Consider the following 57,112-nt stretch of genomic DNA (forward strand, 5'->3'; position numbering starts at 1 on the left):
CCCCCGCGTTGTATCATCTGGACGCCACGCAGCCAGACCGCCCCCGCGCCCGCACCCTGACCGAGGAAATCGCACGCACCGTCCGCGCCCGCGCCACCGATCCGCGTTGGGCCGATGCGATGACCGCCCATGGCTTCCGCGGCGCGGCTGAAATCGCCGCAACGTTGGACCACATGGCTGCCTTCGCGCATCTGGCAGGCGCGGTGCCGCCACATCTGTTCGATCTGTATCACGAGGCCACGTTGGGCCGCGACGACATCACCGCCTTCATGCAAACCGCCAACCCCGAGGCTTTGGCCGCCATGCGCGATCTGTTCCAGCGGTTGCATGATGCGGGACTGTGGGTGACGCGGCGAAACTCGATCGCCGCCAGCTTGGGGCCGGACGCATGAGCGGCGTGAAGGGCTGGTGCCCCGGTGCCCTGCGTCCGATGGAATCAGGCGATGGCTGGGTTGTACGTATCAAGCCGCACGGCGCGAAGCTGTCCCGCACTCAGGCAACGGGGATCGCCGATGCGGCGCAAACCTATGGTAACGGGCTGATCGACCTGACGGGGCGTGGCAATCTGCAATTACGCGGTGTCACGCCCGACAGCCATACGCCGCTGATCGCGGATCTGCGGGCGCTGGATTTGGTTGACCCTGATATCGCCACGGAAACGCGGCGCAATATCATTGTCACACCCTTTGGTGACGGCACGACTGATGGATTGGTCCACGATCTGGAAGCAGCTTTAGCCAACAGTACGCTGACCCTGCCTGCCAAATTCGGCTTTGCGGTCGATACCGGCCCAGCGCCGGTTCTGACCGATGATCCTGCCGATATTCGGATCGAACGGTTGGGCGATACGTTGGTCCTGCGCGCCGATGGCATGATGTTTGCATCGGCCTTTCACGCACCAGAGGATGCGATTGCCTTGGCCGGTTGGTTCCTTGCCAAGGGCGGCGCCTCTGGCGGTCGTGGTCGGATGGCGGCGTTGATTGCCAAGGGCGTCCGGCCAGTCGCTGATATCGCGGCACCTGCCCCCGCCCGGGCCGCGACGCCGGGTGCTGTAGCAGATGGATTTCTGGCAGGGTTTGAATTCGGGCAAATTCCCCCCGACACATTGCGCCGCTTGGGACGTCTTGGTCCGCTGCGCCTGACGCCGTGGCGGATGCTGCTGGTGCAGGGTGCGGGATGCCTGCCCGCGATGGACGGTCTGATCCTGACCGCTGATGACCCACGCCTGCGCCTGCGGGCCTGCACCGGTGCGCCCGGCTGCACACAGGCCCATGCCGCGACGCGTTCTGTGGCGCATGGTCTTGCGCCCTTTGTGCCGGATGGTGCAGTGCTGCACGTGTCGGGTTGCGCCAAAGGCTGCGGCTGGCCGCGCAAGGCCGACATCACGCTGACCGCTACGCCGCAAGGCTTTGACCTGATCCGCCATGGCTGCGCGCATGATGCGCCGGTTTTGCGCGGGCTCCACTCTGACCAACTGCCGAAGGTGCTTTGATGCCGTATGACTATGAAAAGGACGGGGCCGCGATCTATCGTCAGTCCTTTGCCACCATCCGGTCCGAGGCCGACTTGACGCGTTTCGACGCTGATGAAGAACCCGTCGTCACCCGCATGATCCATGCCGCAGGTCTGGTAGGGCTTGAGAATTATGTCCGTTTCACCCCCGGCATGGCGACCATCGCCCGTGCCGCATTGGCGGGCGGTGCGCCGATCCTGTGTGATGCGCGTATGGTCAGCGAAGGCGTCACCCGCGCCCGCCTGCCCGCCGATAATCCGGTCATCTGCACCCTGAACGACCCCCGCGTGCCCGACATGGCCCGTGACATGGGCAACACCCGCAGCGCCACCGCGCTGGAACTGTGGCGCCCGCATCTGGCAGGCGCGCTGGTCGCCATCGGCAATGCCCCCACCGCGCTGTTCCACCTGCTGAACATGCTGGAGGACCCCGACTGTCCCCGCCCCGCCGCAATCATCGGCTGTCCCGTCGGCTTTATCGGTGCGGCGGAATCCAAGGATGCGCTGATGGCAGCGGCCCCTGTGCCATCGGTCATCGTGCAGGGACGGCTTGGCGGATCGGCCATCACCGTGGCCGCAATCAACGCGCTGGCCAGCCGGAAGGAATAAGCCCATGGGACAGATCATCTGTGCAGGACTGGGACCGGGCGATCCTGACCTGATCTCGGTCCGGGCCGACCGCGCCATTCGCGGCGCGCGCCATGTGGCGTTCTTCCGCAAGCCGGGACGTCAGGGGCAGGCACGCCGCATTGTGACCGGCATGCTGGATGACGGGGCCGCTGAATACCCGATGGAATACCCTGTCACGACGGAAATTCCCTTCGACAGCCTGGAATATAACGACCTGCTGTCGCGCTTTTACGATGACTGGGCGGCACGTTTGCGCGACTTGGCAGCAACCGACGATGTGGTCGTGCTGTGCGAGGGTGATCCGTTCCTCTACGGGTCGTTCATGCATCTTTATGTGCGCCTGCGTGATCAGGTGCCGATGCAGGTCATTCCGGGCATTCCGGGCATGGTCGGTTGCTGGAACGCCAGCGGCACGCCGATCACATGGGGCGATGATGTGCTGACCGTCCTGATGGGCACATTGCCCGAGGATGACCTTCACCGCCATATCACCTGCGCCGACGCGCTGGTCGTCATGAAGACCGGACGCAACCTGCCAAAAGTCCGCCGTGCGCTGGCCAGAGCGGGCCGTCTGGACGATGCGTGGCTGATTGAACGCGGCACCATGCCCAATGAACGCATCGCGCGGCTGGCCGATGTGCAGGATGCCGACTGCCCCTATTTCGCCATCGTGCTGGTCCATGGCCAAGGTCGCCGCCCCGTCGCCCTGTCGGGGGATGTGGAATGAGCGGCTGGATCACCGTCGCGGGCCTTGGGCCGGGGGATGATGCGCTTGTGACGCCTCAGGTCATGCAGGCGCTGGAACAGGCGACCGATGTCATCGGCTATATCCCCTATGTCGCGCGGGTCGCACCGCGGGCGGGGCTGGTGCTGCACCCCTCCGACAACCGAGTCGAGCTGGACCGTGCAAGACTGGCGCTGAAAATGGCGGCGGATGGCAAGCGGGTGGTGATTGTCTCCTCGGGCGATCCCGGGGTCTTCGCCATGGCATCCGCCCTGTTCGAGGCGCTGGAGGCCACCCCCGACCTGATCGACACCGATATCCGCATCCTTCCGGGCATTACGGCGATGCTGGCGGCAGCGGCACGCGCCGGTGCGCCCTTGGGCCATGATTTCTGCGCCATCAACCTGTCCGATAATCTGAAACCGTTTAAGATGGTGGAACAACGTCTGCGCCACGCCGCCCGCGGTGATTTCGCCATGGCCTTCTATAACCCGCGATCCGCCAGCCGCCCGCATCAGTTCACCCGCGTGCTGGAGATCCTGCGCGAGGAATGCGGCCCCGACCGCCTGATCATCTTTGCCCGCGCGGTCAGCACACCCGATGAAGCCCTGACCACCGTCACCCTGTCCGAGGCAACGCCCGAAATGGCCGATATGCGCACCGTCGTTCTGGTCGGCAATGCCGCGACGCGCAGGGTGGGCAAATGGGTCTATGCCCCGCGACGGGCCGTTTGATGTATCCAGGCCAGCGCCAGTTCGGGTTCGCTGACCTCTGCCCGTTCGGGCAGGACGGGGCGGTCGATCATGATGACCTGCACCCCCAATTCACGTGCGGCGGTCAGCTTGGCCACCGCCCCCATGCCCCCTGCATTCTTGGCAACGACATGGGTGATCCGGTGGTCGCGAATCAACGCGGCATCCCCCTGCGCGGTAAAGGGACCGCGTGCAATCACGACCTGCGCGTCGGGCAAGGGCATGGCAACGGGCGGATCGACCAACCGCAGCAGGAAGTGATGCGGCAGACCGGCAAAAGCGTCCAAATTCTGCTTGCCGATGGCCAGAAAAACGCGGGTGGGGCTGGCGGGCAAGGCCGATGCCGCCTTGGCGATGTCGCTGACGCGGGTCCAACGATCACCCTGCCCTGCCACCCATGCCGGACGTTGCAGGCACAGCAGCGGAACCCCCGCCAAAGCTGCCGCGTTAACCGCATTGGCGCTGATCTGGGCGGCAAAGGGATGGGTCGCGTCGATCAGATGCGTAAACCCGCCATCGCGCAGGTGCTGCGCCAGACCCTGCACGCCGCCAAAGCCACCCATGCGGGTGGGCAAAGGCTGGGCCACAGGGGACATCGTGCGACCAGCATAGGAAAACTGGGCATTAAGGCCCTGATCTGCCAGAAAGCGGGCCATGGCGCTGGCCTCGGTCGTGCCGCCCAGCAGCAGGATGCGTGTCATGTCTGAACCTTGGCTGACGATCATCGGTATCGCCGAAGATGGCCTATCCGGCCTGCCGGATGCAAGCCGTCAGGCACTGGCGCGCGCTGATCTGGTCTTTGGCGGACCGCGACATCTGGCCTTGGCAGGGGTGACCGATAAGGGCCGGCCATGGCCCGTGCCGTTCGATATTGCGCCGGTGCTGGCGGCCAAAGGGCGACGGGTCGTGGCCCTGACCTCGGGTGATCCTTTCTGGCACGGGGCGGGTGGCACACTGGCCGCGCATCTGGACCCTGCCGACTGGGTGGCGCTGCCGGTGGCGGGCGTGATCGGTCTGGCCTGCGCGCGGCTTGGCTGGCGGGCCGAGGCCACAGTGACACTTGGCCTGCATGCCGCACCCTTTGCCCGACTGCGCCCGCATCTGGTGCGCGGATGCCGCATCATCGCCACCTTACGTGACGCGGCAGCTGTGGCGGCGCTGGCCGACTGGCTGTGCACACAAGGGGCTGGCGCTGCACATCTGACAGTTATGGAACGGCTTGGCGGACCTGACGAACGGCTGCACAGGACACGCGCCGACCGATTTGCGCTGTCCGGCATCGCGGCACCTGTGGCGGTGGCCATTGACGGCGCGGACCTGCCGCGCGGCACCGGCATCAGTGCCACGGCAGGGCGGCCCGATGACAGCTTTGACCATGCGGGGCAGATCACCAAATCACCCATCCGCGCCATGACGTTGGCCGCGCTTTCCCCCCGCCCCAATGCGCTTTTGTGGGACATCGGCGGAGGATCGGGCGCGATCTCGGTCGAATGGGCCTTGGCCGGTGGGCGCGCCATCTGTATCGAACCGCGCGCCGACAGGGTCGACCTGATCCGCGCAAATATCGCCAACTTTGGCGTCGACCATCTTGTCACCGTGCTGCATGCCAAAGCGCCGGAAGCGCTGACCGGTCTGGCCGATCCCGATGCGGTTTTCATCGGCGGCGGCGGATCAGAGAGCGTATTTCAGGCCCTTTGGCCACTGATGCCCGCAGGTGCGGTACTGGTGGCAAATGCGGTCACATTGGAAACGGAAATGTTGCTGACACAGCTTCACACCCATAACGGAGGCGACCTGATGCGCATCGACATCGCCCGCGCGGCCCCCTTAGGCACCATGCGCGGCTGGCAACCCGCCCGACCCGTCCTTCAATGGGCGGTGACCCGATGAAGGTCGCGGGTATCGGCTGTCGCAATGACACCCCGCTGGCGGCATTGACCCAAGCTGTCGCCAAGCTTGATGCGGATATTCTGGCAGGCATCGCCATCCGCGCCCCCCTGCTGGAACAGCTTTCACAGGCGCTGGACCTGCCTTTACAGATTGTCGAGATCGCAGGCATCGAAACGCCCTCCCAATCGCCCCGCATTCAGGCCCTGCACGCCACAGGTTCGGTGGCCGAGGCAGCGGCGCTGGTCGCCGCCGGACCGACCGCAAAGCTGACCCAGCCGCGTATCGTTTCGGAATGCGGCCGCATCACCATCGCCATCGCAGAGGTTTCATGACCATCCACTTTATCGGTGCCGGACCCGGCGCGGCCGACCTAATCACCTTGCGCGGGCGCGACCTGATCGCAGCATGTCCGGTGTGTCTGTATGCGGGCAGCCTTGTGCCGCCTGCGCTGCTGACCCATTGCCCGACGGGTGCGCGGATCGTGAACACGGCCTCCCTCAGCCTTGACCAGATCATCGCGGAAATGCAGGCGGCCCATGCGGCAGGTCAGGATGTGGCGCGACTGCATTCGGGCGATCTGTCGGTCTGGTCGGCGATGGGCGAACAGCTGCGCCGCCTGCGGGCGTTGGATATCCCCGTGCAGGTCGTGCCGGGCGTGCCGTCATTCGCCGCCGCCGCCGCCGCGCTGGAAGCCGAGCTGACCCTTCCCGGACTGGCGCAATCGGTGGTGCTGACCCGCACACCGGGGCGGGCGTCATCCATGCCTACGGGCGAAAGCCTGACCGCCTTTGCGGCAACCGGCGCGACACTGGCGATCCACCTGTCGATCCATGCGCTGGATCAGGTGGTGGCCGATCTGACGCCGCATTACGGCCCTGATTGTCCCGTGGCCGTTGTCTGGCGCGCCAGCTGGCCTGACCAGCGGGTGATCCGGTCGACATTGGCCAATATCGCCAAAGACGCCCAAGGCATCGACCGCACGGCGCTGATCCTTGTTGGCCCCGCCCTTGCCGGTGACGGTTTCGACGACAGCCGTCTTTACGCCACCGATTATGACCGCCGATACCGCCCCGTCGGTCCAGATCCGAGGTTCCCTGAATGAGCACCCCCGGATTGATGATTTCCGCCCCCGCCTCGGGGACGGGCAAGACCATGCTGATGCTGGGCCTGCTGACCGCGCTGCGACGGCGGGGGATGGCGGTGCAGCCGTTCAAATCAGGGCCGGATTACATCGATCCGGCATTTCATACTGCGGCATCCGGTCGGGCCTCGTTCAATATCGACGCTTGGGCCATGCAACCGGGCCGGATTATCGGTCATGTGACCGGCCAGCCGGATGCCGACCTGATTTTGGCCGAAGGGTCCATGGGCCTGTTCGACGGCGTAGCCAAGGCGGGCGAGACTGGCATCGGGTCCAGCGCCGAGGTGGCCCAGATGATGGGCTGGCCCGTCGTGCTGATCCTCGACGTCTCGGGTCAGGCGCAATCGGCGGCGGCGGTGGCGCGGGGCTTTGCGACCCTGCGACCCGACCTGCCCTTTGCGGGCGTTGTACTGAACCGCGTGGCGTCGCCCCGCCACGACACGCTAATTCGCGAAGGCATGGCCGAGGCAGGCATCACTGTGCTTGGCGCCCTGCCCCGCCAAGGCAATATCACCTTGCCCGAACGCCATCTGGGTCTGGTGCAGGCCGAAGAAACGCCTGAATTGCAGGCGATCCTTGACCACGCTGGCGATTTTGTCGGCGCGCATTGCGATCTGGATGCCATCATCGCTGCCGCCGCCAGCCGCACCCTGCCCGATGCCGATGCGCCCCTGCCGATCATCCCGCCGGGGGGCCGCATCGCGCTGGCCCGCGATGCGGCGTTCAGCTTTACCTATCCTCACGTCCTGCAGGCATGGCGCAAGGCGGGTGCGACGATCCTGCCGTTTTCGCCATTGGCTGATCAGGCTCCCGATGACAGCGCCGATTGTTGCTGGCTGGCGGGGGGATATCCTGAACTGCACGCGCCGAAACTGGCCGCCTCCGACAATTTCCGCGATGGGATGCACCGCTTTGCAGCGACCCGTCCGGTGCATGGCGAATGCGGCGGCTATATGGCGCTTGGCGCGGGGCTGGTCGATGCCGCGGGCGAACGCCACCGGATGCTGGGCCTGTTGGGGTTGGAAACAAGCTATCACAAGCGCCGGATGCATCTGGGCTATCGTCGCGCCGATCTGGTGGCACCCTTTCCGGGCATCGGGCAACAGGCGCTGCGGGGGCATGAATTCCACTATGCCTCCATTATCGATCAACCCGATGCCCCGCTGGCGCGCGTGACAGATGCCAACGGCGCGGCGGTTCCCGAAACGGGATCATACCGCGCAATGGATAGCGGGGGTCAGGTCACCGGCACCTTCTTTCACATGATTGCCCCTGCCGCGACTTGACGCGCGGGGCGTGATCACGTCTATCTGACCATCTGGATGGTGCCCGTTCAGACGGGTAAGCGTCGGGCTTCATCGGGAATGGGGAAGGGCGGACCCAATCGCGGCGCCCGAAGCCCCAGCCGCCCCCGCGACTGTATGCGGAGAGCGTGCGTCACCAACGCCACTGGACCATCGCGTCTGGGAAGGCCGACGCCACGCATCGACCCGCAAGCCAGGAAACCGGCCATGCAGCCAATTTTCCCGCCGTCGGGGATGACGGCTATAGGAGACTGAACATGCATATCGAACATGGTGTCGTGAATGGCGCCAAGCTGATCCTTGGCTATGCCACCGCAGCCACGGCTGTCGTTTACACCGCCAAGATCGCCTTTGACGCGCTACGCGAACGCGGGCTGTTGTCGTTGGCGGGTCGCAGTGTGCTGGCCACCATCGCCACCTTTGTCTTTTTCCAAGTGTTGCCCACCATGCCCGTCGGTGTGTCCGAGGTTCACCTGATCATGGGATCGACCCTGTTCCTGTTATTCGGGGCGGCACCTGCGGCCATCGGTCTGGCGCTTGGGCTGTTGACCCAAGGGCTGTTCTTTGCGCCCGCCGATCTGCCGCAATACGGGATGAACGTCACCTCGCTTCTGGTGCCGCTGTTTGCCGTTTCGGCGCTGGCGGGCCGGATCATCGCGCCGAAGACCGCCTATGTTGATCTGACATACGGTCAGGCGCTGGCGCTGTCGACGGCGTTCCAAGGCGGCGTCGTCGCATGGGTCGCTTTCTGGGCCTTCTATGGTCAGGGCGTCGAGGCATGGTCCGGAGTCGCGACCTTCGGCGCAGCCTATATGCTGGTCATCGCGCTGGAGCCGCTGGTCGATCTGGCCGTTCTGGCAGGCGCGAAATCCCTGCGCGGCCTGCGCCACAGCGGGCTGGTCACACAGCGGCTTTACGCATGATCACCCTTACCCTGATCGGGATCGGCACGGGCAATCCAGACCATCTGACGTTGCAGGCCATCACGGCGATGCAGCAGGCGGATCTGGTGCTGATCCCGCTGAAGGGTGACGATAAGGCCGATCTGGCGGGCATCAGGCGTGCCATGCTGGACCGGCATCTGACAAAGGCACCGATGCGGGTGGTCGAATTCGACCTGCCGCGTCGGGATACCGCCAACCCAGATTATCTGGGTGCGGTGGACCGCTGGCATGACGCCATCGCAGATGTGTGGCGCGACCGGATCAATACGCATCTGCCCGATGGCGGCAATGTGGCGCTGTTGGTCTGGGGCGATCCCTCGCTTTATGACAGCAGCCTGCGGATTGCCGCACGGCTGGATCTGGACGTTACAGTCATTCCGGGGATCACCGCCATTCAGGCGCTATGCGCCGCCCATGCCATTCCCCTGAACGGTCTGGGCGCTGCCGCGCAGATTACGACGGGGCGCAATCTGCGCGACCACGGCTGGCCTGATGGCGTTGACCGGTTGGTCGTGATGCTTGACGGGACCTGCGCCTTCCAGACCCTGCCCGCCACGGGTATCGACATCTGGTGGGGTGCGTTCCTTGGTATGCCGCAGCAGATCCTTGACCATGGGCCGCTGGCCGAGGCTGGTCCCCGCATCATCGCCACACGCCAGTCGGCCCGCACCGCGCATGGCTGGATCATGGACTGCTATCTGCTCAACCGGTCCTAGAACAGGAAGATGTCGTCGGCGACATCCTGTGCGGTCAGGTCAGCCCCCTCGACCAGAATGCGGTGACCTTGTGACAGGGTAATCAGGACACCGCGGTCGGTTTCGGTGATGTTGCTATCGACGAAATCCGGCAGATATCCGGTGACCAGATTATCGGAAATCATCAGCCGGTCCTGACCCGTGTTGAAATCCGTGATGCGATCGACGCCGGTTTTTCCGGCAAAGACGAATTCATCCGCGCCGCCGCCACCCGTCAGCACATCAGCGCCAAGGCCGCCCACCAGCGTATCCTGCCCCTGCCCGCCCTTCAGCGTATCGTTCCCCAGACCGCCCCGCAGAAGGTCATTGTGCTTATGGCCGAACAGCTGGTCATGCCCTGCCCCGCCGCCCAGCTGGTCGCGACCGCTGCCACCCATCAGACTGTCCCTGCCAGCGCCGCCATTCAGGATATCATTGCCGTTCTGGCCGACAAGAACATCATAGCCGTTCTGGCCCTGCAGGACATCACTGCCGGACCCGCCGCGCAATGTGTCATGACCGGCACCGCCCGCAACCAGATCATCGCCCGCAGCACCCGTCAGGTCCTGGGCACCTGCGCCTTTGGTGATCCGGTCATCACCGTCGGTCCCAAAGGCGCTGTTGGCGACCGATCCGTTGTCCTCAAGCCATTCCGCGGTCGAGGTCATGCCCGTATCAGGGCGATCCACCATGCCGATGGTCACGCCAGTGGCAACGTCCAGATTCAGCGCGCCGCCCGTCGCCGCAAAATTCTGCGTGGCCATCAGAACCCGTGTGCCGTTGAAATCGCCGGTCTGCAGGCCGATCCCGATATAATCGACATCAGGGTCCAGAATATTTGCGCGATGGCCCGGACTGTCCATCAGGTTCTGGTGCAGCTGCCGGACCTCGTCGAACAGGGTGCCGTCACGATCGGCCGAGACATAGGCCAGATTTTCGGTCACCCGCCAGCTGTCCTCCAACGGGAAATTTGCGTCGCGCAGACGGTCCGTCGCCGATGATCCCCCCGCCCCTTGATGCGAAAACACATCACGACCCAACATCCAGCCGCTATGCGCCTGCGAGGAATCATTCAGCCGTGTTTCCAGCATCAAGGGTTGCAGCCCGTATCCCGCACGTTCCTCATTGATCAGCTGAAGGAAATAGCGTTCTGCGGCGGTTGCTTGGGACATGAAAACCTCTGATGTCATTTCGGGGGAAAATGGTGGTTCAGAAATCGCCCTGACCGGTACGCTCTGGCATAAGTCGGCGATCTTTGTGTCAAATGCACTATAACACAACCATAGGTAGCAAAAAACACGCAACAACCCGAAGTTGATCTTTGTCAACTTCGGGCCGTCTTTTGGGATGCATCTGGCCCGACAGGGTCGGACCGGAAGATGGGGTTCTTACGCCTGCAGACTGCGGACGCCGACTTCGCCTTCGCCGCGCGACTTGATCGCGGCCACTGCTGCGATGCTGCCTGCGGCGGTGGTGAAATAGGGGATCTTGTCATAAAGTGCGACCGCGCGGATCTCACGGCTGTCAGCGATGGCCTGTGCGCCTTCGGTCGTGTTCAGAACCATCGCGATTTCGCCGTTCTTCAAGCGGTCAACGATATTGGGGCGTCCTTCATAGACCTTATTGACCCGCTGTGTCTGCACACCGGCAGCAGACAGAAAGTCCCCTGTCCCCGAGGTGGTCATCAGCGTAAAGCCCATTGCGATCAGATCGCGCGCAGCCTCGGCCAATGCGTCGGATTTATCCGAATCCTTGACCGACAGGAAGACACAGCCCTCATGCGGCAGTTCCACACCGGCGCCCATCTGCGCCTTCAGGAAGGCCCGCGCAAAGTTGCGGTCCCAGCCCATGACTTCACCAGTCGAGCGCATTTCCGGCCCAAGAAGCGTATCGACACCGGGGAAGCGGGCGAAGGGCAAGACAGCCTCTTTCACGCTGAACCACGGGGTGATCGGGTCGGCCAAGGTCATCGGATCGGCGAAGGGCAGATCATCCTCGGGGCCGGCATTCGCGGGATAGGGCGCGCGTTCGGGGAAGTTCGACATCGGTTCGCCCGCCATCAGGCGTGCGGCGATGGAAGCGATGGCGCTGTCGGTGGCTTTGGCAACGAAGGGCACCGTGCGGCTGGCGCGCGGGTTCACTTCCAGCACATAGATTTCGCCGTCTTTCAGCGCGAACTGCACGTTCATCAGGCCCACCACATGCAGCGCACGGGCCATGGCCACGGTCTGGCGCTTGATTTCCGCGATGGTGTCGGGGGTCAGGGTATGCGGGGGCAGCGAACAGGCGCTGTCGCCGGAATGGACGCCTGCTTCCTCGATATGTTCCATGATGCCTGCGACATGGACGTTTTGGCCATCCGACAGGGCATCGACATCAACCTCGATCGCGCCCGACAGATAGCTGTCCAGCAGCACGGGGTTCTTGCCCGAAACCTTCACAGCTTCGGTGATATACCGCTTAAGGTTGTCCATATCGCGCACGATTTCCATGCCGCGACCGCCCAGAACATAGGACGGACGGATCACCAGCGGGAAGCCGATGTCATTGGCGATCGCGATGGCCTGCTCACCGCTGCTGGCGATGCCGTTGACCGGCTGGCGCAGGTCCAGACGGTTCAACAGGTCTTGAAAACGTTCGCGGTCTTCGGCCAGATCGATGGCATCAGGTGTGGTGCCAAGGATCGGGATGCCCTCGGCCTCCAGCGCGTTGGCCAGCTTCAGGGGCGTCTGGCCGCCGAACTGGACGATGACGCCATGCAGCGTGCCGTTCTGCTGTTCGGTGTGCAGGATTTCTAGCACATGTTCGAAGGTCAGCGGTTCGAAATACAGGCGGTCGCTGGTGTCATAGTCGGTGCTGACCGTTTCGGGATTGCAGTTGACCATGATAGTTTCATAACCGGCATCCGTCAGCGCATAACAGGCGTGGCAGCAGCAGTAGTCAAACTCGATCCCCTGCCCGATCCGGTTCGGACCGCCGCCCAGAATGACGACCTTTTTGGCATCCGTCGGGCGGGATTCGCATTCCACGTCACCCATCGCGGGGGCTTCATAGGTCGAATACATATAGGGGGTCTGCGCCTCAAACTCGGCGGCACAGGTGTCGATGCGCTTGAAGACCGGACGGATGTCCAAGCTGCGACGGGCGCGGCGCACGGCGTCTTCGTCCTGATCGGTCAGATGTGCCAGACGGGCATCGGTAAAGCCCATCATCTTCAATTCGCGCAGACCGTCTTCGTCCTGCGGCAGACCGTTTTCGCGGACCTGATGTTCGGCGTCGATGATTTCGCGGATACGAGCCAAGAACCACGGATCAAAGCTGGTGACGCGCTGGATCTCATCGTTCGACAGGCCGAAACGCATCGCCTCGGCGATGACGCGGATGCGGTCGGGGGTGGCCTTGGACAGCGCCGCGATGACCGCAGGCTTGCCCTGATCAGCCGCACCTTCGATGGCGATTTCGTCCAGGCCCGTCAGCCCGTTTTCCATCGAGCATAGGGCTTTTTGCAGCGATTCATGGAAGCTGCGACCAATGGCCATCACCTCACCGACCGACTTCATGGCGGTGGTCAGTTCGGGCTTGCTGCCTGGGAATTTTTCAAAGGCAAAGCGCGGGATCTTGGTGACGACATAATCGATACTGGGTTCGAAGCTGGCCGGCGTCACCTTGGTGATGTCGTTGTCCAATTCGTCCAGCGTGTAACCCACGGCCAGTTTCGCGGCGATCTTGGCAATCGGGAAACCCGTCGCCTTGGACGCCAGCGCCGAGCTGCGCGACACGCGCGGGTTCATCTCGATCACGACCATGCGGCCATCTTCGGGATTGATCGCCCATTGCACGTTCGATCCGCCGGTTTCGACACCGATTTCGCGCAGAACGGCGATGCTGCCATTGCGCATGATCTGGTATTCGCGGTCGGTCAGGGTCAGTGCAGGCGCAACCGTCATGCTGTCGCCGGTATGCACGCCCATCGGGTCGATGTTTTCGATGGCGCAGACGATGATGGCGTTGTCGTTGCGGTCGCGCACGACCTCCATCTCGAACTCTTTCCAGCCCAGCAGGGATTCGTCGACCAGCACCTGCGCCATCGGCGAGGCATCCAGCCCCGAGCGGACGATCCGCTCATAATCGTCGCGGTTATATGCAACACCGCCACCTGTGCCGCCAAGCGTGAATGCGGGGCGGATAATCGCGGGCAGGCCGATTTCTTCCAACGCGTCCATGGCCTGGGCAACGCCGGTGTTGATGTCGTATTTGCCGTTCGCCAGCTTGGGGGCGGCAATGATCGTCGCTTTGGGATTCTCGATCCCGATGCGGTCCATCGCCTCGCGGAACAGCTTGCGGTCTTCGGCCATTTCAATCGCGCCACGCTGCGCGCCGATCAGTTCGACACCATAGCGGTTCAGCGCACCATTATCGGCCAGCGCCAAAGCGGTGTTCAGACCCGTCTGTCCGCCCATCGTCGGCAGCAACGCGTCGGGGCGTTCCTTGGCGATAATTTTTTCGACGACTTCGGGGGTGATCGGCTCGATATAGGTGGCATCGGCCATTTCGGGATCGGTCATGATCGTAGCGGGGTTCGAGTTTACCAGAATCACCCGGTAACCTTCCTCGCGCAGGGCCTTACAGGCTTGTGCGCCGGAATAGTCGAATTCGCAGGCTTGCCCGATGACAATCGGCCCCGCTCCGATGATCAGGATCGACTTAATATCGGTTCTTTTCGGCATGGTCTTGCCCCCGGGCTTGGATGATGGATCGCGGCAAATCGTCTGGGGTTATAGACATGCAACGCTTCGACGCAAGGTGCGTCAAGCGGGCCAAGGGCCGAATTCTGGCCAGATGACATCTTTGGCGCAAAGCCACAGGGCGTCAAGCGGTCGGTGACAGCTGCAAAGTTAACGTGGCGTGCTAAACCCCGGTCAGCAAGGTCAGTGCCGCACTATAGCGGTTTTGGGCAACAGATTCGGTCAATTGCGACCGCGCCATGAAGTTGATGACTAGCTTATCGGTGGTATCCGCCGCTGTGATATCCTTGAAGCTGGAGCTGCCGAGGATACGGGTCGAGGCTTTCATGAATTCTTCCAATTGCCGGTCAATCGACAGGTTGCTATAGCTGTCACCAAACCCGAACGCCCCTTCGAAGACCGCGCGCAGGGGTTCGTTACCGATGATTTCATACCAGAGGGTTTTGTCGGATGAACTGCGCTTTTGCATCGCCTCCAATTCGCGGCGGGCGTTCAGGGCAAGGCGCATGTTTTCATCGCTTTCACCAACCCGGCGTTCGAATTCACGCTGGATATAGGCCTGCGAGACTGTTTCGCCCAGATCCGCGGCAGGGGTTTCATTGCCGAAACCAAAGGCCTGTGCCAGCTTCAGGTACCGCTTATCCGCCAGCCTGTTCACCAAAGAACTTGAATCGCTGGTATCAGATTCCAGCACCTTCTGAATGAACGCCTTATTGGCAATATCCCCCTCTAGCCCGAAGGCCGATAGGGCTGTGTTCAGCAACCGGTAATCTTTGACCAGCTCTTCAGCCTTCGCCGTCTTGGCGATATTGTCTTTGAAATAGGCGGTGGATCGCACAACCACCGGATCCTTGGCCACCGCTTCGATCTGGCGGGCTTCGGTGCGCTGCAGGACCTTCCAGCCTGCAACACCGCTGATGCCGATATTGATCGTGCCCATCCGGTCACTGCCTTGCTGCGGCGAACAGGCGCGCTTCGCGCGGCAACAATTCACGCAGCTTGCGCATGGCCTGATAGGGGTTTGCGTCAATCGCCGCCTGGGTCGCATCGGCAAGCAAAAGACGGCTGTCACGATCCTCGAACACCTGGCTTAGCTGTTCGATGGCGAACAGCAGTTGCTTACGACCCTCGACCGGATCCGCATCGCCGGACAGAATCAACTGGGCGACATAGCAGGCGCGCGATACCGGCGTCGCCGCGTTGTCGGGATGGATGGCATCGCGCAAACGCAATACATTGACATTAGGGGTCTTGATCGCGATCTTGGAGCGCTTTTCCCCGTTTTCGATAACTGCACCGTTGATCAGAACACGCTCGTTCGGGGCCAGCTTCAGGACAAGGCCGCTCATACTGCGCCCTCACCGCGCAGTCCGCGCATAATGGTCATATTGATATCGATCAGCGGATCTGTGGCGATACCGCCTGCCAGAACCGCTTTGCCATGGCGAACCGCAAAACCGGCCAAAGACAGCAGCCCGGCTTTTGTCACATCCGGCAATCCGTTCCCCGGATCCGCCAGATCAATGGCAAGCAGGCTCCATAATTCGCTGTTTTTCTGAACGGCCATAATGGTGTCACGGTTGTCCGCCATTCGCCCAGCCTGACGCAACATCCGCGTCACCCGAGAGAAGATGTCGTATTCCGTATCACGGGCCGTGCGCAGGCCGCTTGTCGTGTACCCATGCCGGGTCAATGGCGTTACCGCGTTCAAGGTCGTGTTTCCCGTTCTGGAAGTAAATGGGGATCAGGGGGCGCCGGAAGACGCCCCCTGCAGTGTTATCAGCGGAACAACGACATGACGGCCGATGGCGACTGGTTCGCGATCGACAGCGCCTGGATGCCCAGCTGCTGTTGCGTCTGCAGCGCCTGCAGGCGTGCGGATGCTTCTTCCATGTCGGTATCGACCAGCGAACCGACACCCTGCGTCAGCGAATCTGCCAGTTTTCCGACAAAATCGGATTGGTCGCTGACACGCTTGCCGTCAGAACCCAACTGCGCTGCACCATTGACCGAAGCATTGATCATGGTCTCGATTGCAGTGACCATTGCCTCGGCAGAGGCGGTGTCCGTGATGCCGGTATAAGCGGACGAAACACCCGTGCTCAGATCAAGGCCCAGGCTACCTTCAAGATCAACAGAGGCGATATCGATCCGGTTCGCCGTCGTTTCGGCAGTTCCGTTGACACGGTCAAGCGAACCGACAACGCTCATGGTTTCACCGGATTTCAACAGGTTCACACCATTCATCTGCGTTCCCGAGATGACTGCCGCGATCTGCTTGAACTTGGCGTCGATATCCGTATCGATTTTGGCGAAATCGGCGGTGCTGACGGTACCACCGATGGCCAGATCCTTGATTTCCTGCAGCAGATTGGTGACCTGTTCTGCCCCCGTCCGCGAAGTTGCGATGGTTGCATCGGCAACATTCAGGTTCGACTGGATTGCCTTGAACGCCGACTGGTCGGTTTCCATCACCTTCGAGATGGCCCAGACAGCCGAATTGTCCTTGGCGTTGGCGACGGTTTTACCGGTCGCGATATCACTTTGGGTTTTACCCAGTTGCGAGTTGATCGACTTCAGGGTCTGAAGTGCAACGATCGAGCTGTTATTGGTCAGAATGCTGGACATATTGTCCTCCGTCAAAAGGTGCTTTGCACCGGGGTTTGCATTTGCGGCCTTCTGACCTGGCGGGCCTTTGCCCTGCGCCGTTCTTGGCATGACACCGTTTTAACTGCCGGTGATTTACAACTAGTGAATAAGCCCCCCTCCTCCAAACAAACCTTTCAAAGCATTTTATCAAAATCTTTGCGGTAAATTGGACCGCGTGGCCGTGACCAGTTTCTGCCCGAAGGAATCATATGTTTGCAGGCTGCGCGCGGCATGGATGATCGCCCGCACCTGATCGGCCGCCTGCTGGGCCCCCGACAGGGACGCCTGCGCCAGATCACGCAGATCCGCCAACGCCGGTTCCAACAGGCTGCGGGTCGGTGCGTCGATGCCATGCCGTGCGGCAAGGCGCGTCAGGTCATCGATACGGACCAGCGCGGATTGCGCATCACCCGACAGCAATGCCATGCGGATCTGGCTGATCTGGCGGGACAGGACACGGCTCATGATAATGTCCCGCCCGTTTGCCGACCCAATCCAAGGTCAAGCCGGCCAGCAAGACTGGCTGCATATTCACGGTTCAGAAAACTATTGAACTGGTCTTCTCCGGCGCCGCCGGAAAATTCCCCCTCCAGCGCCGAGGGGCCGCAGTATTTCAGCATTTCTTCCAGAAACGCCTGTTCCAGTTTTGATTCGACAACCGCGCGCGGTGTATCGGCTTGCGTCGATATAATGGGTTCGATTTTCATGCAGATCCCCGTGGATAATGGTCACATCCAATTAGAGGGGCAGCAGTAAATAATTGGTAAGGAGTTACCGGTAAAACGGAAAAAATCGCGGGGGTTTAGAATGTCCGATATTCTTGGAATGATAAGCCGGAGCCTGTTTCCGGATATATCAGGCGAACAGACAACTGTTTCACAAACAGGCGATTCCGATTTCGAGGAGACGCATCTGGACCTGCTTCTGCCGATCCCTGTGGAGGCTGCGGTTCTGACATTGCCGCAAGCCATTCGCGTGGAGGCTGTGGCGCAACAACAAACCCCGCGAGTCGCTGACACATCGGTGGACCCTCTCTCCAAGTGGCTCGAGGCTAATCTGGGTATCACTGCGCAGTTTACGCCGACCGACACCGAGGCAACTGCCCGGCTGGAAGCTTTGATAGATCAGGTGTCTTTGCAACGCCCTGTCACGAAGGATCAGCAGCAGGATCTGGCCCCCATAGATCCATTGCCGGCCATGCCGACACTTACAGACCAGACAGTCTCTTCGGTACCTGACCCCGACACCCGCAAGATGCAGGATACCATTTCACAGGATCTGAATGTCGCCGAAACCGCGTTACCAGATGACGTCGTGGACCAACCCGAAGTATCGGTTATCAATACCTTTGTGCCGCCTATTATGGGCAAAGCCGCTGACGCCACTTCAAAGCCGTTAGTTACCCGCCCTGCTATAAAAGCAGAAAAAACACCCGATAAGCAGTTCGTACCGGCGGCATCCTTAGGTTATAAATCGCAGCCACAGCTTTCGGGGCAAGACGACATCGTTGGACAGATATTGCCGCCGAATGCACCGATGGCTTTGAGGGCGAACGAACCTGAACCAACAACAGTTGATGGAACACCCCAAGTGAACCTTCTATCCGGATTGCAAGGCGAGGACGTCACCGCCATCGCAGGTCAGCCCGGAAACATGTCACTGCAGCAAGCCGCTTCACCCACCCCCACACCTACAACCGCAATCGTTGCCAGCACGCCAGAGGATGCCACAGCAGTCCCCCTTCCCCAAGCAGGGGTGCCGAACCCGCCGATGTCCGCTGACCAAACTACTGCGGGATCGTTTGCAACGACCCTGATCACTGATCCCGAACTGACCCCTTTGCCGACGGCCATCGCATCCGAACCGCTTGCCAGACCCGACCTGCCCCTTAATCTGAACACCACCCCTGAGCGCGCCATTCCTGTTCAGACCCCACAGGTTTCGACACCCCATAACGACCCACGCCCTGTGATGCAGCAGGTCACCTCGGCCATGGTCACAACGCGTGAGGATACGACCGAAATTGCCCTGTCCCCCGAAGAACTGGGCCGTATCCGGCTGGTCATGTCAGGGCCGGATCGCAGTCATATCACCATCTGGGCCGAACGCCCCGAAACGCTGGATCTGGTGCGTCGCAATGCCGATATGCTGACCCAGCACCTGCAAGAGGCCGGCATCGACGCGCAGGATCTGGACTTCCGGCAAGACAGCGGCGGCACATGGAAAAACGATATGCCCGACAGCACGGGCCATGGTGATGCCGACATTACAGGCCCCGCCACCACCACACAAATCCAGCTTGCCCCGACGCCGGTCAGCGACCGCCGCGTCGATATCCGCCTTTAGGAGAACGCCCCATGGTCGATGCCATTTCCGCAGCCACCACCACACAGACCACCGCCGCCACGGCCAGCAGCTTTTCCACCGCCACAGGCGCTGATTTCCAGACATTTCTGACGATGCTGACCGCCCAGCTGAAAAATCAGGACCCGCTGAACCCGATGGAGGGGACAGATTTTGCCATCCAGCTGGCGACATTCGCGGGCGTCGAACAACAGACCCTCAGCAACAAATACCTTGAACAGATGTCGGGTCAGGGCGGAACTGGCGGTTTGGGCAGCATGGCGGCATGGATCGGCAAAGAGGCCCGCACAACCGCCCCCGTCTTTTTCGGGGATGATCCACTGACGCTGGACATCGCCTCGCACAATCTGGCCGACAGTGTGCAACTGATCACCATGAACAGCCGCGGTCAGGAAATCATGCGCGAGGAGATCGGCCCCGGATTGGGTCAGATCGACTGGTACGGCAGATCGGCGGACGGCAGCAAACTGGCCGACGGGACCTATTCCTTTGCCGTCGAAAGCGCCCGCAACGGCGAGGTGATCGAACAGACGCAGGTCGGCGTCTATGCCCGCATTACCGAAGCGCAATTCGGCACCGATGGGGCGCGGGTGATCTTTCAGGGCGGCGCATCGGCCCCTGCCGATGATATTACCGCCCTGCGCGATCCTGCGTGACGGTTGACGCAACCCTGTCTTCGCCCGTAACCCGAAGGGCAACGGCAGCCGCAGAAAGGACCCGTCATGACCTTTGACCGCAACATCAAGATTGCCCCCTCGATTCTATCCGCTGATTTCGCCAATTTCGGTGCCGAAATCCGCGCGATCGAGGATCAGGGTGCCGATTGGGTGCATGTCGATGTCATGGACGGGCATTTCGTGCCGAACCTGACCTTTGGCCCCCCTGCCGTCAAAGCCTTCCGCCCGCATGTCAAAACCTTTATGGACGTGCATCTGATGATTTCGCCCGTCGATGCCTATATCGATGCTTATGCAGACGCCGGTGCCGATATGATCACCGCCCATGTCGAAGCAGGCCCCCATCCCCACCGCACCTTGCAAGCAATCCGCGCCACGGGCAAAAAGGCAGGCATTGCCCTGAACCCCAGCACGCCGGTCGAGGCGGTGGAATATCTGCTGGATATGGCGGACATGGTGCTGGTGATGACCGTGAACCCCGGTTTCGGCGGGCAAAAGTTCATCCACAGCCAGATCGATAAAATCGCCCGCCTGCGCGGCATGATCGGCGATCGTCCGATCCATATTCAGGTTGATGGCGGCGTTGATCCGGTGACCGCACCTTTGGTTGCCAAGGCCGGTGCCGATGTGCTGGTTGCAGGATCAGCGGTGTTTAAGGGCGGATCGGTCGATCAAGCTGCGGTTTATGGCGACAACATGCGCGCGATCAGGGCCGCCATCGAAGCCGTTTGACAATCCCCCCGCCCGCGCGTTTCCTGCCCGACAACAAGGGAAGCAGGAGGGTATGATGGATTTGGGCATCAAGGGAAAGCGGGCGCTGGTCTGTGCTGCGTCCAAGGGTTTGGGACGCGGCTGCGCCGAGGCGCTGGCCGCAGCAGGCGTCGATCTGGTCATCAACAGCCGGACCGAAGCCGACATCACCCAGACCGCGCATGAAATCGCGGCGAAATACGGCGTCAGCGTGACGCCCGTCGCCGCGGATATCACCACGCCCGAAGGCCGCGCCAAGGTGCTGGCCGTCGTCGCGCAGGCCGATATCCTTGTCACCAATGCCGGTGGCCCACCCCCCGGCAACTGGCAGGACTGGAGCCGCGATGATTTCATCAAGGCCATCGATTCCAACATGCTGTCCGCCGTCGCGCTGATGCAGGCGCTGGTGCCGGCCATGATGGATCGCGGCTGGGGACGTGTGGTCAACATCACTTCGCAATCGGTGAAATCGCCGATTCCGGCGCTTGGCCTGTCCAATACCGCACGCACCGGCCTGACCGGCTTTGTCGCGGGCATGTCGCGACAGGTCGCAGGCAGCGGGGTCTGCGTGAATAACCTGCTGCCCGGCATCCATGACACCGACCGCGCCACCGGCCTTGATGGCGGCGTCGCCAAGGCCAAAGGCATCACCCAAGCCGAGGCCCGCACCCAACGCGAGGCGACGATTCCCACCGGCGCCTATGGCACATCGGATGATTTCGGCGCGACCTGCGCGTTTTTGTGCAGCCAGCAGGCCCGCTTTATCGTCGGGCAGAATATTCTGCTGGATGGCGGTGCTGTGAACGCCACGATCTAGGCGCTGCAGTTGCGGGTCGGGGCTGCCGCTGCTAGGCAATCCCGACCCGTTCCATGTGCCAAGGCCAAGACAGTGACGACGCCCCCAAGACTGGAAGTCCTGAATCTGACCCGCGCCTTCGATGGTGCCCCCGTTGTCGATAACGTCAGCTTTCAGGTGCAGGCGGGACAGGTTGCCTGTCTGCTGGGCCCTTCGGGGTGTGGCAAATCAACGACCCTGCGGATGATCGCGGGTGTCGATATGCAAGACAGCGGACAGATTTTCGTCGATGGCAAGCTGATCTGCGACACGGACTTCCGCGTCCCCCCCGAACGCCGCGCCATCGGCCTGATGTTTCAGGATTTCGCGCTGTTTCCGCATCTGGCGGTTCGCGACAATGTCGCCTTCGGTCTGGCGGGCGGCTTTAAAGCCAACCGCGACCGCGTGACCGAGCTGTTGGACCGCGTCCATATGTCGGCCCATATCGACAGCTTTCCGCATGAACTGTCGGGGGGCGAACAACAGCGCGTCGCTTTGGCCCGCGCCCTTGCCCCCCGCCCGCGGGTTCTGCTGATGGACGAGCCTTTTTCGGGTCTGGACGAACGTCTGCGCGACGGGATCCGCGATGAAACACTGGCCCTGCTGAAGGAGGAGGGCACCGCCGTTCTACTGGTCACCCATGAACCGCATGAAGCGATGCGGATGGCCGACCAGATCTTGCTGATGCGCAAGGGGAATATCGTCCAGCAGGGCGCGCCCTATAACCTGTATAACGCGCCGGTGGACCGCCTTGCCGCCGGTTTTTTCAGTGACATCAATGTTCTGGATGGCACGGTGCAGGGTGCGCTGACCGACACCCCTTTCGGTCAGTTCCTGACCCCCGGCATGCCCGAGGGCGCGCAGGTCGATATCGTCATCCGCCCCCAGCATCTGAAACTGGACTTCGATCGCGCAGGCCAAGGCCCTGCCCCCACCGTCGAAAACGGCACTGCGGCACGGGCCAAGGTGACACGTGCGCGCTATCTGGGGCGCGAATCGCTGGTCGAATTCGCCACGGATCAGGGCAATATCACCCTGAACGCCACGGTTCCGGGTGTCTTCCTGCCCCCCGCAGGAACGCCAATGTGGCTGATGCTGCGGCGTGATCGGGTCTTTGTCTTTCCGCGCGTCTAATCCTGCCCCGTCGCCGTGCGATAGGCGGCCAGCACTTGCGCCAGATGCTGGCGGCGTCCTTGCGGGTCGGCCAGTCCGGCGCAGATACGCCGCGCCCGCGCTGATATCTGGCGACATTCGTCAGGGTTGGCGCGTGCCCAATCCAGCCGTTCGTCCAGATCGGCCCCGCCCAAGGCCAGCGGAATGTAATGCCGCCACGGCTTGAACACCCCCGAGGCAAAGCTCTCGCTGCCCTCCTCCTCTTTCAGGACCACGGCGTGACTGTCTGCAAGCGGCAGGAAATCGGCATCTCCGTCACTGCGGGCCAAAGATATTGCATAGCGGCCAAGGGGCATATCGCTGTGCCAATCGGTGGAAAGCCCTGCCCGTGCAATGGCGCGACGGGTGCGGTCATCACCCGTAAAGCCGATATCCGTTCCCGCCTTGCCCGCATGCTGCCGGACAAACTGCCAGCTGTTGCTGTGCCGGATCACAGCGGCGGCTTGCAGGGCCTTGGCTGAATCATGGGGGCGGGCCAGCAGGGTGGCGATTGCATCCTCGGCCTTTGTGTCATCGCCCGAAGCATGGCCTGAAATTCCGCCCCGCCACACGGCCAGATCAGGTCGTTCGTCAAAGGCAGGGTCATGACCTTTCGGCGCGCCGGGAAAGCCGTCATTGCCGATGCGGTGCAGCCAAGGCGCGGGCCACAGAAAGACATCCTGCGCCCCGTGATGACGCAAACCGGCAATGACAGGGGATTGCGTTGTCACGGCGGCAGGCTGCATATCCAGCCAATAGACCCCCTCATGCGCGACCTGCGCCATATCATTCAGGGTGGTGGCGGTCCGCAGAAGGCCGAATCGCTGCGCCTCCAGATAGAATTTGCCATCGGGGCCGCGTTCGAACGGCATCGGCCTGCCTTCGGCATCGCGCACCTGCCCCGCCGCCAGATCGACGCGCAGCGCCTGCGTCGTCGGCGGTCTCCTCAGGCCCTGACCCGACAATCGCGCGGGGGCTGCAAATGCCGCCAGTCGCCGGACCAGTCTGGCGCGGCGTTCGGGGCGGATACCATTGCCTGCGGCAGGTGCATCCAGCATCTGTTGCAGCCGCGCCGGATAGGCCTTGCGCGCCTTGCGCACCCCTGCACCGGGGATCTTGGGGCAGATCGGTAGATCGAACCATGGTGCCAAGGCATCGCGGTAATCATCCGGGGCCGCAGTATCGATATCAATCTCCAGAAAGCGGGACCGTCCTGCGAAATGCGCACGGCAACCGGCGATATGCGCGTGCCATTCGCGGGTCCAGATATCGGCCAGATCCGCCAGCGGCACCCCCAGATTGGCAGCATAGCTGCGGGCATAGCTGCCCCCCCAATGCATATAGCGGCTAGCCACCCAGTCATCGACATTGCGGGTGTTCAGCAGGAACACCGCATCCGGAAAGCTGGCATCCAGAAAAGCATACTCCTTGAATGCCTCGATAATAGGCATATTCAGGAAACGGACAGATTCCATATCGGTGAAGGCAACGGTATTTTCCGCCCATGGCTGCAAGGGCGCGCGACCGGCAAGACGGGAATAGGCAATGTCATCGGCCAATGCCCCTTCGGCCCAGTGAACCGCAGGAATTCCGTTCAAATCGAACAGCTTGGCGATAAAGGTCGTGCCGCATTTGTTAAAGCCGATCTGGAAAAACTTGGGCGGCATCATGGACCTTGGGCTGCATTGTCTGGCCGGACGATGGGTCAGCCCCGCCCTTGTGTCAACCGGACGACGCCCCGCGACAAAGGACTTGCTTTGCGCCAAAGCTGACAGTAGCAGGACATCAGGAATTCGGGAGAAACCGGTGGAAACCCGGGGCCGAAGGAGCAGCCGCCCCGGCGAACTCTCAGGCAAAAGGACCGTCTTCCCCAAAAACTCTGGAGAGTGGCCGAAAGGCCCGCCGAAGGGATAACGATCTCAGGCGCCCATTGCGGGCAGGGACAGAGGGGGCATCGAAGCGCGGGCATTTTGCCCGTTCAACCGATGCCGACCTTTCGGCAGAAACCGCAGGAGGCCATATGGCCGACACGACCCGCCGGACCGGTCTTTACGACCTTCATGTCGAACTTGGTGCCAAGATGGTTCCCTTTGCGGGATGGGACATGCCCGTCCAGTTTCCGATGGGCGTCATGAACGAACATCTGCATACCCGTGAAAAGGCAGGTCTGTTCGACGTCAGCCATATGGGACAGGTGATCATCCGCCCGCTGGACGGCGATATCCAGACCGCAGCACTGGCGCTGGAAACCCTGATCCCCGCCAATGTGCTGGACCTGCCGGAAGGGCGGCAACGCTATGGCCTGTTCACCAATGAACGGGGCGGCATTCTGGACGATCTGATGTTTGCCAATCGCGGCGACCACTTCCTGTTGGTTGTCAATGCCGCCTGCGTCGATCAGGACATCGCCCATCTGCAAACGCTGGCCGGTGTCAGCGTCGAGCCCGTGACCGATCGCGGCCTGATCGCGCTGCAGGGCCCCAAAGCGCATGTCGTTCTGGCACGGCTGATCGCAGGCACCGCCGACATGCGGTTCATGGACAGCCTTGGCTTTGACTGGCAGAGCCATGACCTGTGGATTTCGCGTTCCGGCTATACCGGCGAAGACGGATTTGAAATCTCGGTTCCCGACACCGCACTGGACCGCTTTGCCCGCGCCCTACTGGACCAGCCCGAGGTCGCCCCCATCGGTCTTGGTGCCCGCGACAGCCTGCGGCTGGAGGCCGGGATGCCGCTTTACGGTCATGACATGGACCCCGACGTCTCCCCCGCCCAAGCCGCCCTTGGCTGGTCCATCCCCAAAGCCCGCCGCACGGACGGCGCGCGGGCGGGCGGTTTTGCCGGTGCCGATACGGTGCTGACCGAACTGGCCGCCGGTGCCACCACCACGCGCCGCGGGCTGCGTCCCGAAGGCCGCGCACCCATCCGTGAAGGGGTCACATTGTTTGGCGGACAAACCGGCGATACGCCCCTTGGCACCGTCCGGTCGGGGGGCTTTGGCCCATCCGTCGGCGGCCCCGTCGCCATGGCCATCATCGACGCCAGCCTTCCCGAAGGCACGACGATCTGGGCCGAGTTGCGCGGCAAGCGCATTCCGGTCACCATCACTGCACTGCCCTTTGTCACGCCCTCTTACAAACGCTGAGGAACCGCAGAAATGCTGAAATATACCGAAGACCACGAATGGCTGCGCGCCGAAGGCGATGAAATTGTCGTCGGCATCACCAAACACGCCAGCGAACAGCTGGGCGATGTGGTGTTTGTCGAACTGCCCGAAGAAGGTGCCGAAGTCGCCGCCGGTGACGAAATTGTGGTGATCGAATCGGTCAAGGCCGCATCCGACATCACCGCCCCCGTTGCAGGCACCATCACGGCTGTGAACACCGCATTGGCCGACACCCCCGGTGATGTGAATGCCGACCCGATGACGGCATGGTTCTTCCGCATCAAGCCCACCGATGCGGGCGTGATGGACGGCTTTATGGACGAAGCAGCCTATAAGGCGCTGGTCGACTGATCCTTTGGGCGGGGGCGTCCGGCCCCCGCACCCCCCTTATCTGGAGCGTGACGCAGATGACCCGCTGGACCCCAAGCAATTACAACCCCGACGATTTCGCCAACCGGCGTCACATCGGCCCTTCGCCCGTCGAAATGACCGAGATGCTGAAGGCCGTCGGTGCCGACAGCCTTGATGCGCTGATCGACCAGACTGTCCCCAAGGCCATCCGTCAGAACGACGTTCTGGACTGGCCCGCCCTGTCCGAGGCCGGCCTGCTGGCCCGCATGAAAGAAGTCGGCGCAAAGAACCGCGTGATGACCAGCCTGATCGGCCAAGGCTATTACGGCACCGTCACGCCCCCCGCGATCCAGCGCAACATCCTTGAGAATCCGGCGTGGTATACCGCCTATACCCCGTATCAGCCCGAAATCGCCCAAGGTCGGCTTGAGGCTTTGCTGAACTTCCAGACCATGGTGGCCGATCTGACCGGCCTGCCGGTGGCGAACGCGTCCCTGCTGGACGAAGCCACCGCCGCCGCCGAAGCGATGGCCATGACCCGCCGTCAGTCGAAATCCAAGGCGCAAGGCTTCTTTGTTGACCGCAACCTGCATCCGCAGTCGATTTCCGTCATCGAAACCCGCGCGGCTCCTTTGGGCATTCAGGTCATTCAGGGCGCGCCCGAAGACATGGACCCCACCGCCGTCTTTGGCGCGATCTTCCAGTATCCGGGCACCTATGGCCATGTCCGCGACCTGAGTGCCGATATTGATGCCCTGCACGGCACCGGCGCATTGGCGATTGTGGCGACCGACCTGTTGGCGCTTTGCGTGCTGAAGGAACCGGGCGCGATGGGTGCCGACATCGCCGTGGGTTCCGCGCAGCGTTTCGGCGTGCCCATGGGCTATGGCGGTCCCCACGCGGCCTTCATGTCCTGCCGCGATGCGCTGAAGCGCGCCATGCCGGGCCGCATTGTCGGCGTCAGCATCGATGCATCCGGCAATCAGGCATACCGCCTGTCGCTGCAGACCCGCGAACAGCATATCCGCCGCGAAAAGGCCACCAGCAACGTCTGCACCGCGCAGGCCCTGCTGGCCGTGATGGCATCCTTCTATGCGGTCTTCCACGGGCCGGTCGGTCTGCGCGCCATCGCACAGCGCGTCCACCTGCATGCCGTGACCATCGCCAATGCCCTGCGTGACGCCGGTGCCGATGTCGCCCCCGATGCTTTCTTTGACACCGTCACGGTGCGCGTCGGCGTTGGCCAGCAAGGCATCATGGCCGCCGCACGCCATCGCGGCATCAACCTGCGCAAGGTTGGCCGTGACCGCGTCGGCATCAGCGTCGATGAGACGACGGACGCATCCGTCATCACCAAACTGCTGGACGCCTTCGGCATCACTGATCCGGCGACGCCCGCCGCCGCGCCTGCCATCCCCGATGATCTACTGCGCGACAGCGATTATCTGACCCATCCGGTGTTTCACATGAATCGCGCCGAATCCGAGATGATGCGCTATATGCGCCGCCTCTCGGACCGCGATCTGGCGCTGGATCGGGCGATGATCCCGCTTGGCAGCTGCACCATGAAGCTGAACGCCGCCGCCGAGATGATGCCAATCACTTGGCCCGAATTCGGCACGCTGCATCCCTTTGCCCCGACCGATCAGGCCGCCGGATACCACGAGGCGATCACCGATCTGGTTGAAAAACTGTGCCGCATCACCGGCTATGACGCGTTTTCCATGCAGCCCAACAGCGGCGCGCAGGGAGAATATGCGGGGCTGCTGACCATTCAGGCCTATCACCGTTCGCGCGGCGACGATCAGCGCGACATCTGCCTGATCCCCGTTAGCGCCCATGGCACCAACCCCGCCACCGCGCAGATGTGTGGCATGCAGGTCGTGGTGGTGAAATCGGCCCCCAACGGCGATATCGACGTCGAGGATTTCGCCGATAAGGCCGCCAAGGCGGGTGACCGTCTGGCCGCTGTGATGATCACCTATCCCAGCACCCATGGTGTGTTCGAAGATACCGTCCGTCAGGTCTGCGACATCACCCATGAACATGGTGGTCAGGTCTATATCGACGGGGCGAATATGAACGCGCTGGTCGGTCTGGTGAAACCGGGCGAGATCGGCGGCGATGTCAGCCACCTGAACCTGCACAAGACCTTTGCCATCCCACATGGCGGCGGTGGCCCCGGCATGGGTCCCATCGGCGTGCGCGCGCATCTGGCCCCCTTCCTGCCCGGCGATCCGCAGGACGACGACAGCGGTGCGGTTAGTGCGGCACCTTATGGTAGCGCCTCGATTCTGCTAATCAGCTGGGCCTATTGTCTGATGATGGGCGGTGAGGGTCTGACGCAGGCGACCCGTGTGGCGATCCTGAACGCCAATTATATCGCGGCGCGTCTGTCGGGTGCCTATCCGATCCTGTTCATGGGCAACCGTGGGCGCGTGGCGCATGAATGCATCATCGACACCCGCCCCTTTGCTGAACATGGCGTCACGGTCGATGACATTGCCAAGCGTCTGGTCGATAACGGCTTTCACGCCCCCACGATGAGCTGGCCCGTATCGGGCACCCTGATGGTCGAGCCTACGGAATCGGAAACCAAGGCGGAGATCGACCGCTTTGTCACCGCCCTGCTGGCGATCCGCGCGGAAATCACCGATGTCGCCGAAGGTCGCATCAGTGCCGAAGACAGCCCCCTGCGTCACGCCCCCCATACGGTCGAGGATCTGGTCCGTGACTGGGACCGCCCCTACAGCCGCGAACAGGGCTGCTTCCCGCCGGGTGCGTTCCGCGTGGATAAATACTGGCCGCCCGTCGGTCGCGTCGACAATGCCCATGGCGACCGCAACCTGATCTGCACCTGCCCCCCGCTTGAGGCATATGCCGAGGCGGCCGAATAACCACCCGTGAAAAAGCCGACCGGATATATCGTCCGGTCGGCTTCCCCTTGTGCCTTACAGATAGAAGTCGCTGGCACCCAAGTCATGCATGCCCGCCAGACGGATAATTCCGTCCATCTGGCCATCGCCATCCACATCCATCAGCACACGGGTTTCGCCCTGCCCATCGCGGGCATTGGCAAACTGGCGGATAATGATCTGCCCCGCCTCGGCGGTCTGGAACTGGCCACCTTCGGTGAAAACAAAGGCGTCATTGCCATTGCTGTTATGATCGGCATCAATTCCGCGCAGGTTGATCAGATCCGTTCCCGAACGGAAATCGATAATCTGGTCGGCGGATTGGTAATTGCGACCTGTATGATCCAGATTGGCAAAAACAAAAACGTCCGCCCCTGCCCCGCCCTGAAGCACGTCCTTACCGGTCCCGCCGATCAAGGTGTCATTGCCGAACCCGCCGTTCAGCTGGTCCTGACCTGCCTTGCCTTCAAGCCGGTCATCCCCCTGACGACCGAAGATCACATCATGGCCAGCCCCTCCGTCGATCAGGTTGGCGACATTATTGCCCGACAGGCGGTCATCGCCGCCCCCTGAACGGATGTTTTCTATGTTGCGGATGGTATCCATGCCCTGAAGCGTATTCTGGGCGCGCGACAGGCCCAGATCGATCCGGACATCGGTGCTGTCGGTGACAACAAGCCGGTCCTCACCACTGCCACCGTTGATCAGATCATTCCCGCGATCCAGATACAGGCTGTCATTGCCAACACCGCCCAGCAAGGTGTCAGCACCATTTCCGCCGAACAGGGTGTCATTGCCAAGGTTCCCCTCGATCCGGTCATTGCCGTTTCCACCGTCCAGCAGATCCGACTGACCGCGCCCGAAAATGCGGTCATGACCGTTGTTTCCAAAGATGCTGTTGACCGCGCTATTGCCGGTCAGGGTATCACTGCCCGCAGCACCTGTCATATTCTCGATCCCGATGATCTGGTCCATGCCAAGGCGCGTGTTCTGCACCCCCGAATCCGACAGATCGATCTGCACGGCCTTGTTGCCTTCCACACGCAACCAGTCGCGTCCGGCACCACCGTTCAGGACATCATCGCCAACATCCAGAACCAGTACATCATTTCCCGCATTGCCATAAAGGCGGTCGGCGCCGCGTCCGCCTTCCAGCGTGTCATTGCCCATATAACCGTTCAGGGTATCGTTGCCGTTCATCCCAATGGCATGGTCATTGCCACTGCTTAGCTGGAACAGATCGTTGCCACGGAAAATACGTTCGAACACCTGCCGGTCATCAGACTGACCATATGTTTCGGTTGCCATGATAAAACTGCGCAGGGGCACATCAATGCTGGACAGCTTCCATTTCTGGACGTCCCCGTATGCCCCCTGAGTGGCAACATCGATCATCTGCAGATTGCCATCAACCGTCACGCCATCCGATGTCAGGTGGAAATCCGACCCGCCCAGAATGACAGTCGAGCTATAAAAACCGTCATATATTTCGATCAGAAAGACGTCTTCGATCTGCGTTCCCTGATAATCGAAGGCGATATCATCAAGGTATGACACATCATAAAAATACCGGCTTATAACACTCAGATCGACCAGAGTTTGGTCGAACGCTGAATCTACAACGAATTTTGCCACAATACACTCCTACGCGGCGTGGACGCCCTGAAATGATTTCGGGGCATCCTGCACTTGTTAAACGTGGAAACGTTAATGGCGTAATTTTCGCGCTGTCAAAGGGTAATCGACGCCCTTACAGGCCCGCGTTTTCCGGCAGTCCCAGCATGATGTTCAGGTTCTGGACCGCAGCGCCCGATGCGCCTTTGCCCAGATTGTCCAGAACGGCAATCACATTGGCACAGCCCGCATCTTCGTCACCATGAACGCTGATCTGCATGACGTTCGAACCGTTCATGGCTGTCGGATCAAGGCGCGCGCCGATCCGGTCAGCGGGCACGACCTGTACGAAATCCTGACCGGCGTAATGATCGGCCAGCGCCTGATGCAGGCCCGCGATGCTGCGCTTTTCATCCAGATGCAACGGCAGCTGCACCGCCATCCCTTGTGCGAAATTCCCGACCGAGGGCGAGAAGATAGGCTGCACCAGCAGCCCGCCATGCGTCATGATTTCGGGCACATGCTTGTGTTTTTGCGTCAGGCCATAAACGAAATGTGCGGGCGCGGTGCCGCCGTCGTATTCCGCAATCAGCGCCTTGCCGCCTCCGGTATAGCCACTGACAGCATTGATGGTCAGCGCCTCGTTTTCGTCGATTAGACCGGCCGCGACCAAAGGCGCGATCATCGCGATCGAGCCGGTCGAATAGCATCCAGGATTGCTGATATAGCGTGCGCCCGCGATCCGTTCGCGCATTCCGGCGACCAGTTCGGGATAGCCGAACACCCAATCGGGATTGACCCGATGCGCCGTCGAGGCGTCGATCAACCGCACATCCATATCACGGGTCAGTTGCACGGCCTCGATCGCGGCATCATCGGGCAGGCACAGGATGGCCACATCGGCGGCCTGAAATGCCTCGGCCCTTGCGGCGGCATCCTTGCGGCGCGCGGGGTCGATCTGGATCAGTCGGATGTCATCGCGCCCCAGCAGACGGTCGCGGATTTGAAGACCGGTGGTTCCGGCTTCGCCATCGATAAAGACGCTGTGGGACATGGGACAACCTTCGCTTGCAGTGATGGCGCATGTCTAGCGGATCACAGGCGGTGTCACAACGCCTGCAATCACGGCTGCGTACAGAAGGCCTTAGTGCTGCAAGCGTCGCTTCAAAAAACGCAGCACCTGCTTTTCTTCGGGACGCAAGGTGGCATTGTCCAGCTTTTCGTCAATGCGGTCGCGCAGCTCCAGCCTCAGCTCATCTGCCAGATAGGCGTCGATCACCTGCGGATGGACATAGCATTTGCGACAGATGGTCGGCGTATTGCCCAGCTGTGCGGCAACGGTTTCAATGGCATCACGCACATTGCGTCTGGCGGCCGCTTCGCTGTCGGCTTTGGTATATTCGGACAGCGCCAAGGCAGCCAGCACGGTTCCCGCCCATGTCCGGAAATCCTTGGCGGTGATCTGCTGTCCGGAAACATCGCGCAGATAGGCGTTCACCTCGGACGAGGTGACCTGATGCCGGTTGCCGTCGTCATCCAGATATTGGAACAGATGCTGGCCGGGGATGTCCTGCACTGCCCGCAAGATCCGCGCAACACGCTGGTCGCGCAGCCCCAGATCCCATTCCTTTCCGCTTTTCCCACGGAATTTGAAACGGACATTGCTGCCTTCCAGACTGACGTGCCGTTCACGCAGCGTGGTCAGCCCGTGGGATTTATTGTCCCGCGCATAGGTCGCATTGCCGACACGGATCATCGTGTGTTCCAGCAGATAGACGATGGTCCCCAGTACCTTTTCGGCAGGCATTCCGCGTCGCGACATATCCTCATCCACCTGCGCGCGGATGCGGGGCAATGCTTTGGCAAAATCCAGCACGCGGTTGTATTTTGCACTGTCGCGAACCGCGCGGAAATCAGGGTGATAGCGGTATTGTTTGCGCCCTTTGGCATCGCGGCCGGTGGCCTGGATATGACCAAGCGGATCGGGGCAGATCCAGACATCGTCATAGGCGGGCGGGATCGCCAGTGCGTTCAGACGCTTGCGTTCGGCCTTATCGCGGATCGTCCGGCCCTTTTCGTCGCGGTAAGAGAACCCCTTGCCGGCCCGCACCCGCGTGATGCCCTGCATGTCGTCATTCACATAGATCAGGCCCGCATTCTCGGCGGCATCCTCGGGGTCGATGATATTGTCTTTGGGCATATCGTGGGGTGCAATCTGCAAAAGGAACAGGATGTCTGCCCGTTCAACGCTGCAAGATGCAGCACAGTTGCCGATCCAAAGCCTTGGGTCGTGTCATGCTTCCCCGCGCAACATCGGGGAAGCATATGTCATGTCGAGGTTCCTAGCGCGCCGGACCTTCCGGCTTGATCAGGCCGTCTTCGATAACATCGTGATCATTGCCGGCAGGTGTACTGCCCATGCTGCCCGATGGCGCTTTGCGCGGTTCATAGGGCGGCAGGTCGTTGCCATCACGATACAGCAGCGACTGCCCCTTGTGGAACAGGTGCAAAGCATGCGGGGCGGCGGCCAGCCGCACTGTTTTTCCCTTTAGCCCCTGATGGATGCCCGGCAGTTTGGCAATAACCGGCACGGTTTCGGCATTGGTGCCGAAATACAGCAAGGTCACCTCACCCAAAGCCTCGGTCAGATCGACGGTGCCTTCGAACAGGGCGTTGTCGCCCGCCTCGCGCATGTCTTCGGGGCGGACGCCGACATTGACCGGCATGTCCTGATCGCCCTCGCGGGTCGGAATGGCGACTTGCGCCTGCAATCCCCCTTCAAGCGCGACGGTGGTGATCGGGCCGATGGTTTTCACACGGCCCGGCAACAGGTTCATCGCCGGACTACCGATGAACTGGGCCACAAATTCATTGACCGGACGTTCATACAGTTCCAGTGGCGCACCAACCTGCGCGATACCGCCACCGGCCAGCACGACGATCCGGTCGGCAAGGGTCATCGCCTCGGTCTGGTCATGGGTGACATAGACCATGGTGCGGTCGGGCATGGATGCTTTTAGCTGGGCAATCTCGATCCGGGTAGCGACGCGCAGGGCGGCATCAAGGTTCGACAGCGGTTCGTCGAACAGATAGACTTGCGGGTCGCGCACGATCGCACGGCCAATCGCCACACGCTGGCGTTGCCCGCCCGACAACGCCTTGGGCAGACGGTCCAGATAGGGCGTCAGCTGCAGCATCTTGCCCGCGCGGTCGGTTGCCTCCTTGATCTGATCCTTGGACTGGCCCGCGATCTTCAGCGCGAAGGCCATGTTGTCGCGGACCGTCATATGTGGATAAAGCGCATAGGACTGGAACACCATTGCGATGCCGCGCTGGCTGGGGGGGATGTCATTCATCACCTGCCCCCCGATCTGCAGTTCACCACCGGTGATCTGTTCCAGCCCCGCAATCATCCGCAGCAAGGTCGATTTCCCGCAGCCCGAAGGGCCGACAAAAACGATGAACTCGCCCGACGTAATGTCGAGATTGATGTCCCTTAGCACATTCACATCGCCATAGGACTTGGCGAGCTTTGTCAGTTTAAGATCGGCCATTGCGGTTCTCTCTCCCTCTTATCCCTCGATGATCTGGACCTGCCACGGGGCCAGACCCGCGACGTCGTCTTCCGACAGGTTGGCCCGGATCAGCAGGGTCTGCATGTCGTCGGCACGGCGGAAGGACAGCACCGGACCTTCGGATTTGATTTCGGTCATGGTGCCGCGGCGCAGGGCGCTGTGTTTGTTGCGAAGCCCGATGGCCCAGCGGTAATGGTGCAGCATGGATTGCGCGTCGGCTTCCTGCCCGACGACCGTGCGTTGCAGATGCTGATGCGGGACGGGCAACCACGGCTGGCTGGTCGAAAAGCCGCCGTTCACGCCCATATCCCAGACCATCGGTGTCCGGCATCCGTCGCGGCCCTTGAATTCGGGCCAGAATTCGATGCCGTAAGGGTCGCGTAATTCATGGAACTTCAGCTCTGCCTCGGGCAGGCCAAGTTCTTCGCCCTGATACAGGCAGACCGAACCCCGCAGGCACATCAGCACCGTGGCATAAGCCTTGGCCGCCTGATCGGACAGGTTCCAGCGGCTGATATGGCGCACAACGTCATGGTTCGACATTGCCCAGCAGGGCCAGGCATTCGGCGCGGTCTCCAACAGCCCTTCAAACACCTCGACCACGCGACTGGCGGGCAGATCGTCGCCCGACAGGAAGTCGAAGACATAGGACATCTGCACGCGCCCCGGCACGCCGGTATATTCCTCTAGCAGTTCCAGCGCGCGTTCGCTGTCGCCGATTTCACCGACCACGGATGCACCATAAGGCACAATCGCCTGATTCAGCCGTTCCAGAAACGCCAGATTTTCGGGCTGTGATTTGCTGAAGCGGTGGCTTTGGTGGTTATAGGGGTTCACGGCGGGCGCGGTATCGGCGCGGCGCAATTCCTTGGCCAGGGGCGGGTTGTCGCGCAGCTGGGCATCGTGGAAATAGAAGTTGATCGTGTCCAGACGGAAACCGTCCACACCCTTTTCCAGCCAGAATTTGACCATATCCAGCAGCGCGTCCTGCACTTCCATGCTGTGGAAGTTCAGGTCTGGCTGCGAATTCAGAAAGTTGTGCAGGTAATATTGTTCGCGCCGCGCATCCCATTGCCACGCGCTGCCGCCAAAGATCGACAGCCAGTTGTTGGGGGGCGTGCCGTCGGGTTTGGGATCGGCCCAGACATACCAGTCGGCCTTGGGGTTGTCGCGGCTGGCGCGGCTTTCCTTGAACCACGGGTGCTGGTCCGAGGTATGCGACATGACCAGATCGATCATCACCTTCAGGCCCAGTTCATGTGCCCGTTCGATCAGCCAGTCGAAATCATCCATCTTGCCGAAAATCGGGTCGATGCCGCGATAATCGCTGACGTCATACCCGAAATCGCGCATCGGAGAGGTGAAGAACGGTGAAATCCACACCGCATCCACCCCCAGTGACGCAACATAGGGCAGCCTTTGGGCGATACCGGTCAAATCGCCGATACCGTCGCCGGTCGTATCCTGAAAGCTGCGCGGGTAGATCTGATAGATGATCCCGCCCTTCCACCAATCCGTCGTCATATCTGTCAAGTTATCCACCTTTCACAGATCCGGCCAGCAATCCGCGGACCAAATATTTTTGCATCGCGAAGAACACCGCAAGCGGCACCGCGATCGAGATGAACGCCGAAGTTGCCAATATCTCCCATTCACCTCCTCGCGATCCCATCAGTTCGCGCAGCAGACCGGTCATCACCAGCTGTTCGCTGGTATTGCCCAGAAACACCGTGGCGATCAGCAGATCATTCCAGACCCACAGGAACTGGAAGATTGCAAAGCTGGCCAAAGCGGGGAACGACAGTGGCAGGATAATGCGGCGGAAAATCTGGAATTCGGTGGCACCATCGACGCGTGCGCTTTCGATCACCTCGCGCGGCAGGCCGATCATATAGTTTCGCAACAGATAGACCGCCAATGGCAGGCCGAAACCGGTATGGGCCAGCCAGATCCCCAGATAGCCTTTGCCGATGCCCAGATCATTGTGCAACCGCAGCAGCGGGATCAGCGCCACCTGCAAGGGCACGACCAGCAGGCCGACCACACAGGCGGTCAGCACAGCACGGCCCGGAAACTGCATCCATGCCAGCGCATAGGCCGCAAAGGCCGCAATCAGGATCGGGATGACAGTCGCGGGAATTGTCACCGTCATGGTGTTCATAAAGGCCCGCGCCAACCCGCCCGCGTTCATCACGCGGCTATAGTTTTCGGTCGTAAAGCTGGGCGGCGATGTCGTGGTCGTAAAAATCCGTTCGCCGCGCCGCATGTCGAACGGCTGGGCCGAGGTCATGACATAGCTGCCGTCCTCGGCCACGGTCAGGTTGATACCGTCATCCACCTCGACCGTGTCGCCGGGTTCATTGGCGTCGGGGGTGCGGGCATTGGTGCCCCATGACATCAGTTCCTGCGTCCCCTCCAGCGCGCTGCCTTCGATGACATACATGCCGTCGCGCTGGATCTGGTCATCGGTGGTGCCCGACCGCACGAAACCGGTTTGCACCGACCCCGAAAACGACTGCCACCAGCCCGATGTGGAAATCTGGTCGCGGTCACGGAACGACGACACGAACAGCCCGAATGTCGGAATGGTCCATAGCAGAACCAGCAAGAAGGCACAGATGTTGACCACCCACGCCAAGGACGATTTCTGTCCGGCCATGCCTTCCATCAGCGAACCTCCTTGCGGGCGTTATAGATGTTCCAGACCATGATCGGCGTCACCAGAACCATCAGGACAATCGCAATGGCAGATCCGCGCCCGTAATCGGGGGTGCCACGGAACATCCAGTCATACATCAGGTTGGCCAGCACCTGCGTGCCCCATTGGCCGTTGGTCATGACATAAACAATGTCGAACACCTTCAGCACAACGATGGTGATGGTGGTCCAGACCACGGCCAGCGTGCCCATGATTTGCGGCACCTTGATCTTGAAAAACACCTGCAAGGGCGATGCACCGTCCAGAACCGCCGCCTCGATGGTTTCTTCGGGGATGCCGCGCAGGGCCGCGGACAGGATGACCATCGCAAAGCCGGTCTGGATCCAGACCAGCACGATCATCAGGAAAAAATTGTTCCAGCCGGGAAGGGTCAGCCAGATCTGCGGCTCGATCCCGAATTTCGTCACGATCCAGTTCAGCAACCCGATCTGGGTTTCACCGGACGAACGGTATTCATAGATGAACTTCCAGATAACGCCCGCACCGACAAAGCTGATCGCCATGGGCATGAAGATCAGCGACTTGCCGATATTGCCCCATTTTATCCGGTCGGTCAGCTGCGCCGCCACCAGGCCGAACAACGTCGAAAGCGCAGGCACAACCAACAGCCACAGCATATTGTTGAACATGGATTCGCGGAATTTGTCATCGCCCATCAGCCAGACGTAATTGTCGGCCCCGACAAAGCGCGACCCGTCCGAATTGAACATCGACCGCCACAGGCTCTCGAACACGGGATAGACCAGATAGAGGCCCAGAAACAGGATTGCAGGGCCCAGAAACAGCCATGGCCGGACCATGCCGGCGCGCCGGATATTGATGCCGGCATTTTCACCTTTCGCAGGAAAGATCCGGTCCAGCAGCCAGTTCGACCCCCAGAACCATGCCACGCAACCGAACACCCCGATGGCAATCGTACTGACGGCCAGCCATAGCAGTTCCATATCCTACCCCCCTTGGATCGCGAAAAGCGCGGCAGAACAGGCTGCCGCGCCGTTTGTCATGTCGTGCATCAGTTCAAGGATGCCCATGTGTCCTGAATACGGTCCGTCACCTCTTGTGCCGAGGAACCACCGACAAAGTCGATCATGCCGGTCCAGAATGCACCTGCACCGATGGCACCGGGCATCAGGTCCGATCCGTCAAAGCGGAACACTGTCGCATCCAGCAGGATCTGGCCCATACGCTTCAGCGTTTCATCGCCGTAAGCATCGGGATTGGCACCGGTATAGGGCGTCAGGAAGCCCTTTTGCGCCATCCAGATCTCATGCGCGGCGGGGGTCTTCAGGAAATCGACAAAGGCCATGGCAGCAGGGTTGTCGGACATGACGGCAAACATCGTGCCGCCCCCCAGAACCGGCTGGCCCAGATCACCCGATGCAGGGGCGGGCATATAGAAGAAATCCGCATCCTCGCCCACGATGGTGCCTTCGGGGAAGAAGGTCGGGATAAAGCTGGCCTGACGGTGCATGTAACAGGCAGGCGGGCTGGCAAACAAACCGGCCGGACTTTCGCGGAAATCGGTCGAGCTGACGGCCCCCACGCCACCCGCGACGTAATCGGGGTTTTTGGCGAACCAGCCGAATTCATCAACCGCCGCGACGACCTTGGGGTCGTTGAACGGCATTTCATTGCTGGTCCATGCGTCGTAATCCTCGGGCGAGGACGTCCGCAGCATCAGATCTTCGACCCAATCGGTCGCGGGCCAGCCGGTCGCGCCGCCCGATCCCAGACCGATGCACCACGGCGTTTCGCCTTCCTCGGCGATCTGCTGGGTCAGGGTCTTCATATCCTCGTAGGTTTCGGGAACCTCGTATCCGGCATCCTCGAAGTTTTCAGGGACATACCAGACCAGCGATTTCACATCGGCCTTATAGGGAAAGGCGAACAGCTGTTCGGTCCCGTCCTGACCGGCATAGGTACCCAAGGCCGCCCAGCTGTCACCGGCAGCATAATTGTCCTTCAGCCACTGGCTGGTTTCATCACCCAAAGGACGCAGGAAGCCGCGCTTGGCCAGATCGGCGGCCAGTCCCGGTTGCGGAAATACGGCCATATCGGGCGGGGAACCCGCCTCGCTGTCGATGACGATCTGCTGTTCGAAGCTGTCCGAGCCGGAATAATTTGCTTTCGCACCCGTCGCATCGTTGAAATATTCGATGACCGAGGCAAAGAGTTCCTGATCGCCCCCCAGCCACGGACCAAGGATGTCAAAGCTTTCACCCTCCAGATCGGGATGGGCGGCTTTGAATTCGTCAAGACTGGCCCAATCGATGCGGTCGTCACTGCCCGGTTCGATCACCAGTTCGGCCTGCGCCATGCCAGCACCCAATGCGATGATGGCGGCGGTTGTAAATAATGTCGTTTTCAAGTCTTCCTCCCTGAACACTCCGGACCGGTAACGGCCCTGTTATCGCGAACATTCGACAGATTTGCACAAGCTGTCAAACGCTTATCATTCCCCGCTTCATTCTGTCGGGACAGAGGTCACATGCCCGACCACAATCATACAAGGGGGGTTGCCGGCTTTGCTGCGATTTTCCCGATTTACAGCACCTGCGACGTTCCGCAGGCCTTTATGTTTCGGGACAACTGCTTTTTGCAAATCCATTCGCAAGCGCTTTCAAACCGTTTCAAAATGAAAATGGCATTTCTGTCAGGGCGCACAGACCCTTGCGGCATCGGGCCACCTGATATGCGAACCGTCAACCGCAGATATCGGTTCCCTTGTGAAAACGGGCTGTGCACAATTAATTTATGTCATCGCTGAAACCTGACCGGTATCGGGGCGTTCGGATCATACGCCTTCAAGAAATGCTCACGACAAAATGATATTTGTACAATCGCTCTGCATTTCGCGGCATGTCCGGACCTGATCTGTCCCGCGCGGACGCCATCGGGGTTGATTCATCCGGCCTGCCATTTAGGTACAACCGGACACGCCGTGTTTTACCGGCGTAAAAGCAGCGAAGGAGACCATTGAATGGCCTGGAAAAAACCCACCCTGACCGAGATTGCCTGCGGCATGGAAATCAACATGTATGCACCGGCCGAGGATGAACCTGTCCTGTTCTAAGAACTGCCGGACAGGCAATGTAACGGCCCCGTCCGATATCCTCGGACGGGGCCTTTTTCATCAAGCGGGGCATAATGCGGATCATTATCTTGGGGGCGGCAGCCGGTGGCGGCTTGCCCCAGTGGAATTGCGGCTGTGACAATTGCAACGCGGCCCGCGCAGGACGCATACCCTCGCTAACGCAAAGCTCGGTCGCGGTCAGTGCGAACGGGCGGAACTGGGCGATCCTGAATGCATCCCCCGACATCCGTGTGCAGCTGGCGGCGACCCCTGCGCTGTGGCCGACCGGACCACGCGATATGCCGCTGCGGTCAGTTCTGGTGACGAACGGCGATATCGACCATGTGGCGGGGCTGTTGACGCTGCGCGAAAGCCAGTCCTATGACCTGTTCGCCACGCAGGCGATCCATGATGCGCTGGCAGCCAACCCGATGATCGGGGCTTTGCGCGCCGATCTGGTGCCGCGCCGGACAGTCGCGTTGGACCAGACCATCGATCTGGCCCCCGGCCTGACCGCGACCCTGTTTGCCGTGCCGGGCAAAGTGCCGCTTTATCAGGAACAGGGCGAGGTGCAGACCGGATTGATGGGCGAAACCACCGTGGGCATCGAACTGAAGGCGGGGGCCAAGCGGGCGTTCTATATCCCCGGCTGCGCCGATATGCCCGACTGGCTGAAGGCCCGTATCAACGGCGCCGATGCCCTGCTGTTCGACGGCACCCTGTGGGAGGATGACGAGATGATCCGCATGGGACTGGGCGTCAAAACAGGTCGCCGGATGGGCCATATGGCCGTGACCGACACGATGCCTGCGCTGGATGGGCTGACCATCGGCCAGCGGCTCTTTGTGCATATTAACAATTCGAACCCGCTCACCGATCCTGACAGTGCGCAGACCGCACAGGCTGCCGCGCAGGGCTGGCAAGTGGGGCGCGACGGAATGGAAATTACGCTGTGAACAACATTCAGGACCAACCGCAATCGCGCGAAGACTTCGAGGCTCGGCTGCGCGCCATCGGTGCCGAAAGATACCACGACCGCCATCCCTTCCATACGCGCCTGCACGGCGGCGACTGCACCCCTGACGAGGTTCGGGCATGGGTGATCAACCGCTGGATGTACCAGTCGCGCATCCCGATGAAGGACGCCGCCTTTATGTCCCGCGTCGAGGACCCCGACCTGCGCCGCGCATGGCGCAAACGCATCGTCGATCATGATGGCGAGGTGTCCGAGGGCGGTGGCATCCGGCGCTGGCTGGCACTGGCCCAAGGCGTTGGTCTGGACCCCGATTATGTGGCCAGCGGTGTCGGCATCATGCCCGCCACCCGTTTTGCTGTGGATGCCTATGTCCGCTTTGTCCGCGACATGCCGCTGCTGGATGCCGTCGCCTCCAGCCTGACGGAACTGTTTGCGCCGAAAATCCATGCCCAGCGCATCGAAGGCCTGCTGGCGCATTACGATTTCGCCGATGACAGCAGCCTGTCCTATTTCCGCAAACGCCTGGACGAGGCACCGGACGATGTCGCCTTTGGGCTGGATTACGTTCTGACCCATGCCAATACCCGCGAAAAGCAGGATGCGGCAGCGGCGGCCCTGACTTTCAAGACCGATGTTCTGTGGGCGCAGCTGGATGCGCTGTGGAACGGCTATGTCATGGGCAACATTCCCTTGGGCGCATGGAAGCCCGGCGAAGGGATGCTGGCATGACGCCCCTGATCACGGCGCAGGACATCCCCTATCTGCCGCGCGGCGTGCGCCTGCAGGACGACCGCCTGCGCGGCATCCGCGTTTTGCAGGCCCCCGAACGCGCCATGCAACTGGACCAGATCGGCGACGCGATCCTTGGTGAATTGGACGGTGCGCGCAGCCTGGACCAGATCACCCGTAATCTGGCCGCACGCTATGACGCGCCGGTCGAGGAAATCGCAGGCGACGTGCGTGATTTCCTGATCGGACTGATCGAACGCCGCATGGTATTTATACGAGAGGCTGCATGAAAGATCTTCCCCGACAGCCACAGGACATCGACGGCAACCCCGTAACGGCGGGACTGCCCATGGCGATGCTGGCTGAAATCACCCACCGCTGTCCGCTTGCCTGCCCCTATTGCTCGAACCCCGTTGATCTGATTCGCGCAAAATCCGAAATCAGCGCCGATGATTGGGGGCGCGTGTTCCGTCAGGCGGCTGATCTGGGGGTGTTGCAGGTTCATATTTCCGGCGGCGAACCCGGTGCACGGCGCGATCTGGCGCAGATCGTGGCACATGCGCGGGATGCGGGGCTTTATGTGAACCTGATCACATCGGGCATCGGCATCACCCGCGACCGACTGCTGGAACTGGACGCGGCGGGGGTCGATCATGTCCAGCTGTCATTGCAAGGCATTCGTCCCGACATGGCCGACCGTATCAGCGGCCATCCGGGGTCGTGGGACAAGAAGATGGGTTTCGCCGATTGGGTCACGGAAATCGGCTTTCCGCTGACCATCAATGCCGTCGTCCATCGCCAGAACATGGACCGCCTGCCCGACATGCTGGAACTGGCGGAACGTCTTGGTGCCCGCCGGATCGAGGTGGCGACTGTCCAGTTCCACGGATGGGCCGATCTGAACCGCAAGGCGCTGATGCCGACGCGCGAACAGGCCGCCATGACACGACAGATCGTCAACGAAGCCCGCATCCGCCTGCGCGGGAAAATGGTCATCGACTATGTCCCCGCTGACCACCATGCGGTCTATCCCAAAGCCTGCATGGGGGGCTGGGGCGCGCTTGGGCTGAATGTCGGGCCGGATGGCACCGTGCTGCCCTGCCACGCCGCGCAGTCGATCAAATGGATGGAGTTTGAAAACGTTCAGGACCACAACCTGTCCGATATCTGGCATCTATCCGACAGCTTTAATGCCTTTCGGGGCACAGAATGGATGCCCGAACCCTGCGTCAGCTGTGACCGGAAGAACGTGGACTTCGGTGGCTGCCGTTGTCAGGCAATGGCCTTGGCAGGGGACGCGCGGGCAACCGATCCGGTCTGTTCCAAATCACCACTACATGCGCAGATCGTGGCACGCGCCGAGGCAGATGCATCTGCCGAAACCACGGAATTCGTCTATCGGCGGATGTCCAAGCAGGGTTAGATCAGCCCAGCCCCAATCCGATACCTGCCCCAGCAGCCAAGGCCAGCACAGCCACCAGCCACAGCGGAACCGAGGGTTTGGGCTGGACCACGGTCAGACGCGCCTCTTCGGGGTGTGCGCGTTCCCACAGAGCCTGTTCGACAATGCGGGGCATCAACGGGCCATAGCGGCCGAGGGTTTGCACCACCGTTGTCAGATCCTGAAGCGCGGCCTTGGGACCGATGCTGCCTTTGATATAATCCGAGACAACCGGCTTGGCGGCATCCCAGATGTTCAGCTGCGGGTCCAGCGAACGGGCCACGCCTTCGACGACGACCATGGTGCGTTGCAACAGGATCAGTTCGGTGCGGGTTGGCATGCCGAAACGCTCGGTCACCTCGAACAGATAGGACAGCAGGTTGGCCATGCTGATGCGGCTGGCATCGGCACCAAAGATCGGTTCGCCCACGGCACGCAATGCGCGGGCAAAGGCAGCCTCGTCGCGGTCGCGCGGGACATAGCCCGCCTCGAAGTGGACGCGGGCGACACGGCGGTAATCGCGCTGGATAAAGCCGTAAAGAATCTCGGCATAGATGCGGCGGGTGTATTCGTCGATTTCCCCCATGATGCCGAAATCATAGGCGATGACATCGCCGTTTGCCGCCACCTTCAGATTGCCATGATGCATATCAGCATGGAAAAAACCGTCACGCAGGGCATGGGACAAGAACAGCTGCATCACCTTGCGGGCCAGCGCCGTCGTGTCATGTCCGGCGGCGATCAATGCGTCACGGTCGCCCATCGGCAGGCCTTCGGCCCAATCGGCGGTCAGAACGCTGCGCGATGAAAAGGCCCAATGCGGCAAGGGAATCTGGAAACCGGTATCGGTGGCAGTGTTTTCACCGAATTCGGATGCGGCAGCCGCTTCCAGCCGCAGGTCCTGTTCCCCGATGACGGTCTTTTCGAAATGGTTGACCACATCGCGGGGACGCAAGCGGCGGGTGCCGGGCGACAGCATCTCGATAAAGCGGGCGCCAAAGTGGAAAGCGTCGATATCGCGCCGGAAGGCCGCACCGATTCCGGGACGCACGACCTTGACGGCAACCTCTTGCCCCGAATGGCGCAGCTTTGCGCGGTGGACCTGCGCGATCGAGGCGGCAGCCACCGGTTCGGAAAATTCGGAAAAGATTTCATCGACGGGATGGCGCAATTCGCTGGCAATGACCTGTTTGGCAATATCAGTCGGGAATGGCGGCAGCCGGTCCTGCAACATCCGCAGCTGGCCGGCCAGTTCGGGGCCGACCACATCGGCGCGCGTCGACATGATCTGACCGAATTTGATATAGGCAGGCCCCAATGCCGTAATGGCACGCGTGATCGGCGGCAGGGTCGGATCGCCCTTATAGCCCAGCCAGCGGAACGGCCACCCCAAGACCCGTGCCGCGACACGCACACGGACAGGTGCCTCGACCGCGTCCAGCACAGCCTCCATCGCGCCGGTGCGTTCGAAGGTGGCACCGGTGCGGATCAGGCGCAGGATATTATGGGGGCCGCGCATATGATTACAACTTCCAGCCGGAATGCAGGGCGGCAATGCCCATCGACAGATTGCGGTATTGGACCCGTCCGAAACCCGCATCGCGGATCATCTGGGCAAAGGTTTCCTGATCGGGGAAGCGGCGGATCGATTCGACCAGATACTGATAGCTGTCGCGATCCCCCGTCACCGCCTTGCCCATCGCCGGAATGACGTTGAAGCTGTAGCGGTCATAGGCCCATTGCATCGCGGGCACGGGAATCTGGCTGAATTCCAGCACCAGCAGACGGCCACCGGGTTTCAGGACACGTCGCGCCTCGGCCAGCGCATCGGGGATGCGGGTCACGTTGCGGATGCCGAAGCTGATTGTATAGCGGTCAAAGGTCGCATCCGCGAAAGGCAGCGCCATCGCATCACCCGTCACCCATGACAGGCGGTCGGCCTTATCCACGGCATCGGCGCGCTTGCGGCCTTCCACCAGCATGGATTCGGTCATATCGCAAACCGTCACCCGTGCATCAGGCGCACGATCCAGAAAGCGGAAGGCCACGTCGCCGGTCCCGCCAGCAACGTCCAGCAGATGCTGGCCATTGCGCGGGGCCAGCCAATCCATCATCGACGTCTTCCAGACGCGGTGGATGCCCACGCTCATCAAATCGTTCATCACGTCATAACGTGACGCGACGCTGGAAAACACCTCATGGACCATGCCGGCCTTGGCGTTTTCGTCTACTGTCTTGAAACCGAAATGTGTTGTTTTTGAATCCGTCATCGCGCTTGCCGTTTACCCGTTCCATTGCCAGATAAGTCCGGCCAGCCGCTGGCACAATGACCGTGATGCGCCACAGGTGCAATGCGACGAAAGGAACCCCGTTGCCCGAATTGCCAGAAGTAGAGACTGTCCGCCGTGGTTTGCTGCCCCATCTGGAGGGTGCGCGCATCGCCCGCGCCGAGGTCCGCCGCCCTGATCTGCGTTGGCCCATGCCGCCCGATCTGGTGCAGGTGATGACCGGTGCGGTCGTGACGTCGCTGCGGCGGCGGTCGAAATATCTGCTGGCCGATCTGGACCGTGGCGGCAGCGTGCTGTGGCATCTGGGCATGTCGGGCCGGATGCTGGTCGAGGGCGCAGGCCTTGCAGGGTTTCACCGCGATCCGGGCGTAATTGCGCGGCATGACCATGTTGTGCTGACCACGGATGCGGGCACCACCATCACCTTCAACGATGCCCGCCGTTTCGGCATGGTCGATCTGATCCGCGAAGGGGAATCACATCCGCTACTGGACCATCTGGGACCGGAACCCTTTGATGACATCTTTACCCCCGACTATCTGGCCAGCCGTCTGGCGGGGCGCCGCCTGCCGGTCAAACAGGCACTGCTGGACCAGAAGATCGTCGCGGGTCTTGGTAACATCTATGTCAGCGAATCTCTGTGGCGGGCAGGCATAGATCCGCGTGTCCTGTCAGGCAGCATCGACATTACGCGGCTGGCGGTTCTGGTCGGCCATATCCGCGACGTGCTGACCGATGCCATCGCTGCGGGCGGGTCGTCCCTGCGCGACCACCGTCAGGCCAGTGGCGAATTGGGCTATTTCCAGCACAGTTTCCGTGTCTATGACCGCGCGGGACAGCCTTGTCTGCGTGATGGATGTGACGGCACAATCACGCGAATCGTGCAATCGGGGCGGTCAAGTTTCTATTGCCCAAGCTGTCAGCGCTGAACGCTTGGATTTCTTGCATACAAGCTGATAGGACTGGGCGAATTCAAATTGGCAACGAGGTCCAAGCCCATGGCTTTTGAAACCATCATCGTGGAGATCGAGGACGAGGTCGCCCTGATCCGGCTGAACCGTCCCGAAGCGCTGAACGCGCTGAACGCCACGCTTCTGGACGAGCTGTCTTCGGCCTTGGCCGAGGCCGACCGAAACGACAAGGTCCGTTGTATTGTCCTGACCGGCAGCGAAAAAGCTTTCGCCGCAGGTGCCGACATCAAGGAAATGTCGCAAAAATCCTTCGTCGAGGTCTATGAACAGGACCTGTTCGGCGCGCAGATCGAAAAGATCACCCGCGTCCGCAAGCCGGTCATCGCGGCTGTCAGCGGCTATGCCCTGGGCGGCGGCTGTGAACTGGCAATGGTCTGCGATTTCATCATCTGCGCGGAAAACGCCAAATTCGGTCAGCCCGAGATCAATCTGGGTGTCTGCGCCGGTATCGGCGGCACCCAGCGCCTGACACGATTCGTCGGCAAGTCGAAAGCAATGGAAATGAACCTGACCGGTCGCTTTATGGATGCCGCCGAAGCGGAACGTTCGGGTCTGGTCAGCCGAGTCGTTCCGACGCCGAAGCTGATTCCCGAAGCCATGTCCACCGCGCGCAAGATTGCCGAAAAATCGCAGGTCGCCGTCAAGACGGTCAAAGAATCGGTCAACCGTGCCTATGAAACGACCCTGCACGAGGGTCTTTTGTTCGAACGCCGCGCCTTTCATGCGCTGTTTGCGACCGAAGACCAGAAGGAAGGCATGGCCGCTTTCCTTGAAAAACGTGAAGCGCAGTTCCGCGATCGCTGAAAAGGGTTTCCTTTTTACGCCCCATGTCCTATAGGCCCTCCCTTACATGCGTGTGGGCCCGCTTAGGCAAGAATCATGACCGTTCCTTTCGGGGGGCGGAGCCATGGGGCTTTTGCGCAATTGAAATGCAACTGACCCGTTAGGATTCTGACCCATGGCAAATACGCCCCAGTCGAAAAAACGCGCCCGCCAGACCGAGCGTCGCACCGACATCAACAAAGCACGCCGTTCGCGCATCCGCACCTATCTGCGTAAAGTCGAAGAAGCGATCGCCAGCGGCAACGCCGATGTGGCACGCGAAGCCCTGAAAAACGCCCAGCCCGAACTGATGCGTGGCGTCACCAAAGGCGTCATCCACAAGAACACCGCATCGCGTAAAGTGTCGCGTTTGTCGGCACGCGTCAAAGCCCTTTCGGCTGCCTGATTCTTGCCCCTTCGGGGGACAGAATATCCAGACATATGGCTGACATAAGGCCAGGAACGACAAGATCGGGTGCAGGCATATGCCTTGCGCCCGATCTGCATTTATAGCCCCCAGAAAAGTCAAAAAACCTTTTAAAATCAAGGTGATTTTATTTTTTGTCTTTGGAGTCAAAGGGCTCGCAGATTCGATTTCACCAAGTTGCTGTCAAGCGCATAGTTCGGTTGCAGCGGCCATCAAGCTGGGGCTAATTTCCATCTTGCGATTCACGTCGCTGAAGGGGACGGGTCGGACCTCGGGGTCGGTATTTACCGATCCGGAAAACGGCCGGGTCACGAAGCTTGAGAGACTCTCTTTCTTCCGCCCTCGGGTTCTGGACTGTCGGCTGCCATCGGCTGTCGCTGAACCTGTGTCTGTGAACTGAAGAACGGGCTGACGCCCTCCATGCGACCGAATCGTTCGGACGCAAGGGTGCCCTGTTTTTCTGTGTTACAGCCCTTGGTTGCGTGAATGATGTTCCGCCGGATCGCCCGGCGGAATTTGGGGACAGGCACGGGATAACGGAAGATGATGGACAAGATCTGGGGTCAGGCATGTGCCGAGCTGGAAAACAGCGTTGGGCCGAACAACTATAACCACTGGATCAAGCCGCTTCGCCTTGCCTCCATCGACGAAGGTGCTGCCAGCTTTGTCAGTCCGACGCGCTTCATCTCGGATTGGGTGAACCGCCATTTCGCCAAAGAGATCATGACCGTTCTGAACCGCTGCGGCGCCACGGTCGAACGTTTGCGCTTTGACGTCGGCAGTGCGGCCGCACGCCCTGCAGCGCAGGCCACAGCCCCCGCAGATACCCCCGCACAAGCCCCTACTGCCCGCGTGGCCCCGCGTGCCGATCTGGGCGCGCCGCTGGACCCGCGCTATACCTTCAGCAATTTCGTCGTCGGCAAACCGAACGAGCTGGCCCATGCCGCCGCCCGTCGTGTGGCCGAAGGTGGCCCTGTCGGCTTTAACCCGCTGTTTCTTTATGGTGGCGTCGGTCTGGGCAAGACCCACCTGATGCATGCCATCGCCCGCGATTATCAAACCAACCACCCTTCGGCACAGGTGCTGTATCTGTCTGCCGAACAATTCATGTACCGATTCGTGCAAGCCTTGCGCGAAAGCACGATCATGGATTTCAAAAGCATGTTCCGGAATGTGAACATGCTGATGGTCGATGACGTGCAGTTCATCGCCGGCAAGGACAGCACGCAGGAAGAGTTTTTCCACACGTTCAACGCGCTTGTCGATCAGGGCAAACAGATCATCATTTCAGCCGACCGCGCGCCTGCCGAAATCAAGGGGCTTGAGGAACGCATCAAGTCGCGCCTGTCTTGCGGTCTGATCGTAGATCTGCACCCTACGACCTATGAATTGCGTCTGGGCATCCTTCAGGCCAAAACGGCAGCCTTCCGCGCCCAGCAGGCGGATCTGGAAATCGGAGCCGGCGTGCTAGAGTTTCTGGCGCATCGAATCACCACCAACGTCCGCGTGCTGGAAGGCGCGTTACAGCGTTTGTTCGCCCATGCCAGCCTGCTGCGCCGCGAAATCACGCTGGAAGTCGCGCAGGAATGTCTGGCCGACATCCTTCGCACCAATGACCGCAAGATCAATATCGACGACATCCAGCGCAAGGTCGCCGAACATTACAACATCCGTCTGGCCGATATGATGGGGCCAAAGCGCACCCGCAACGTCGCCCGTCCCCGCCAGATCGCCATGTATCTGTCCAAACAGCTGACCAGCCGGTCGCTGCCGGAAATTGGACGCCGCTTCGGTGGCCGCGATCACACCACCATCATGCATGGTGTCCGCAAGATCGAGGAACTGATTATCGACGACAGCGCCATGTCCGAAGATATCGCCGTTCTGAAGCGAATGCTGGAAGCGTAATCACATCCTCACGTTATTCTTGTGACCGCCCGCGCGGGCGGTTACACATCAGGTCCGACAAACCGGCCGATGCGCCTGAATGACAGGGGAAGCTTATGAAATTCTCGATCGAGCGCGCCGTGCTGGTCAAGGCCGTATCGCAGGCCCAATCCATCGTCGAACGTCGCAACACCATTCCGATCCTTGCCAACGTGCTGATCGAAACGACGGAAAGCGGCGTCAGCTTCCGTGCCACCGATCTGGACACCGAGGTCGTGGACCTGTCGGCCGCACAGGTCGAACGCCCCGGATCGACCACCGTCAGCGCCGTCATGTTGAACGAGATTTCGCGCAAGCTGCCCGATGGCGCCTTGGTGCAGATCAGCGCCGATGACGCGGGACGCCTGTCGGTTCAGGCGGGACGTTCGAATTTCAGCCTTGCGACCCTGCCGCGCGACGATTTTCCGGTCATGGCAAATTCGGAATATAGCGCAACCTTCAAGGCACCTGCAAAATTGCTGCGCCGCCTGTTCGACAAATCGAAATTCGCCATTTCGACCGAGGAAACGCGGTATTATCTGAACGGCGTCTATATGCATGTCGCCAAATCGGATGACGGTCTGGCCCTGCGTTGTGTGGCGACGGACGGTCACCGCCTTGCGCGGATCGACGCCCCACTGCCCATCGGTGCCGAAGAAATGCCCGGCGTGATCGTGCCGCGCAAGACCGTCGGCGAATTGCGCAAGCTGCTGGATGACGATGATGCCGAAATCACCGTCTCGGTCAGTGAAACCAAGATCCGTTTTGCCACGGCCACCATTACGCTGACCTCGAAGGTTATCGACGGGACGTTCCCCGATTACACCCGTGTCATCCCGCAAAACAACACCCGCAAGCTGGAAGTCGACGCCACCGATTTCGCCCGCGCGGTTGATCGTGTTGCCACGGTCAGCAGCGAACGGTCGCGCGCGGTCAAGCTGTCGCTGGACGCCGATAAACTGGTTCTATCGGTCAACGCCCCCGATTCGGGCGCAGCCGAGGAAGAGCTGGTCGTCGCTTATGCCGACGAACCGCTGGAAATCGGTTTCAACGCGAAATACCTGCAGGAAATTGCCAATCAGGTGGATCGCGACAATGCGGTCTTCCTGTTCAACAGCTCGGGTGATGCGGCCCTGATCCGTGAGGGCAGCGACCTTAGCGCCGTCTATGTCGTCATGCCGATGCGCGTTTGACGCTAACACGTCTTTCCCTTGCCCAGTTCAGGTCATGGCCACGGCTGGACCTGAATCTGGGCAAGGAACCTTTGGCCGTGTTCGGGCCGAACGGGTCGGGTAAAACCAATATTCTGGAAGCCGTGTCCATGCTGGCACCGGGCCGCGGGTTGCGATCTGCCCCTGCACTCGAACAGGCGCTGAAGGGCAAAGCGGCCGGTTGGCGGATTGACGCGACCCTGGGCGACCATCAGATCCGCACACAAGCCCCGCCCGACCAGACCCGCAATGTCGCCATCGACGATAAAACGGTGCCGCAAACCGCGCTGGCCCGTCTGGTTCGGGTCATCTGGCTGGTCCCTTCAATGGACCGTCTGTGGACCGAATCCCCCGAAGGACGCCGCCGGTTTCTGGACCGCGTGACCCTGTCGCTGATGCCCGATCATGCCGATCTGGCGCTGGCCTATGACAAGGCGATGCGCGAAAGGAACCGTCTGTTGCGCGACCAGATCAGCGATGTGGGATGGTACCGCGCGCTGGAAGGTCAAATGGCCGAAGCTGGCGCCGCCCTGACCCGCAACCGCCAATCCGCCATCGCGGCGATTATGGCGTCCCAAGGCACCCATGATGCATTTCCCGCCGCCACGCTGACCCTTCTTGCGGGCGAAGGCCATGCCGATGACGCGGATGCGGAAAGTATCGCTGCGCGGATGGCCGCCATGCGCCCGCGCGATCTGGCCGCAGGTCGCAGTCTGACGGGACCGCATCGGGCCGATCTGGGCGCAACATGGGGGCCGCAGGATATGCCAGCCGCCTTGTCATCGACCGGCGAACAAAAAGCGTTACTGCTGTCGCTGATCCTGGCCAATGCACGAGCCCTGGCCGACCAGCCGGTGCTTTTGCTGCTGGACGAGGTGGCCGCCCATCTGGACGCCGACCGCCGCGCCGCCCTTTACGACCTGATCTGCACCCTCCCCGCACAAAGCCTGCTGACCGGAACCGGACCGGAACTTTTCAGCGATTTGGGCAGCCGCGCGCGCCATCTGGCGGTTGAAAAAACCGATGGAAAATCAGGAACCGTGCCTCTGGATTGACCCTGCCAGCGGACAGCCGCCATTTGACTGCCCCAAAACGGTGAAAAACCCGCTGAAAACGGGGAAATAGCCCGCCAAAGCCGTGACTTTGCCGCGCAGAGCGCCTATACCAAGACAAGACGAACAGGAAGCCCGACGCATGACCGATACAGCCACCCAGCCTGCCGAATATGGTGCCGATTCTATCAAGGTTCTTAAGGGACTAGAGGCGGTCCGCAAACGGCCCGGCATGTATATTGGCGATACGGATGACGGCTCCGGCCTGCATCACATGGTCTATGAGGTCGTGGATAACGGCATCGACGAGGCTTTGGCCGGTCACGCCGACTTTGTGAACGTCAAAATCCACGCCGACAGCAGCGTCAGCGTGCGCGACAACGGTCGCGGCATTCCGGTCGACATGCATGCCGGCGAAGGCGTCAGCGCAGCCGAGGTTATCATGACCCAGCTGCACGCGGGCGGTAAGTTCGACCAGAACAGCTATAAGGTTTCGGGTGGTTTGCACGGCGTGGGCGTGTCGGTTGTGAACGCGCTGTCGGAATGGCTGGAATTGCGCATCTGGCGCAATGGCAAGGAATATTACGTCCGCTTCGAACATGGCGACACGGTCGAATCCCTGCGCGAGGTTGGCGATGCCAAGCCCGGCGAAAAGGGAACCGAGGTGCGCTTTCTTGCCTCGGCCAAGACCAACCGGCCTGACGGGACGTTCAGCAATCTGGACTATGTCTTCAAGACGCTTGAAAACCGCCTGCGTGAACTGGCCTTCCTGAACAGCGGCGTCCGTATCATTCTGGAAGATGAACGCTCTGCCGAAGTCCAACGGACCGAGCTTTATTACGATGGCGGCGTTCGCGAATTTGTCAAATATCTGGACCGGTCGAAAACCGCCGTCATGCCCGAACCGATCTTTATGACCGGCGAAAAGAACGGCATCGGGGTCGAGGTCGCGATGTGGTGGAACGACAGCTATCACGAAACGGTCCTGCCCTTTACCAACAACATCCCGCAGCGCGATGGCGGCACGCATATGGCGGGCTTTCGTGGTGCGCTGACCCGTGTGATCGGCAAATATGCGCAAGACAGCGGCATCGCGAAAAAAGAAAAGGTCGATTTCACCGGCGATGATGCCCGTGAAGGCCTGACCTGCGTCTTGTCGGTCAAAGTGCCGGACCCCAAGTTCTCGTCCCAGACCAAAGACAAGCTGGTATCCTCCGAGGTGCGTCCCGCCGTCGAAGGTCTGGTCGGTGAAAAGCTGGCCGAATGGTTCGAGGAAAACCCGACCGAGGCCCGCCAGATTGTCGGCAAAATCATCGAGGCCGCCTTGGCCCGCGAAGCAGCCCGCAAGGCACGCGAACTAACCCGCCGCAAGACCGCGATGGATATCGCGTCCCTGCCCGGCAAACTGGCGGATTGTCAGGAAAAAGACCCCGCCCTGTCCGAATTGTTCATCGTCGAGGGTGACTCGGCGGGTGGTTCGGCCAAACAGGGGCGGTCACGCCAGAATCAGGCCGTTCTGCCCTTGCGCGGTAAGATCCTGAACGTGGAACGCGCCCGTTTCGACCGGATGCTGGGCAGCGAACAGATCGGCACGCTGATCACCGCATTGGGCACTGGCATCGGCCGCGACGAATTCAGCCTGAAGAAGCTGCGCTACCATAAAATCGTCATCATGACCGATGCCGATGTCGATGGCGCGCACATCCGCACGTTGTTGCTGACCTTCTTCTTCCGCCAGATGCCGGAACTTATCGAAGGCGGGCATTTGTATATCGCGCAGCCGCCCTTGTACAAAGTGGGCCGTGGCCGGTCCGAGGTTTATCTGAAAAACGAAGCGGCGCTGGAAGAATATCTGGTGCAGCAGGGCGTCGAAGGCGCGGCCCTGCGCCTTGCCTCGGGTGAGGAAATCACCGGAAACGACCTGACCCGCGTGGTCGAGGAAGCCCGCGCTGCACGCCGTCTCCTGCGGCAGTATCCGACACATTATCCACCCCATATCACCGAACAGGCTGCGATCGCCGGCGCATTGCGCACGGGGCGGGTGGACAGTGATCCGCAGGGTGTTGCCGATGATATTGCGGCACGTCTGGACCTGATTGCCGAAGAATACGAACGCGGCTGGCAGGGTCGTCCGACGCAGGACGAAGGCATCCACCTGTCGCGCATGCTGCGCGGCGTTGAAGAAAGCCGTGTGCTGGACGGTCAGATGCTGCGCAGTGGCGAAAGCCGCCGTCTGGGCGAAATGACCCAGGCCTTGCAGGATATCTATGCCAAGCCTGCACGTCTGATCCGCAAGGATCGTGATCAGCCAATCTATGGACCGTTGGGTCTGTTGCAGGCCATCTTCCTTGAGGGGGAAAAAGGGCTGTCGCTGCAACGCTATAAAGGCTTGGGTGAAATGAACCCCGAACAGCTGTGGGAAACCACACTTGATCCCGTCGCCCGCACCATGCTGCAAGTGCGAATCGAAGATGTCGCCGAGGCCGAGGATCTGTTTACAAAGCTGATGGGCGATATTGTGGAGCCACGCCGCGAGTTTATTCAGCAAAACGCCCTGAATGTTGAGAATCTGGACACTTAATCCAGCCTCTCTTGACATTTGTTGCACATTTGGCACGTATGTTAGCCCATTTTGTGGGGTCGATCGAGTTTAAGTCGTGGTTTTATTTGCCCGCATAGGGTGAATGTGTGTATCCGGATGGTAAGTTATCCAGGTTGCCCCTGTATCGGCGGCCGTCAGTTTCAGGAGTTTACCATGTCCCTTAAATCACTTCTTGCAGCTTCATCAGCTCTGGTTCTGGGCGCAGGTGCATCCTTTGCCGGCGGCGCTGTCAGCCCCGTTATCGAAGTTGCCCCGATCACGATCGAGGAAGCACCCGTGGTGGGCGCATGGGAAGGCGCCTATGCAGGTGGATCGCTGAACTATACCTTCGGTGCTGAAGACGAGGTCGGCCTGTCGCTTCTTGATGACGGTCAGGAAGTCGGCCGTGGAACAGATCTTGGCGATGTCAAACTAGAGGGCGCTTCCCTTGGCCTGCACGCCGGTTACCGTTGGCAGCGCGACCAGTGGGTCTTTGGCCCCGAACTGACCATCGAAGGCGGCAACGTCGATAATTCTATCAATATCGATGGTGGTGACGCCGGAAACGTGAACATCGAATCAGAACTGAACTATCTTGTGACGCTGGTCATGAAAACCGGATACGAAGTGCAGCCCGGAACGCTGATTTATGGTACCTTCGGTATCGCAAGCGGTGATTTCGACTATACCCTGTCCACTGACGACGTATCGGTTTCGGACGGCTTTTCCGCCTCTGGCATCGCTGCAGGTTTCGGCGTCGAGAAAAAGTTCAACGAGAAGATGTCGATGTTTGCTGGATATCAGTATCGTGACCTTAGCAAGGAAACCGCGACGTTCACCGACGGTACGGACTCGGTTGTAAGCAAACCGACCACTGCGCATAGCAATATCCGCATCGGTGTGAACTACAGCTTCTGATCCGACAGGGTCGTAACTGATCGGGCTGGCCGCTTTATGCGCGCCGGCCCTTTTTTATGCCCGTTTCCGTTTGGAATGCGCGGATACAGGGACAGGCATAGCGCGGTGACCACAGGCAATTGCCATGCCGGTCGGCACCAATGCGCGCAATGCAGGATCATCGACAGACAGCCCGCCAGTATAGGCGCCGAAGGCCGGCAAAATCAGATGATCGGCCCCCAGCAAGAAACATCGCAACCTCTGTCCTGCCAGACGGACACATGGATGATAGTGCCCCGAAATATCGGGGCCCTGCCCCGCTTCGTGACGCAGCAGCAAATCTTCATGCAGCTCGGGCAGCGTTTCCCCCGGCAGTCGCGCGGGGATATGTCCCGGATCATGGTTGCCGCTGACCCAGATCCAGCGTCGCCCCTGTGCCATCGCTTGCAACGCGCGACAGACATCATCAGGCAAGGCGCGACCGGCTGCATCATCATCAAAGCCGTCGCCCAGACTTATGACCGTGGCGGGATCGGTTGCGTCAATTTCGGACCTCAGCCGGTCCAATGTCGCCAGCGTTTCATAGGGGGGTAGCAAAGCACCACCACGACGGGCCATACGTTCTGATTTACCCAAATGCAGATCGGCAACGATCAACCAATGCCGTTCGGGCCAGAATAATGCACCTGACGGGCGCGCTTGAAGGTGCTGGCCGTCAAAATCGAAATCATATGATGTCACGTCAAACCTGCCTCGGCCATCAGGGCGGCGGCCTCTTGTTCGGCCAGCCGTTCGCGGCCTTTTCCTGCGATAGGAACGCGGCCTTTTTCCAGCATCAATGGCGCCGCAAGGGGAGATACACGGTCCAGCATGCGGTGATCCAGACTATTGCTACGTTCCAGCATTTCCTCGATCCGGTCGAAATCGACCAGACCGCGACGCGCCTCGTCCGCAGTAATACGCAGCATCAGGTGGTCAGGGTCGTATCGGCGCAGCGTGTCATACAGGATATCGCTGGAAAAAGTTGCCTGCCGCCCCGATTTGCGCTGCCCAGGCAGGTTACGCTGGATCAACCCCGCGATGGTCGCGACATTGCGGAAACTGCGCTTCATCACCGCGTTGCGCCCCAGCCAATCGCCAAGACCTTCGCGCAACGCGTCGCGGTCCAGCAGCGGCGCGGGGTCTGTCACCGGATCCAGTGACCATATCAACAGGGCATAATCCGTGGCCAGAAAACCAAGGGGGGCAAGGCCCGCTTCCTCCATCACGCGGGTCATTAGCAGGCCCAGCGTCTGCAACGCATTGCGCCCCGCAAAGCCATAGACCGCCAGATGCCAGCGCCCCTGATGCGGATAGCTTTCGCTGACCAACACGCCGGCGCGTGGCAGGGTGCTGACATCGGCCTGCAGGGCCAGCCATTCGGCGGTATCGGCAGGCAACGTATCGTGATGCGAGGGGTCACCGATCAGCGCCTGCACCCGATGCGACAGCTGGGTCGAGGTCGCCATCTTCATCCCTGAAAACATAGCAATTTTGGGTTCGCGGGTGGGCTGTTTCGTCACCTCGACCACCATG

54 protein-coding genes and 2 riboswitches (2 of these 56 running past the window's edge) are annotated in these 57,112 nt (G+C 61.0%); of the genes, 32 read left to right on the top strand and 22 right to left on the bottom strand.

The window, feature by feature from the left end; genetic code table 11:
* The 5 genes in view from cobN to cobJ are tightly spaced (at most 4 nt apart) and all read left to right on the top strand, a layout consistent with a single transcriptional unit that may run on beyond the window.
* Window positions 1-392 carry the 3' portion of a cobaltochelatase subunit CobN gene (gene cobN, locus DWB67_RS04560; RefSeq protein WP_119806335.1) on the top strand. It extends 2,833 nt beyond the left edge of the window, so only the last 392 of its 3,225 coding nucleotides appear in the window; its start codon lies off the left edge, out of view; its stop codon occupies window positions 390-392.
* The gene (gene cobG, locus DWB67_RS04565) at window positions 389-1,492 is read left to right on the top strand and encodes a precorrin-3B synthase (RefSeq protein ID WP_119806336.1); all 1,104 of its coding nucleotides are present in this window, start codon (window positions 389-391) and stop codon (window positions 1,490-1,492) included. Before cobN ends, cobG begins: the two co-directional genes overlap by 4 nt.
* Window positions 1,492-2,121 carry a precorrin-8X methylmutase gene (locus DWB67_RS04570; protein ID WP_119806337.1) on the top strand — a complete coding sequence of 210 codons (630 nt, stop codon included), beginning with the start codon at window positions 1,492-1,494 and terminating at the stop codon, window positions 2,119-2,121. Before cobG ends, DWB67_RS04570 begins: the two co-directional genes overlap by 1 nt.
* Window positions 2,122-2,125: 4 nt before the next feature.
* Window positions 2,126-2,869, top strand: a complete 744-nt coding sequence (locus DWB67_RS04575; RefSeq protein WP_119806338.1) for a precorrin-2 C(20)-methyltransferase — start codon at window positions 2,126-2,128, stop codon at window positions 2,867-2,869.
* The gene (cobJ, locus tag DWB67_RS04580) at window positions 2,866-3,600 is read left to right on the top strand and encodes a precorrin-3B C(17)-methyltransferase (RefSeq protein WP_119806339.1); all 735 of its coding nucleotides are present in this window, start codon (window positions 2,866-2,868) and stop codon (window positions 3,598-3,600) included. Before DWB67_RS04575 ends, cobJ begins: the two co-directional genes overlap by 4 nt.
* Here cobJ and DWB67_RS04585 read toward each other — a convergent pair.
* Window positions 3,576-4,319 carry a cobalt-precorrin-6A reductase gene (locus DWB67_RS04585; RefSeq protein WP_119806340.1) on the bottom strand — a complete coding sequence of 248 codons (744 nt, stop codon included), beginning with the start codon at window positions 4,317-4,319 and terminating at the stop codon, window positions 3,576-3,578. The genes cobJ and DWB67_RS04585 overlap by 25 nt on opposite strands.
* On the opposite strand from DWB67_RS04585, the gene cbiE reads away from it, so the two are divergent.
* From cbiE to cobF, 6 genes are all read left to right on the top strand, one after another.
* Complete coding sequence (gene cbiE / locus DWB67_RS04590) at window positions 4,318-5,508, top strand: precorrin-6y C5,15-methyltransferase (decarboxylating) subunit CbiE (protein ID WP_119806341.1); 1,191 nt, start codon at window positions 4,318-4,320, stop codon at window positions 5,506-5,508. The two genes, DWB67_RS04585 and cbiE, sit on opposite strands and share 2 nt — an antisense overlap.
* Entirely contained in the window at window positions 5,490-5,840 is a 351-nt protein-coding gene (locus DWB67_RS04595) for a cobalamin biosynthesis protein (RefSeq protein WP_255418555.1), read from the top strand. The genes cbiE and DWB67_RS04595 overlap by 19 nt, the downstream gene beginning before the upstream one ends.
* Window positions 5,837-6,610: a precorrin-4 C(11)-methyltransferase gene (gene cobM, locus DWB67_RS04600; RefSeq protein ID WP_119806343.1), complete on the top strand. Its 774-nt coding sequence runs from the start codon at window positions 5,837-5,839 to the stop codon at window positions 6,608-6,610. The genes DWB67_RS04595 and cobM overlap by 4 nt, the downstream gene beginning before the upstream one ends.
* On the top strand, window positions 6,607-7,935 hold the full coding sequence (locus DWB67_RS04605; protein ID WP_119806344.1) for a cobyrinate a,c-diamide synthase: 1,329 nt from the start codon (window positions 6,607-6,609) through the stop codon (window positions 7,933-7,935). The genes cobM and DWB67_RS04605 overlap by 4 nt, the downstream gene beginning before the upstream one ends.
* A 20-nt stretch (window positions 7,936-7,955) precedes the next feature.
* A riboswitch (cobalamin riboswitch) is annotated at window positions 7,956-8,178 on the top strand.
* A 32-nt stretch (window positions 8,179-8,210) separates the two neighbouring features.
* Complete coding sequence (locus DWB67_RS04610; RefSeq protein WP_119806345.1) at window positions 8,211-8,876, top strand: energy-coupling factor ABC transporter permease; 666 nt, start codon at window positions 8,211-8,213, stop codon at window positions 8,874-8,876.
* The gene (gene cobF / locus DWB67_RS04615) at window positions 8,873-9,613 is read left to right on the top strand and encodes a precorrin-6A synthase (deacetylating) (protein ID WP_119806346.1); all 741 of its coding nucleotides are present in this window, start codon (window positions 8,873-8,875) and stop codon (window positions 9,611-9,613) included. Before DWB67_RS04610 ends, cobF begins: the two co-directional genes overlap by 4 nt.
* Here cobF and DWB67_RS04620 read toward each other — a convergent pair.
* From DWB67_RS04620 to DWB67_RS04655, 8 genes are all read right to left on the bottom strand, one after another.
* Window positions 9,610-10,803, bottom strand: a complete 1,194-nt coding sequence (locus DWB67_RS04620) for a CAP domain-containing protein (RefSeq protein ID WP_119806347.1) — start codon at window positions 10,801-10,803, stop codon at window positions 9,610-9,612. The genes cobF and DWB67_RS04620 overlap by 4 nt on opposite strands.
* Window positions 10,804-11,019: 216 nt before the next feature.
* Window positions 11,020-14,358, bottom strand: coding sequence for a carbamoyl-phosphate synthase large subunit (carB, locus tag DWB67_RS04625; protein WP_119806348.1), 3,339 nt, complete (start codon window positions 14,356-14,358; stop codon window positions 11,020-11,022).
* 181 nt (window positions 14,359-14,539) lie between these two features.
* Window positions 14,540-15,316, bottom strand: coding sequence for a DUF1217 domain-containing protein (locus DWB67_RS04630; protein ID WP_182911488.1), 777 nt, complete (start codon window positions 15,314-15,316; stop codon window positions 14,540-14,542).
* A 4-nt stretch (window positions 15,317-15,320) separates the two neighbouring features.
* A complete protein-coding gene (gene flbT, locus DWB67_RS04635) occupies window positions 15,321-15,725 on the bottom strand; it encodes a flagellar biosynthesis repressor FlbT (RefSeq protein WP_119806350.1) in 405 nt (134 codons plus the stop codon).
* A complete protein-coding gene (locus tag DWB67_RS04640; protein ID WP_119806351.1) occupies window positions 15,722-16,087 on the bottom strand; it encodes a flagellar biosynthesis regulator FlaF in 366 nt (121 codons plus the stop codon). The genes flbT and DWB67_RS04640 overlap by 4 nt, the downstream gene beginning before the upstream one ends.
* 68 nt (window positions 16,088-16,155) lie before the next feature.
* Window positions 16,156-17,004: a flagellin gene (locus DWB67_RS04645; RefSeq protein WP_119806352.1), complete on the bottom strand. Its 849-nt coding sequence runs from the start codon at window positions 17,002-17,004 to the stop codon at window positions 16,156-16,158.
* Between the two features lie 168 nt (window positions 17,005-17,172).
* On the bottom strand, window positions 17,173-17,490 hold the full coding sequence (locus DWB67_RS04650; RefSeq protein WP_119806353.1) for a hypothetical protein: 318 nt from the start codon (window positions 17,488-17,490) through the stop codon (window positions 17,173-17,175).
* Window positions 17,487-17,732: a rod-binding protein gene (locus tag DWB67_RS04655; RefSeq protein WP_119806354.1), complete on the bottom strand. Its 246-nt coding sequence runs from the start codon at window positions 17,730-17,732 to the stop codon at window positions 17,487-17,489. Before DWB67_RS04655 ends, DWB67_RS04650 begins: the two co-directional genes overlap by 4 nt.
* Window positions 17,733-17,832: 100 nt before the next feature.
* On the opposite strand from DWB67_RS04655, the gene DWB67_RS04660 reads away from it, so the two are divergent.
* The 5 genes from DWB67_RS04660 (at window position 17,833) to DWB67_RS04680 (ending at window position 22,785) form a co-directional block, all read left to right on the top strand.
* Window positions 17,833-19,371 (top strand): flagellar hook-length control protein FliK, encoded by a 1,539-nt coding sequence (locus tag DWB67_RS04660; RefSeq protein WP_119806355.1) that lies wholly within the window; start codon window positions 17,833-17,835, stop codon window positions 19,369-19,371.
* Window positions 19,372-19,382: 11 nt separating this feature from the next.
* Window positions 19,383-20,045 (top strand): flagellar hook capping FlgD N-terminal domain-containing protein, encoded by a 663-nt coding sequence (locus tag DWB67_RS04665; protein WP_119806356.1) that lies wholly within the window; start codon window positions 19,383-19,385, stop codon window positions 20,043-20,045.
* A gap of 66 nt (window positions 20,046-20,111) precedes the next feature.
* Window positions 20,112-20,798, top strand: a complete 687-nt coding sequence (gene rpe / locus DWB67_RS04670; RefSeq protein WP_119806357.1) for a ribulose-phosphate 3-epimerase — start codon at window positions 20,112-20,114, stop codon at window positions 20,796-20,798.
* A 55-nt stretch (window positions 20,799-20,853) separates the two neighbouring features.
* Complete coding sequence (locus DWB67_RS04675) at window positions 20,854-21,633, top strand: SDR family oxidoreductase (protein WP_119806358.1); 780 nt, start codon at window positions 20,854-20,856, stop codon at window positions 21,631-21,633.
* Between the two features lie 72 nt (window positions 21,634-21,705).
* The gene (locus DWB67_RS04680) at window positions 21,706-22,785 is read left to right on the top strand and encodes an ABC transporter ATP-binding protein (RefSeq protein ID WP_119806359.1); all 1,080 of its coding nucleotides are present in this window, start codon (window positions 21,706-21,708) and stop codon (window positions 22,783-22,785) included.
* Here DWB67_RS04680 and DWB67_RS04685 read toward each other — a convergent pair.
* Window positions 22,782-24,470, bottom strand: a complete 1,689-nt coding sequence (locus DWB67_RS04685) for a glycosyl transferase family 90 (RefSeq protein ID WP_182911489.1) — start codon at window positions 24,468-24,470, stop codon at window positions 22,782-22,784. The two genes, DWB67_RS04680 and DWB67_RS04685, sit on opposite strands and share 4 nt — an antisense overlap.
* A gap of 117 nt (window positions 24,471-24,587) precedes the next feature.
* Window positions 24,588-24,677: riboswitch (glycine riboswitch) on the top strand.
* A gap of 146 nt (window positions 24,678-24,823) precedes the next feature.
* Here DWB67_RS04685 and gcvT point away from each other — a divergent pair.
* From gcvT to gcvP, 3 genes are read left to right on the top strand one after another with little or no spacing between them, the layout of a single operon-like run.
* A complete protein-coding gene (gcvT, locus tag DWB67_RS04690) occupies window positions 24,824-25,948 on the top strand; it encodes a glycine cleavage system aminomethyltransferase GcvT (RefSeq protein ID WP_119806533.1) in 1,125 nt (374 codons plus the stop codon).
* A 15-nt stretch (window positions 25,949-25,963) separates the two neighbouring features.
* On the top strand, window positions 25,964-26,320 hold the full coding sequence (gcvH, locus tag DWB67_RS04695) for a glycine cleavage system protein GcvH (protein ID WP_182911504.1): 357 nt from the start codon (window positions 25,964-25,966) through the stop codon (window positions 26,318-26,320).
* Window positions 26,321-26,376: 56 nt separating this feature from the next.
* On the top strand, window positions 26,377-29,217 hold the full coding sequence (gene gcvP / locus DWB67_RS04700; protein WP_119806362.1) for an aminomethyl-transferring glycine dehydrogenase: 2,841 nt from the start codon (window positions 26,377-26,379) through the stop codon (window positions 29,215-29,217).
* A 54-nt stretch (window positions 29,218-29,271) separates the two neighbouring features.
* Here the strand turns inward: gcvP and DWB67_RS04705 are convergent, their stop codons facing one another.
* The 8 genes from DWB67_RS04705 to DWB67_RS04740 all read right to left on the bottom strand — a co-directional run bounded on the left by DWB67_RS04705 (window position 29,272) and on the right by DWB67_RS04740 (window position 39,511).
* Complete coding sequence (locus tag DWB67_RS04705; RefSeq protein ID WP_119806363.1) at window positions 29,272-30,870, bottom strand: calcium-binding protein; 1,599 nt, start codon at window positions 30,868-30,870, stop codon at window positions 29,272-29,274.
* A gap of 115 nt (window positions 30,871-30,985) precedes the next feature.
* Window positions 30,986-31,903 (bottom strand): N-acetyl-gamma-glutamyl-phosphate reductase, encoded by a 918-nt coding sequence (gene argC / locus DWB67_RS04710; RefSeq protein WP_119806364.1) that lies wholly within the window; start codon window positions 31,901-31,903, stop codon window positions 30,986-30,988.
* Between the two features lie 90 nt (window positions 31,904-31,993).
* Window positions 31,994-33,049 carry a DNA topoisomerase IB gene (locus DWB67_RS04715; protein WP_119806534.1) on the bottom strand — a complete coding sequence of 352 codons (1,056 nt, stop codon included), beginning with the start codon at window positions 33,047-33,049 and terminating at the stop codon, window positions 31,994-31,996.
* A gap of 142 nt (window positions 33,050-33,191) precedes the next feature.
* Window positions 33,192-34,403, bottom strand: coding sequence for an ABC transporter ATP-binding protein (locus DWB67_RS04720; RefSeq protein WP_119806365.1), 1,212 nt, complete (start codon window positions 34,401-34,403; stop codon window positions 33,192-33,194).
* Window positions 34,404-34,421: 18 nt separating this feature from the next.
* Entirely contained in the window at window positions 34,422-35,948 is a 1,527-nt protein-coding gene (locus tag DWB67_RS04725) for an alpha-amylase family glycosyl hydrolase (RefSeq protein ID WP_119806535.1), read from the bottom strand.
* 10 nt (window positions 35,949-35,958) lie between these two features.
* Window positions 35,959-37,092 (bottom strand): carbohydrate ABC transporter permease, encoded by a 1,134-nt coding sequence (locus DWB67_RS04730; RefSeq protein ID WP_119806366.1) that lies wholly within the window; start codon window positions 37,090-37,092, stop codon window positions 35,959-35,961.
* Entirely contained in the window at window positions 37,092-38,087 is a 996-nt protein-coding gene (locus tag DWB67_RS04735) for a carbohydrate ABC transporter permease (protein WP_119806367.1), read from the bottom strand. Before DWB67_RS04735 ends, DWB67_RS04730 begins: the two co-directional genes overlap by 1 nt.
* 68 nt (window positions 38,088-38,155) lie before the next feature.
* Window positions 38,156-39,511, bottom strand: coding sequence for an ABC transporter substrate-binding protein (locus DWB67_RS04740; protein WP_370453567.1), 1,356 nt, complete (start codon window positions 39,509-39,511; stop codon window positions 38,156-38,158).
* A gap of 612 nt (window positions 39,512-40,123) precedes the next feature.
* On the opposite strand from DWB67_RS04740, the gene pqqA reads away from it, so the two are divergent.
* The 5 genes from pqqA to pqqE all read left to right on the top strand — a co-directional run bounded on the left by pqqA (window position 40,124) and on the right by pqqE (window position 43,344).
* On the top strand, window positions 40,124-40,216 hold the full coding sequence (gene pqqA / locus DWB67_RS04750) for a pyrroloquinoline quinone precursor peptide PqqA (RefSeq protein ID WP_072296681.1): 93 nt from the start codon (window positions 40,124-40,126) through the stop codon (window positions 40,214-40,216).
* A 74-nt stretch (window positions 40,217-40,290) separates the two neighbouring features.
* Entirely contained in the window at window positions 40,291-41,172 is an 882-nt protein-coding gene (pqqB, locus tag DWB67_RS04755) for a pyrroloquinoline quinone biosynthesis protein PqqB (RefSeq protein ID WP_119806369.1), read from the top strand.
* Entirely contained in the window at window positions 41,169-41,921 is a 753-nt protein-coding gene (pqqC, locus tag DWB67_RS04760; RefSeq protein ID WP_255418556.1) for a pyrroloquinoline-quinone synthase PqqC, read from the top strand. The genes pqqB and pqqC overlap by 4 nt, the downstream gene beginning before the upstream one ends.
* Window positions 41,918-42,211 (top strand): pyrroloquinoline quinone biosynthesis peptide chaperone PqqD, encoded by a 294-nt coding sequence (gene pqqD / locus DWB67_RS04765; protein WP_119806370.1) that lies wholly within the window; start codon window positions 41,918-41,920, stop codon window positions 42,209-42,211. The genes pqqC and pqqD overlap by 4 nt, the downstream gene beginning before the upstream one ends.
* Window positions 42,208-43,344: a pyrroloquinoline quinone biosynthesis protein PqqE gene (gene pqqE / locus DWB67_RS04770; protein WP_119806371.1), complete on the top strand. Its 1,137-nt coding sequence runs from the start codon at window positions 42,208-42,210 to the stop codon at window positions 43,342-43,344. Before pqqD ends, pqqE begins: the two co-directional genes overlap by 4 nt.
* Window position 43,345: 1 nt before the next feature.
* Here pqqE and ubiB read toward each other — a convergent pair whose 3' ends face one another.
* Window positions 43,346-44,881, bottom strand: a complete 1,536-nt coding sequence (ubiB, locus tag DWB67_RS04775) for a 2-polyprenylphenol 6-hydroxylase (protein ID WP_119806372.1) — start codon at window positions 44,879-44,881, stop codon at window positions 43,346-43,348.
* Window positions 44,882-44,885: 4 nt separating this feature from the next.
* On the bottom strand, window positions 44,886-45,632 hold the full coding sequence (gene ubiE, locus DWB67_RS04780; RefSeq protein WP_119806373.1) for a bifunctional demethylmenaquinone methyltransferase/2-methoxy-6-polyprenyl-1,4-benzoquinol methylase UbiE: 747 nt from the start codon (window positions 45,630-45,632) through the stop codon (window positions 44,886-44,888).
* 101 nt (window positions 45,633-45,733) lie between these two features.
* Between ubiE and mutM the strand changes: the two genes are divergently transcribed.
* The 8 genes from mutM to DWB67_RS04820 all read left to right on the top strand — a co-directional run bounded on the left by mutM (window position 45,734) and on the right by DWB67_RS04820 (window position 55,558).
* Window positions 45,734-46,579 (top strand): bifunctional DNA-formamidopyrimidine glycosylase/DNA-(apurinic or apyrimidinic site) lyase, encoded by an 846-nt coding sequence (gene mutM, locus DWB67_RS04785; protein ID WP_119806374.1) that lies wholly within the window; start codon window positions 45,734-45,736, stop codon window positions 46,577-46,579.
* 69 nt (window positions 46,580-46,648) lie between these two features.
* Window positions 46,649-47,425 carry an enoyl-CoA hydratase gene (locus tag DWB67_RS04790; RefSeq protein ID WP_119806375.1) on the top strand — a complete coding sequence of 259 codons (777 nt, stop codon included), beginning with the start codon at window positions 46,649-46,651 and terminating at the stop codon, window positions 47,423-47,425.
* Between the two features lie 154 nt (window positions 47,426-47,579).
* Window positions 47,580-47,849: a 30S ribosomal protein S20 gene (gene rpsT / locus DWB67_RS04795; protein ID WP_119806376.1), complete on the top strand. Its 270-nt coding sequence runs from the start codon at window positions 47,580-47,582 to the stop codon at window positions 47,847-47,849.
* Window positions 47,850-48,413: 564 nt separating this feature from the next.
* Window positions 48,414-49,778: a chromosomal replication initiator protein DnaA gene (gene dnaA / locus DWB67_RS04800; RefSeq protein WP_182911490.1), complete on the top strand. Its 1,365-nt coding sequence runs from the start codon at window positions 48,414-48,416 to the stop codon at window positions 49,776-49,778.
* Window positions 49,779-49,873: 95 nt separating this feature from the next.
* Window positions 49,874-50,989 carry a DNA polymerase III subunit beta gene (dnaN, locus tag DWB67_RS04805; RefSeq protein WP_119806378.1) on the top strand — a complete coding sequence of 372 codons (1,116 nt, stop codon included), beginning with the start codon at window positions 49,874-49,876 and terminating at the stop codon, window positions 50,987-50,989.
* Window positions 50,986-52,062 (top strand): DNA replication/repair protein RecF, encoded by a 1,077-nt coding sequence (gene recF / locus DWB67_RS04810; RefSeq protein WP_119806379.1) that lies wholly within the window; start codon window positions 50,986-50,988, stop codon window positions 52,060-52,062. Before dnaN ends, recF begins: the two co-directional genes overlap by 4 nt.
* A 139-nt stretch (window positions 52,063-52,201) precedes the next feature.
* A complete protein-coding gene (gene gyrB / locus DWB67_RS04815; protein ID WP_119806380.1) occupies window positions 52,202-54,640 on the top strand; it encodes a DNA topoisomerase (ATP-hydrolyzing) subunit B in 2,439 nt (812 codons plus the stop codon).
* A 174-nt stretch (window positions 54,641-54,814) separates the two neighbouring features.
* On the top strand, window positions 54,815-55,558 hold the full coding sequence (locus DWB67_RS04820) for an outer membrane protein (RefSeq protein WP_182911491.1): 744 nt from the start codon (window positions 54,815-54,817) through the stop codon (window positions 55,556-55,558).
* Between the two features lie 54 nt (window positions 55,559-55,612).
* On the opposite strand, the gene pdeM is transcribed toward DWB67_RS04820, so the two are convergent.
* Both pdeM and DWB67_RS04830 read right to left on the bottom strand, forming a co-directional pair.
* Complete coding sequence (gene pdeM / locus DWB67_RS04825) at window positions 55,613-56,278, bottom strand: ligase-associated DNA damage response endonuclease PdeM (RefSeq protein ID WP_119806382.1); 666 nt, start codon at window positions 56,276-56,278, stop codon at window positions 55,613-55,615.
* On the bottom strand, window positions 56,275-57,112 hold the end of the coding sequence (locus DWB67_RS04830) for a ligase-associated DNA damage response DEXH box helicase (protein ID WP_119806383.1). Its footprint extends 1,538 nt past the window's final position; the window shows 838 of its 2,376 coding nt (coding positions 1,539-2,376); its start codon lies off the right edge, out of view; the stop codon is at window positions 56,275-56,277. The genes pdeM and DWB67_RS04830 overlap by 4 nt, the downstream gene beginning before the upstream one ends.

Origin of the sequence: Paracoccus sp. JM45 (assembly GCF_003590715.1) — a bacterium.
Classification (GTDB): domain Bacteria; phylum Pseudomonadota; class Alphaproteobacteria; order Rhodobacterales; family Rhodobacteraceae; genus Paracoccus.

Excerpts from the sequence above, each read along its gene's own strand:
- carB (WP_119806348.1), bottom strand. The coding sequence starts at position 14,358 with ATGCCGAAAAGAACCGATATTAAGTCGATCCTGATCATCGGAGCGGGG.
- DWB67_RS04650 (WP_119806353.1), bottom strand. The coding sequence starts at position 17,490 with ATGAGCCGTGTCCTGTCCCGCCAGATCAGCCAGATCCGCATGGCATTG.
- DWB67_RS04605 (WP_119806344.1), top strand. The coding sequence starts at position 6,607 with ATGAGCACCCCCGGATTGATGATTTCCGCCCCCGCCTCGGGGACGGGC.
- cobF (WP_119806346.1), top strand. The coding sequence starts at position 8,873 with ATGATCACCCTTACCCTGATCGGGATCGGCACGGGCAATCCAGACCAT.
- DWB67_RS04595 (WP_255418555.1), top strand. The coding sequence starts at position 5,490 with ATGGGCGGTGACCCGATGAAGGTCGCGGGTATCGGCTGTCGCAATGAC.
- DWB67_RS04715 (WP_119806534.1), bottom strand. The coding sequence starts at position 33,049 with ATGCCCAAAGACAATATCATCGACCCCGAGGATGCCGCCGAGAATGCG.
- pqqB (WP_119806369.1), top strand. The coding sequence starts at position 40,291 with ATGCGGATCATTATCTTGGGGGCGGCAGCCGGTGGCGGCTTGCCCCAG.
- rpsT (WP_119806376.1), top strand. The coding sequence starts at position 47,580 with ATGGCAAATACGCCCCAGTCGAAAAAACGCGCCCGCCAGACCGAGCGT.
- DWB67_RS04725 (WP_119806535.1), bottom strand. The coding sequence starts at position 35,948 with ATGACGACGGATTGGTGGAAGGGCGGGATCATCTATCAGATCTACCCG.
- flbT (WP_119806350.1), bottom strand. The coding sequence starts at position 15,725 with ATGAGCGGCCTTGTCCTGAAGCTGGCCCCGAACGAGCGTGTTCTGATC.
- DWB67_RS04665 (WP_119806356.1), top strand. The coding sequence starts at position 19,383 with ATGGTCGATGCCATTTCCGCAGCCACCACCACACAGACCACCGCCGCC.
- cobM (WP_119806343.1), top strand. The coding sequence starts at position 5,837 with ATGACCATCCACTTTATCGGTGCCGGACCCGGCGCGGCCGACCTAATC.
- cobG (WP_119806336.1), top strand. The coding sequence starts at position 389 with ATGAGCGGCGTGAAGGGCTGGTGCCCCGGTGCCCTGCGTCCGATGGAA.
- DWB67_RS04730 (WP_119806366.1), bottom strand. The coding sequence starts at position 37,092 with ATGGAAGGCATGGCCGGACAGAAATCGTCCTTGGCGTGGGTGGTCAAC.
- DWB67_RS04575 (WP_119806338.1), top strand. The coding sequence starts at position 2,126 with ATGGGACAGATCATCTGTGCAGGACTGGGACCGGGCGATCCTGACCTG.
- gyrB (WP_119806380.1), top strand. The coding sequence starts at position 52,202 with ATGACCGATACAGCCACCCAGCCTGCCGAATATGGTGCCGATTCTATC.
- dnaN (WP_119806378.1), top strand. The coding sequence starts at position 49,874 with ATGAAATTCTCGATCGAGCGCGCCGTGCTGGTCAAGGCCGTATCGCAG.
- DWB67_RS04630 (WP_182911488.1), bottom strand. The coding sequence starts at position 15,316 with ATGGGCACGATCAATATCGGCATCAGCGGTGTTGCAGGCTGGAAGGTC.
- argC (WP_119806364.1), bottom strand. The coding sequence starts at position 31,903 with ATGTCCCACAGCGTCTTTATCGATGGCGAAGCCGGAACCACCGGTCTT.
- DWB67_RS04610 (WP_119806345.1), top strand. The coding sequence starts at position 8,211 with ATGCATATCGAACATGGTGTCGTGAATGGCGCCAAGCTGATCCTTGGC.
- DWB67_RS04675 (WP_119806358.1), top strand. The coding sequence starts at position 20,854 with ATGGATTTGGGCATCAAGGGAAAGCGGGCGCTGGTCTGTGCTGCGTCC.
- pqqD (WP_119806370.1), top strand. The coding sequence starts at position 41,918 with ATGACGCCCCTGATCACGGCGCAGGACATCCCCTATCTGCCGCGCGGC.
- gcvT (WP_119806533.1), top strand. The coding sequence starts at position 24,824 with ATGGCCGACACGACCCGCCGGACCGGTCTTTACGACCTTCATGTCGAA.
- DWB67_RS04720 (WP_119806365.1), bottom strand. The coding sequence starts at position 34,403 with ATGGCCGATCTTAAACTGACAAAGCTCGCCAAGTCCTATGGCGATGTG.
- DWB67_RS04685 (WP_182911489.1), bottom strand. The coding sequence starts at position 24,470 with ATGCCGCCCAAGTTTTTCCAGATCGGCTTTAACAAATGCGGCACGACC.
- pqqA (WP_072296681.1), top strand. The coding sequence starts at position 40,124 with ATGGCCTGGAAAAAACCCACCCTGACCGAGATTGCCTGCGGCATGGAA.
- DWB67_RS04655 (WP_119806354.1), bottom strand. The coding sequence starts at position 17,732 with ATGAAAATCGAACCCATTATATCGACGCAAGCCGATACACCGCGCGCG.
- DWB67_RS04660 (WP_119806355.1), top strand. The coding sequence starts at position 17,833 with ATGTCCGATATTCTTGGAATGATAAGCCGGAGCCTGTTTCCGGATATA.
- ubiB (WP_119806372.1), bottom strand. The coding sequence starts at position 44,881 with ATGCGCGGCCCCCATAATATCCTGCGCCTGATCCGCACCGGTGCCACC.
- DWB67_RS04735 (WP_119806367.1), bottom strand. The coding sequence starts at position 38,087 with ATGGAACTGCTATGGCTGGCCGTCAGTACGATTGCCATCGGGGTGTTC.
- DWB67_RS04645 (WP_119806352.1), bottom strand. The coding sequence starts at position 17,004 with ATGTCCAGCATTCTGACCAATAACAGCTCGATCGTTGCACTTCAGACC.
- DWB67_RS04790 (WP_119806375.1), top strand. The coding sequence starts at position 46,649 with ATGGCTTTTGAAACCATCATCGTGGAGATCGAGGACGAGGTCGCCCTG.
- dnaA (WP_182911490.1), top strand. The coding sequence starts at position 48,414 with ATGATGGACAAGATCTGGGGTCAGGCATGTGCCGAGCTGGAAAACAGC.
- rpe (WP_119806357.1), top strand. The coding sequence starts at position 20,112 with ATGACCTTTGACCGCAACATCAAGATTGCCCCCTCGATTCTATCCGCT.
- pqqE (WP_119806371.1), top strand. The coding sequence starts at position 42,208 with ATGAAAGATCTTCCCCGACAGCCACAGGACATCGACGGCAACCCCGTA.
- gcvP (WP_119806362.1), top strand. The coding sequence starts at position 26,377 with ATGACCCGCTGGACCCCAAGCAATTACAACCCCGACGATTTCGCCAAC.
- DWB67_RS04585 (WP_119806340.1), bottom strand. The coding sequence starts at position 4,319 with ATGACACGCATCCTGCTGCTGGGCGGCACGACCGAGGCCAGCGCCATG.
- ubiE (WP_119806373.1), bottom strand. The coding sequence starts at position 45,632 with ATGACGGATTCAAAAACAACACATTTCGGTTTCAAGACAGTAGACGAA.
- DWB67_RS04620 (WP_119806347.1), bottom strand. The coding sequence starts at position 10,803 with ATGTCCCAAGCAACCGCCGCAGAACGCTATTTCCTTCAGCTGATCAAT.
- cobJ (WP_119806339.1), top strand. The coding sequence starts at position 2,866 with ATGAGCGGCTGGATCACCGTCGCGGGCCTTGGGCCGGGGGATGATGCG.
- DWB67_RS04570 (WP_119806337.1), top strand. The coding sequence starts at position 1,492 with ATGCCGTATGACTATGAAAAGGACGGGGCCGCGATCTATCGTCAGTCC.
- cbiE (WP_119806341.1), top strand. The coding sequence starts at position 4,318 with ATGTCTGAACCTTGGCTGACGATCATCGGTATCGCCGAAGATGGCCTA.
- DWB67_RS04820 (WP_182911491.1), top strand. The coding sequence starts at position 54,815 with ATGTCCCTTAAATCACTTCTTGCAGCTTCATCAGCTCTGGTTCTGGGC.